The sequence below is a fragment of the Pseudomonas sp. NPDC089758 genome (assembly GCF_044748705.1).
Classification (GTDB): Bacteria; Pseudomonadota; Gammaproteobacteria; order Pseudomonadales; family Pseudomonadaceae; genus Aquipseudomonas; species Aquipseudomonas putida_X.
On the sequence record NZ_JBIVGN010000006.1, the window covers coordinates 282591 to 323235 of the forward strand.

General features: G+C 61.6%; 41 protein-coding genes, 1 tRNA gene and 1 pseudogene (1 of these 43 running past the window's edge). 26 read left to right on the forward strand and 17 right to left on the reverse strand.

Annotation, left to right across the window (positions count from 1 at the left end; genetic code table 11):
• Positions 1–684, forward strand: the 3' portion of a protein-coding gene (locus ACIPZH_RS11585) for a hypothetical protein (protein WP_241805407.1). Its footprint begins 75 nt before the window's first position; the window shows 684 of its 759 coding nt (coding positions 76–759); its start codon lies off the left edge, out of view; its stop codon occupies positions 682–684.
• Positions 685–1185: 501 nt separating this feature from the next.
• Here the strand turns inward: ACIPZH_RS11585 and ACIPZH_RS11590 are convergent.
• Positions 1186–1395, reverse strand: coding sequence for a hypothetical protein (locus ACIPZH_RS11590; RefSeq protein ID WP_400636246.1), 210 nt, complete (start codon positions 1393–1395; stop codon positions 1186–1188).
• 983 nt (positions 1396–2378) lie between these two features.
• Between ACIPZH_RS11590 and ACIPZH_RS11595 the strand changes: the two genes are divergently transcribed.
• The gene (locus tag ACIPZH_RS11595; RefSeq protein WP_400636247.1) at positions 2379–2621 is read left to right on the forward strand and encodes a hypothetical protein; all 243 of its coding nucleotides are present in this window, start codon (positions 2379–2381) and stop codon (positions 2619–2621) included.
• A 151-nt stretch (positions 2622–2772) separates the two neighbouring features.
• The gene (locus ACIPZH_RS11600; protein WP_400629644.1) at positions 2773–3072 is read left to right on the forward strand and encodes a DUF3077 domain-containing protein; all 300 of its coding nucleotides are present in this window, start codon (positions 2773–2775) and stop codon (positions 3070–3072) included.
• Positions 3073–3169: 97 nt separating this feature from the next.
• On the opposite strand, the gene ACIPZH_RS11605 is transcribed toward ACIPZH_RS11600, so the two are convergent.
• Positions 3170–3257 (reverse strand) — tRNA-Ser (locus ACIPZH_RS11605).
• 133 nt (positions 3258–3390) lie between these two features.
• On the opposite strand from ACIPZH_RS11605, the gene ACIPZH_RS11610 reads away from it, so the two are divergent.
• The 8 genes from ACIPZH_RS11610 to ACIPZH_RS11645 all read left to right on the forward strand — a co-directional run bounded on the left by ACIPZH_RS11610 (position 3391) and on the right by ACIPZH_RS11645 (position 9179).
• A complete protein-coding gene (locus ACIPZH_RS11610; RefSeq protein ID WP_241805411.1) occupies positions 3391–4062 on the forward strand; it encodes a Bax inhibitor-1/YccA family protein in 672 nt (223 codons plus the stop codon).
• Positions 4063–4282: 220 nt separating this feature from the next.
• Positions 4283–5662, forward strand: a complete 1380-nt coding sequence (locus tag ACIPZH_RS11615; protein WP_400636248.1) for a nucleobase:cation symporter-2 family protein — start codon at positions 4283–4285, stop codon at positions 5660–5662.
• A gap of 85 nt (positions 5663–5747) precedes the next feature.
• Positions 5748–6140, forward strand: a complete 393-nt coding sequence (gene tusD, locus ACIPZH_RS11620; RefSeq protein WP_241805413.1) for a sulfurtransferase complex subunit TusD — start codon at positions 5748–5750, stop codon at positions 6138–6140.
• 1 nt (position 6141) lies between these two features.
• The gene (tusC, locus tag ACIPZH_RS11625; RefSeq protein ID WP_241805414.1) at positions 6142–6501 is read left to right on the forward strand and encodes a sulfurtransferase complex subunit TusC; all 360 of its coding nucleotides are present in this window, start codon (positions 6142–6144) and stop codon (positions 6499–6501) included.
• Positions 6501–6797, forward strand: coding sequence for a sulfurtransferase complex subunit TusB (gene tusB / locus ACIPZH_RS11630; protein WP_267817198.1), 297 nt, complete (start codon positions 6501–6503; stop codon positions 6795–6797). Before tusC ends, tusB begins: the two co-directional genes overlap by 1 nt.
• Entirely contained in the window at positions 6794–7129 is a 336-nt protein-coding gene (locus ACIPZH_RS11635) for a TusE/DsrC/DsvC family sulfur relay protein (RefSeq protein WP_241805416.1), read from the forward strand. Before tusB ends, ACIPZH_RS11635 begins: the two co-directional genes overlap by 4 nt.
• The gene (locus ACIPZH_RS11640; protein ID WP_400636249.1) at positions 7126–8130 is read left to right on the forward strand and encodes a glycosyl transferase family protein; all 1005 of its coding nucleotides are present in this window, start codon (positions 7126–7128) and stop codon (positions 8128–8130) included. Before ACIPZH_RS11635 ends, ACIPZH_RS11640 begins: the two co-directional genes overlap by 4 nt.
• 92 nt (positions 8131–8222) lie before the next feature.
• The gene (locus tag ACIPZH_RS11645; RefSeq protein WP_241805418.1) at positions 8223–9179 is read left to right on the forward strand and encodes a glutathione S-transferase family protein; all 957 of its coding nucleotides are present in this window, start codon (positions 8223–8225) and stop codon (positions 9177–9179) included.
• A 320-nt stretch (positions 9180–9499) separates the two neighbouring features.
• Here ACIPZH_RS11645 and cysG read toward each other — a convergent pair whose 3' ends face one another.
• The 6 genes and pseudogenes from cysG to ACIPZH_RS11675 form a co-directional block, all read right to left on the reverse strand.
• Positions 9500–10894, reverse strand: a complete 1395-nt coding sequence (gene cysG / locus ACIPZH_RS11650; protein ID WP_241805419.1) for a siroheme synthase CysG — start codon at positions 10892–10894, stop codon at positions 9500–9502.
• Positions 10895–12175 carry a serine--tRNA ligase gene (serS, locus tag ACIPZH_RS11655; RefSeq protein ID WP_267817204.1) on the reverse strand — a complete coding sequence of 427 codons (1281 nt, stop codon included), beginning with the start codon at positions 12173–12175 and terminating at the stop codon, positions 10895–10897.
• A 41-nt stretch (positions 12176–12216) separates the two neighbouring features.
• A pseudogene (locus ACIPZH_RS11660) lies at positions 12217–12366 on the reverse strand (fluoride efflux transporter CrcB); the annotation flags it as partial.
• A 47-nt stretch (positions 12367–12413) separates the two neighbouring features.
• On the reverse strand, positions 12414–13739 hold the full coding sequence (locus tag ACIPZH_RS11665; protein ID WP_241805421.1) for a replication-associated recombination protein A: 1326 nt from the start codon (positions 13737–13739) through the stop codon (positions 12414–12416).
• 12 nt (positions 13740–13751) lie between these two features.
• The gene (lolA, locus tag ACIPZH_RS11670; protein WP_241805422.1) at positions 13752–14387 is read right to left on the reverse strand and encodes an outer membrane lipoprotein chaperone LolA; all 636 of its coding nucleotides are present in this window, start codon (positions 14385–14387) and stop codon (positions 13752–13754) included.
• Between the two features lie 62 nt (positions 14388–14449).
• Positions 14450–16963: a DNA translocase FtsK gene (locus ACIPZH_RS11675; protein ID WP_372490502.1), complete on the reverse strand. Its 2514-nt coding sequence runs from the start codon at positions 16961–16963 to the stop codon at positions 14450–14452.
• A gap of 328 nt (positions 16964–17291) precedes the next feature.
• On the opposite strand from ACIPZH_RS11675, the gene aat reads away from it, so the two are divergent.
• From aat to infA, 3 genes are all read left to right on the forward strand, one after another.
• A complete protein-coding gene (aat, locus tag ACIPZH_RS11680) occupies positions 17292–17972 on the forward strand; it encodes a leucyl/phenylalanyl-tRNA--protein transferase (protein ID WP_400636250.1) in 681 nt (226 codons plus the stop codon).
• Positions 17973–18028: 56 nt separating this feature from the next.
• Positions 18029–18736, forward strand: coding sequence for an arginyltransferase (locus ACIPZH_RS11685; protein ID WP_046788264.1), 708 nt, complete (start codon positions 18029–18031; stop codon positions 18734–18736).
• A gap of 102 nt (positions 18737–18838) precedes the next feature.
• Positions 18839–19057, forward strand: coding sequence for a translation initiation factor IF-1 (gene infA / locus ACIPZH_RS11690; RefSeq protein WP_002553999.1), 219 nt, complete (start codon positions 18839–18841; stop codon positions 19055–19057).
• A gap of 85 nt (positions 19058–19142) precedes the next feature.
• Here the strand turns inward: infA and clpA are convergent, their stop codons facing one another.
• Both clpA and clpS read right to left on the reverse strand, forming a co-directional pair.
• Complete coding sequence (clpA, locus tag ACIPZH_RS11695) at positions 19143–21413, reverse strand: ATP-dependent Clp protease ATP-binding subunit ClpA (protein WP_039601928.1); 2271 nt, start codon at positions 21411–21413, stop codon at positions 19143–19145.
• A gap of 30 nt (positions 21414–21443) precedes the next feature.
• Complete coding sequence (gene clpS, locus ACIPZH_RS11700) at positions 21444–21806, reverse strand: ATP-dependent Clp protease adapter ClpS (RefSeq protein WP_241805425.1); 363 nt, start codon at positions 21804–21806, stop codon at positions 21444–21446.
• Between the two features lie 230 nt (positions 21807–22036).
• On the opposite strand from clpS, the gene cspD reads away from it, so the two are divergent.
• A complete protein-coding gene (gene cspD / locus ACIPZH_RS11705) occupies positions 22037–22288 on the forward strand; it encodes a cold shock domain-containing protein CspD (protein WP_241805426.1) in 252 nt (83 codons plus the stop codon).
• A gap of 69 nt (positions 22289–22357) precedes the next feature.
• On the opposite strand, the gene icd is transcribed toward cspD, so the two are convergent.
• A complete protein-coding gene (gene icd / locus ACIPZH_RS11710; protein WP_241805427.1) occupies positions 22358–23614 on the reverse strand; it encodes an NADP-dependent isocitrate dehydrogenase in 1257 nt (418 codons plus the stop codon).
• Between the two features lie 416 nt (positions 23615–24030).
• Between icd and ACIPZH_RS11715 the strand changes: the two genes are divergently transcribed.
• The 8 genes from ACIPZH_RS11715 (at position 24031) to ACIPZH_RS11750 (ending at position 34075) form a co-directional block, all read left to right on the forward strand.
• Positions 24031–26256, forward strand: coding sequence for an NADP-dependent isocitrate dehydrogenase (locus ACIPZH_RS11715; protein ID WP_241805428.1), 2226 nt, complete (start codon positions 24031–24033; stop codon positions 26254–26256).
• A gap of 193 nt (positions 26257–26449) precedes the next feature.
• Positions 26450–26890, forward strand: coding sequence for an NUDIX hydrolase (locus ACIPZH_RS11720; RefSeq protein WP_267817217.1), 441 nt, complete (start codon positions 26450–26452; stop codon positions 26888–26890).
• Between the two features lie 59 nt (positions 26891–26949).
• On the forward strand, positions 26950–28074 hold the full coding sequence (mnmA, locus tag ACIPZH_RS11725; protein WP_267817219.1) for a tRNA 2-thiouridine(34) synthase MnmA: 1125 nt from the start codon (positions 26950–26952) through the stop codon (positions 28072–28074).
• Positions 28071–28697 (forward strand): high frequency lysogenization protein HflD, encoded by a 627-nt coding sequence (hflD, locus tag ACIPZH_RS11730; protein WP_241805431.1) that lies wholly within the window; start codon positions 28071–28073, stop codon positions 28695–28697. Before mnmA ends, hflD begins: the two co-directional genes overlap by 4 nt.
• A 135-nt stretch (positions 28698–28832) precedes the next feature.
• Positions 28833–30203 (forward strand): adenylosuccinate lyase, encoded by a 1371-nt coding sequence (purB, locus tag ACIPZH_RS11735; RefSeq protein WP_241805432.1) that lies wholly within the window; start codon positions 28833–28835, stop codon positions 30201–30203.
• Between the two features lie 81 nt (positions 30204–30284).
• Entirely contained in the window at positions 30285–31451 is a 1167-nt protein-coding gene (locus ACIPZH_RS11740) for a cupin domain-containing protein (RefSeq protein ID WP_039604938.1), read from the forward strand.
• The gene (locus tag ACIPZH_RS11745; RefSeq protein WP_012315260.1) at positions 31444–31878 is read left to right on the forward strand and encodes a GNAT family N-acetyltransferase; all 435 of its coding nucleotides are present in this window, start codon (positions 31444–31446) and stop codon (positions 31876–31878) included. The genes ACIPZH_RS11740 and ACIPZH_RS11745 overlap by 8 nt, the downstream gene beginning before the upstream one ends.
• A 232-nt stretch (positions 31879–32110) precedes the next feature.
• Entirely contained in the window at positions 32111–34075 is a 1965-nt protein-coding gene (locus tag ACIPZH_RS11750; protein ID WP_400636251.1) for a DNA topoisomerase III, read from the forward strand.
• A 24-nt stretch (positions 34076–34099) separates the two neighbouring features.
• Here the strand turns inward: ACIPZH_RS11750 and ACIPZH_RS11755 are convergent, their stop codons facing one another.
• From ACIPZH_RS11755 to ACIPZH_RS11770, 4 genes are all read right to left on the reverse strand, one after another.
• A complete protein-coding gene (locus ACIPZH_RS11755; RefSeq protein ID WP_241805435.1) occupies positions 34100–34678 on the reverse strand; it encodes a DinB family protein in 579 nt (192 codons plus the stop codon).
• A gap of 12 nt (positions 34679–34690) precedes the next feature.
• A complete protein-coding gene (gene zapE, locus ACIPZH_RS11760) occupies positions 34691–35797 on the reverse strand; it encodes a cell division protein ZapE (protein ID WP_400636252.1) in 1107 nt (368 codons plus the stop codon).
• 103 nt (positions 35798–35900) lie between these two features.
• Positions 35901–37049 (reverse strand): PQQ-dependent sugar dehydrogenase, encoded by a 1149-nt coding sequence (locus ACIPZH_RS11765; RefSeq protein ID WP_400636253.1) that lies wholly within the window; start codon positions 37047–37049, stop codon positions 35901–35903.
• 23 nt (positions 37050–37072) lie between these two features.
• Positions 37073–37390, reverse strand: a complete 318-nt coding sequence (locus ACIPZH_RS11770) for a hypothetical protein (protein WP_267817235.1) — start codon at positions 37388–37390, stop codon at positions 37073–37075.
• A gap of 263 nt (positions 37391–37653) precedes the next feature.
• Between ACIPZH_RS11770 and ACIPZH_RS11775 the strand changes: the two genes are divergently transcribed.
• On the forward strand, positions 37654–38142 hold the full coding sequence (locus ACIPZH_RS11775) for an LEA type 2 family protein (RefSeq protein WP_400636254.1): 489 nt from the start codon (positions 37654–37656) through the stop codon (positions 38140–38142).
• Between the two features lie 14 nt (positions 38143–38156).
• On the opposite strand, the gene ACIPZH_RS11780 is transcribed toward ACIPZH_RS11775, so the two are convergent.
• Positions 38157–38420: a hypothetical protein gene (locus ACIPZH_RS11780; protein ID WP_400636255.1), complete on the reverse strand. Its 264-nt coding sequence runs from the start codon at positions 38418–38420 to the stop codon at positions 38157–38159.
• A gap of 20 nt (positions 38421–38440) precedes the next feature.
• On the opposite strand from ACIPZH_RS11780, the gene ACIPZH_RS11785 reads away from it, so the two are divergent.
• Positions 38441–38866, forward strand: coding sequence for a YqjD family protein (locus tag ACIPZH_RS11785; RefSeq protein WP_400636267.1), 426 nt, complete (start codon positions 38441–38443; stop codon positions 38864–38866).
• A 32-nt stretch (positions 38867–38898) separates the two neighbouring features.
• Here ACIPZH_RS11785 and ACIPZH_RS11790 read toward each other — a convergent pair whose 3' ends face one another.
• A complete protein-coding gene (locus tag ACIPZH_RS11790) occupies positions 38899–39516 on the reverse strand; it encodes a tRNA-(ms[2]io[6]A)-hydroxylase (protein ID WP_400636256.1) in 618 nt (205 codons plus the stop codon).
• A gap of 154 nt (positions 39517–39670) precedes the next feature.
• On the opposite strand from ACIPZH_RS11790, the gene ACIPZH_RS11795 reads away from it, so the two are divergent.
• A complete protein-coding gene (locus ACIPZH_RS11795) occupies positions 39671–40534 on the forward strand; it encodes a universal stress protein (RefSeq protein ID WP_400636257.1) in 864 nt (287 codons plus the stop codon).
• The last annotated feature ends 111 nt before the right edge of the window (positions 40535–40645 follow it).

The window sequence follows — 40645 nt, forward strand, 5'->3', positions numbered from 1 at the left end:
GGGCTGGGCGTTGTCCTGGGCGGCATGTGGGCAATCATCACCTACCTGGTACCCGACCCAAGCGTATTCGGTTTCGGCTTCATTAATTGGCGCAACATCGTGCTGCTGGTCAGCGTATTCACTGTTCTCGGCGCGCTTTCGCTGTGCTGGCAGATCCGCAATTTACCGAAGATGCTCCACGGGGCGACCCTCACCCTGCTGATCGCCGGTCTGTCGTTCATCTTCTTCATTCTTGGCACCGAATACGCCAAGCCGACGTTCGAGTTCGCCAAGGTTCAATCCATGGTCGTCGAGAATGACGGCAACAACCTTTTGGGCAAGCGCATGGAAGTAGTGGACAGCGTGCGTGTTGAGTTGGTGGGTTGCGAGAACATCGGCCGCTATCCCAACTGCACCTTCACTCTCACCAACCTGGAAATGGACCGCGACTTCCGGTTCGAGAGCGCCAGCCGGTTCTTCGATGAGTCCGGTGCGCCGGTGTCGATCAAGGAGCTGCGGGTGGGCCAACAACCAGTGAGCTACTGGAACAGCTTCCAAATCCTTCGGAATGTGCCGACCACCGTGATCTTGGTGTTCCAGGAAACCGACCGAAAGGTCGAGCACAGCCCGTCGATCAAGCTGATTGTCTCGACGCGGGACAACGGCACCCAGGCCCTCAAGTTCAACGATGTGACCTTGAAGTGAGTACTCTGCCGCCCTTTTGAAATGGCTTCAACTGCCCGCCATGCACTCTGCCATCCGCGTCCCAGCGGCGAGCTCGCGCCCGCCGTTGCTTAAGAAAAACTTAACGCGGTGTCCGAGGTTAGTTGACCACTACACGTTGAGGATTTGGATATCCGAGCGATCACAGGACAGGTAACTCAGGGCAAAGGGGAACGTGAACCCGAACAGAGCGTGGCAGATGTTGTAATTCCAGGCTATGACGTCGATCAGAAAAAGCTGGATGCACAAATACGATAGACTGATCACGGTGAAGATCAGCCCTGGTACCCAAATACTGTTTCGTTTCAATCGCATGCGTCGGTCTCCTTAGCCCGGATGTGGTCTCACGCAGACCTTACCGAGATTCTAGAGCGGGGCAAGTCAAAATGGCCTGTTGTTTTCCTGTAAACATAGTCATTTAGGAGGGTAACAAGCGCATGCGCAGATCTCCCGAAGACTCGCCACTTAGAGCGGGTAATGAGATCACTGAAGCGTTGGCGATGGATGCCCCATCATGCGTGGCCGGTATTCAGAGAGAGCCTTCCAGAACGACTCCCCCTCAAGCCTCAAGCGCTCAACCTCTTCCTCAGGCCGGTTCGCTGCCATCGCCTCGTAGCAGAGCTTCATCGCGTCCAAGGCGCTGGCCATCAGCGGGTCTTGGGCATCAAAAATTGGTAACAAAGCCTTCGCCATCTTCGTGTCCTTCAATCCCCAGGGTCTGCTCGCCGTAATACGAGCGACCGTGGCCAGCGCTTAACCTGCCGGTGGTTGGTTGTCGAGAGCCGTGGCGAATAGGCTATGTAAGCCTTGCGGATATACATCTTCCTCAATGGATGCGAGTTGCGCTTCTGAGCACCACCTAGCATCACGAACGACTTAACGCTCTTGAGCAGACCATAGCGCACTCGAACACTGCTCTCCCCTGACGCGAAACACGTAGTATTGCTCTGAGGCGATCACCTGCTCACCATCCGGCATCTGCCACGGAAACTCGCGGAGTGCCACACATTGGCCGACTGACTGCACCTGGATCCCCGTTTCTTCTTACAGCTCGCGAAACGCAGCCGACTCGAATTGGTCTGTGCGACCCTGACTTCATTGGCAGTTCGTCTGTTGCAAGTGCCACGGCGGTTGCCTGCGAATGAGCCTGAACGTCGGGCGCCGTGTGATGGCCGAAAGTCACAGAACGCTTCGCGATCACAGCGGCCGCAGGGTTGATTGCCGGTGAAAGCATCACGGGCGTTGGGGCATCGTTCTGGGAGATGCTTAGGGCGTTGTAGCTGCAGGAAACAGCATTGCACACACGGCAGCGCCAGTGTTTTTGCCTGCCGTGAGTGAATGTCAGCTCTGGGTCTAGGTGTTTTCCGGTTGTGTTCGGAAAATCAGACTTTTTCCCTTTCATGTAGTCCATTTCCCAAACATACTGCAGCCGCCTGATTTCCGTTGCGGTCGCCCTGCTCGCGCTCTAGTCTCGGCCTGTTGCTGCACAACAGCGACACGGCTTTGACAGGCCGTAACGGTTTAAGCACATGGCTTTCCTTCTATGGTGGCTGTGCGTGGGGCACGCTTGCGTGCGCCGGAACTTTGCTTATTCCGCCGGTCTGTCAACCCACGTACAGCTGCCACCCTTCTGTTTGACAGCGGCGAGGTGACGGCATCCATAGAGGTAATAAGCGATGTTGAAGATGGTTCCCGATCCACCCCACGCCCTGCACTCTCTCGAAGACACTCTCATCCAGGCCGCAGACTTCGCTAACTGCGCGCTAGCCGTTGCCCATCAGGCGATGCTTGTTCAGCCGCGGTCGCCTGCGTCGGCCCTGATGATGGCGTCGACACATGAACTCGAGTCGCTGCGTGTGCTGCTTGAGGCGGCGTTGATTCAGGTCCAGATGCCGGCCGAGCCGCGAACTCTGCACTGAGTCGACAACACTGTGTTGTCTGGGCGGGCACTGACGCCGGCAAGCCGGCTACCGAGGCATGCGCGGCATTGCGTGAGGCTGGTGTCGCGACAACGGGCGCAGCTTACCCGCGAAAGGGCCCGCTCAGACCCTGGATGCTTCGGAGAGATCAATGCCTAGCGACGAGCCGGACGTAAAAACCACCGTGGGCAAGACCACGTTCTTTCAAGGTGAACACCAGACCCACCCCCTGTTTCGCGTCGAGGCCGGCATCCCTTGCCAGGCTGCCCGGGAGCAGGCTTCGGAACTGATGGGTTATGTGCGGGAATTGACGATCATCGGCGTGCTGGATGAGAAACCGATGATGGTCTGGGCAGCGCATTACCTGAGTGCCTTGGCCAAGGCGCTGATGGATGATGCCGAGTTGGGCATGATGCGCCGAGAAAGAGGCCCGGCATCAGCGTGCAGATGAAGCATTGCCGGCTTTGAATCAAAGGCCGCCACCTGCTTGCATCCCTGACACCAGAAACGCAAAAGCCCCGAATAATCGGGGCTTTTGCTGAAGAAAGTGGCGGAAGCGTAGAGATTCGAACTCTAGGATAGTTGCCCATCGACGGTTTTCAAGACCGTTGCCTTAAACCACTCGGCCACGCTTCCAGCTCGTTTGCGGCCGCCATAATACCGTAATGAAACACGCTGTCAAACTCTCTATGTCGCCGGTTGCAGGAGCTCTGATAGACTCCTAGCATCTGAACGTTCCAAAACCACAGGTTTACCAAGGAGTGTCGCCATGCGCGAACAGGATTATGCCGTACACAGCGGCCAACAGGTTGAGCAGCGCGAGGTCAGTAAGGTCCTGCGCAACACCTACAGCCTGCTGGCACTCACCCTCGCCTTCAGCGGTGTCATGGCCTTCGTCGCCCAGCAGATGCGTGTGGGCTACCCGAACATCTTCGTTGTGCTGATCGGCTTCTACGGCCTGTTCTTCCTCACCAACAAACTGCGTGATTCGGCGTGGGGCCTGGTGTCCACCTTCGCCCTCACCGGCTTCATGGGCTTCATCCTCGGCCCAATCCTCAACCGTTACCTGGGTATGGCCGGTGGCGCTGAGGTGGTCAGCTCGGCGTTCGCCATGACTGCCCTGGTGTTCGGTGGCCTGTCGGCCTATGTGCTGATCTCGCGCAAGGACATGAGCTTCCTCAGCGGTTTCATCACCGCCGGCTTCTTCGTCCTGCTGGGTGCCGTAGTGGCTAGCTTCTTCTTCCAGATCAGCGGCCTGCAACTGGCGATCAGCGCTGGCTTCGTGCTGTTCTCGTCGGTCTGCATCCTGTTCCAGACCAGCGCGATCATCCATGGCGGTGAGCGTAACTACATCATGGCGACCATCAGCCTGTATGTATCGATCTACAACCTGTTTGTCAGCCTGTTGCAACTGTTCGGCATCATGGGGCGCGACGACTGATAGCGGTTGCTAGCCCGTTCAAAAAGCCCGCTTCGGCGGGCTTTTTTGTGTGTTCGTGCAAGCCTGTAACTTCTAGCCAGCTCTCGGCGCGCCAGCTGACTCAAAGGTCAGATTATTAGCGGCATACTCGCCGATCTTGCCGCCATCGTGCATGCCACTACCGCAATCCCCCTTCACCCCGTAGAATGCGCTCCTTTTTTCTTCCGGGGCAGCTTCACCGATGAGCTCACACGAACACAGCCCGGGCGCGGATGCGCCTGCCAATGAATTGGTGCTTGGCCTCGAGGACAAGCCACGGCTGCTGATCGGCCTGCTGGCGGCGCTGCAGCACCTGCTGGCGATCATCGTGCCGATCGTGACCCCAGGCCTGCTTATCTGCCAGGCGCTAGGTGTTTCGGCGCGTGATACCAACCTGATCGTGTCGATGTCGCTGGTGATCTCGGGTATCGCCACCTTCGTACAGTGCAAGCGGTTCGGGCCGTTTGGCGCAGGGTTGCTGATCGTACAGGGCACCAGCTTCAACTTCGTCGGCCCACTGATTGCAGGTGGGGCGCTGATGGTCAAGCAGGGCACCCCTGTCGAAAGCGTGATGGCCGCGATCTTCGGCGTGGTGATCGCCGGCTCGTTCGTCGAAATGGGCGTGTCGCGCATCCTGCCCTTCGTCAAACGCCTGATCACGCCGCTGGTGACGGGCATCGTGGTGTTGATGATCGGCCTGACCCTCATAAAGGTAGGCTTGATAAGCATGGGCGGCGGCTTTGGCGCCATGGCCAATGGCACCTTCGCCAATGGTGAAAACCTGCTGCTGTCGGGCGTGGTGCTGGCAATCATCGTCATCCTCAACCGCATCCCGGTGGTGTGGATGCGCAGCTGCGCGATCGTCATCGCCCTGGCAGTGGGTTACGCCCTGGCGGGTTACCTCGGCCGGCTGGACTTCACCGGCATGCATGAAGCTGCACTGTTCCAGGTGCCGACGCCGCTGCACTTCGGCCTCGGTTTCTCGTGGGCGCTGTTCATCCCGATGCTGGTGATCTACCTGGTGACCTCACTGGAAGCCATCGGCGACGTTACGGCAACCAGCAAGGTCTCACGCCAACCGGTCGAAGGCCCGGTGTGGATGCAGCGCATCAAGGGCGGCGTGCTGGTCAACGGCGCCAACTCGCTGCTGGCGGGCCTGTTCAATACCTTCCCCAGCTCGATCTTCGCGCAGAACAACGGCGTGATTCAGCTGACCGGCATCGCCAGCCGCCACATTGGTATCTGGATTGCCGTGATGCTGGTGGTATTGGGCCTTTTCCCGAGTGTTGCCGGTGTGATTCAAGCTGTACCTGAACCTGTGCTGGGCGGCGCGGCCATGGTCATGTTCGGTGCAGTGGCCGCTTCGGGCATCAACATTCTGGCTAGCACGCGCCTGGACCGCCGTGCACTGCTGATCATCGCGGTGTCGTTGGCGTTGGGCCTGGGCGTGGCCCAGGTACCGGAGTTCCTGGCGCACATGCCGACGGCTATTCGCAACGTACTGGAGTCAGGCGTTGCCACCGGTGGTATCTGCGCCCTGGTGCTGAACTGGTTCCTGCCAGAGCGCAACGAACACGCCTGACAGCCCTGCCCCGGCCAGCCAGCCCGCGCCTACTCGCGCGGGCTTTTTGCTTTAGAATGGCCGCATTCCTTTGCACGAGTTGCCCATGAAATTCGCTATCGCGGTTTTTTCCCCGGCCCACGCACCCTCCTCGCGGCGCGCTTTGCGCTACGCCGAGGCGGTGCTGGCCGGCGGGCATGAAATTGCCCGGTTGTTCTTCTATCAGGACGGTGTGCACAGCGCCTCGGCCAACGTGGTCGCGCCCCAGGACGAACAGGACATCGCCGCCCAGTGGCGCGCCTTTATCGAGCAGCACCAGCTGGACGCCGTGGTGTGCATCGCCGCTGCCTTGCGCCGCGGCGTGCTCGATGAGGCCGAAGCCAGCCGCTACCAGCGCCAAGCGGTGAACCTGCCCAAGCCGTGGGAGCTCTCCGGCCTGGGTCAACTGCATGAAGCGGCACAGCTCGCCGACCGCCTTGTCTGCTTTGGAGGCGATTGAAATGGCCAAATCCCTGTTGATCATCAGCCGCCAGGCGCCCTGGAGCGGCCCGTCTGCCCGCGAAGCGCTGGACATCGCACTGGCCGGCGGCGCTTTCGATCTGCCACTGGGCATGCTGTTCCTCGATGACGGCGTGTTCCAGCTCGCCCCTGCCCAGCAACCAGCGGCGGTGCAACAAAAGAACCTCGCCGCCAACCTGCAGGCACTGCCGATGTTTGGTGTAGAGGAGCTGTTCGCCTGCCAGCACAGCCTGGCCCTGCGCGGGCTTGCTGCCGACAGCCTGGCCCTGCCCGTTGAGGTGCTGGACGACGCGGCCCTGAAGGCCCTGATTGCCCGTTTCGACCAAGTGGTGACGCTCTGATGCCGACTTTGCATGTGATATCCCACTCGCCTTTTGGCGACGATCGTTTGAGCAGTTGCCTGCGCCTGCTTGCTGACGAAGATGCCCTGCTGCTGTGCGGCGATGCAGTGTATGCCCTGCGTGACGGCAGCGAACCACAGCGCCTGCTTCAGGCGGCAGCTTTGGAGCAGCGCCTTTTTGCACTCGACGAGGACCTGCAAGCGCGCGGTATCCGCAGCGAGTTGGCCAACACCGTGGACTATCAGGGGTTCGTCGCGCTGTCACTGCACTATGACAAGGTCAACAGCTGGCTATGAACACCCTGACCGTAGACGACCAGGCAATCGCCCTGGACAAGGACGGCTTTCTGGTCGACCTGCAAGACTGGTCCCACGCCGTCGCCGAAGCGCTGGCCGCGCGCGAAAGCATTGCCCTGACCAACGACCACTGGGAAGTCCTCGAACTGCTGCGCCAGTTCTATGAGGAGTTCCAGCTGTCTCCGGCAACGCGCCCACTGATCAAGTACACCGCGTTGAAGCTGGGCCCTGAAAAGGGCAACAGCCCGCACCTCAACCGCCTGTTCAACGGCACCCCCGCCAAACTTGCCGCCAAGCTGGCGGGCCTGCCCAAGCCGACCAATTGCATATGACAGACGCTCGCCCGCTCACCCTGCAAACCCCGACCGAACACCCGTTCGCCGAATTCGTACGCATCCTTGGCAAAGGCAAACGCGGTGCTCGCAGCCTCACCCGTGAAGAAGCCCGAGCCGCCATGGCCCTGCTGCTTGAAGGCAAGGTTGAAGACACCCAGCTCGGCGCCTTCCTCATGCTGCTGCGGCACAAGGAAGAGAGCGCCGAGGAGCTGGCGGGCTTCACCGAGGCCCTGCGCGCGCAACTGAATGCACCTCGCATTGCGGTCGATCTGGACTGGCCCAGCTATGCCGGCAAGAAGCGCCACCTACCTTGGTTCCTGCTGGCAGCCAAATGCCTGGCCGCCAATGGCGTGCGCATCCTGATGCATGGTGGTGGCGCCCACACCGCCGGGCGCATGTACACCGAGCAGCTGTTGGCCCTGCTGGAAATTCCGCTTTGTCGCCATTGGTCCGCCGTGGAGCAGGCGCTGGACCAGCAAAGGCTGGCGTTTTTCCCGCTGCACGATTGGGCCCCGCAACTGCAGCGCATGATCGACCTGCGCAACATACTTGGCCTGCGCTCCCCCATCCATTCGCTGGCCCGCGTGCTCAACCCGCTGAGCGCCCGCTGTGGCCTGCAGAGCATCTTCCACCCCGGCTACCAGGCCGTACACCGTGAGGCCAGCCGGCTGCTGGGTGACCACGCGGTAGTCATCAAGGGCGATGGTGGCGAAATTGAAGTTAACCCGGATGTGATCAGCCACCTGTACGGCACTAGCGCAGGTGAAAACTGGGACGAAGAGTGGCCAGCGCTGAGTGAGCGGCGCCATGTAAAACCTGCAAGCCTGCAGCCCGAGCAACTGCTGGCGGTTTGGCGCGGGGAGGCTCAGGACAGCTATGGGGAAATGGCCGTGGTGGCGACCATGGCCTTGGCGTTGCGCGGCTTGGGGCAGGACCGCGAGCAGGCCTTTGCGACCGCACGCAGCTATTGGAGCGCCCGGAACCAATCGAATAAATAGATCATTTCCTTGCAGTCTTTGCGCTATTTCTTCGAACGCTTTGCCCTAGACTGGGCTCCAACGACAAACAACTTTGTTCCGAGGAGCTCATCATGGGCCTATTGATCGACGGCCGCTGGCACGACCAGTGGTACGAAAACGGCAAGGATGGCACTTTCAAGCGCGAGAACGCCCAACGCCGCAATCCGCTGCCCGCCCCTGAAGCCGGTCGCTACCACCTCTATGTGTCGCTGGCCTGTCCATGGGCTCACCGCACCCTGATCGTTCGGGCGCTCAAAGGCTTGGAGCCGTTGATCGATGTGTCTGTGGTCAGTTGGCTGATGCAGGAAAACGGCTGGACTTTCGACCAGCAACAGGGCTCCACCGGCGATCACCTTGACGCCCTCGAATTCATGCACCAGCGCTATACCCAGGACGACCCGCACTACACAGGCCGCGTGACCGTGCCCGTGCTGTGGGATAAAAAGGAAAAGCGCATCGTCAACAACGAGTCGGCGGAGATCATCCGCATCTTCAACAGTGCGTTCAATGAGCTGACAGGCAACACCCTCGACCTGTATCCGCAGCCATTGCGCCCGACCATCGAGGCGCTCAACGCACGTATCTACCCAGCCGTGAACAATGGTGTTTACCGTGCCGGCTTCGCCACCACGCAAGAAGCCTACGAGGCTGCGTTCGACGAAGTGTTCAACGAGTTGGACTACCTGGAAGCACTGCTGGATCGCCAACGTTACCTGGCCGGCGAGTATCTGACGGAGGCCGATGTGCGCCTGTTTACCACGCTGGTGCGCTTCGATGCGGTGTATCACGGCCACTTCAAGTGCAACCTGCGCCGGTTGAGCGATTACCCGAACCTGTCGAACTGGCTGCGTGAGCTGTACCAGTGGCCGGGTGTAGCGCCGACGGTGAACATGGAGCACATTCAGAAGCACTATTACATGAGCCACAAGACCATCAATCCAAACGGGATCGTGCCCAAAGGCCCGCTGCAGGATTTCAACTTGCCGCATGATCGGGAACGGTTGCCTGGCAAAGGGATCTGGGGCTGAGGAAGTTGGGGCTGCTTTGCAGCCCATCGCCGGCAAGCCGGCTCCCACAAGGTATGGCGCCAGCTTGTAGAAGTTGAGCAAGACAGTTGCTGCCACCGGGTGAGCTGCAGGACTTCAATCTGCCGCATGATCGGCAACGGTTGCCTGGCAAAGGGATTTGGGGCTGAGGGAGTTGCTGCCACAAGGTATGGCGCCGGCCTTCAAAAAGTTGACCAACCCTGACTGCCCAGGCCACTGGATGGCAGCCCACTTCTTCAGTGCAACCCACCATCTTGTGGGAGCCGGCTTGCCGGCGATGGGCCGCGAAGCGGCCCCCGCTTTCACTGGTCCTGCTGCGCACCTTCGAACCAGGCCAGCTTGTCACGCAACTGGACCACTTCCCCGACAATCACCAGGGTCGGCGCATGCACTTCATGCTTGGCCACCAGCGCTGGCAGGTCAGCCAACGTACCAGTGAACACCCGCTGATTACGGGTGGTCCCCTGCTGCACCAACGCCGCCGGCGTGCTCGACGCACGGCCATGGCGAATCAGCTCAGCGCAAATGGTCGGCAACCCTACCAGGCCCATGTAGAACACCAAGGTCTGGTTCGGCGCCACCAGGTCATTCCAAGGCAGGTTGCTGGTACCGTCCTTGAGGTGGCCGGTGACGAAGCGCACTGACTGAGCATGGTCACGGTGGGTCAACGGAATGCCGCCGTAGGCAGAGCAACCACTGGCTGCGGTAATACCGGGCACCACCTGGAACGGGATGCCATGCTCGGCAAGCTCTTCGATCTCTTCGCCCCCACGGCCGAAAATGAACGGGTCACCGCCCTTCAGGCGCAACACACGCTTACCCTCGCGGGCCAGGTCGACCAGCAGACGGTTGATCTGATCCTGCGGCACGGCATGCTCGGCACGACGCTTACCAACGTAGATACGCTCGGCGTCGCGGCGGCACATTTCAATGATCGCCGGTGCCACCAGGCGGTCATACAGCACCACATCGGCCTGCTGCATCAGGCGCAAGGCGCGGAAGGTGAGCAAGTCCGGATCACCCGGCCCCGCCCCTACCAGATACACCTCGCCACCCTGCTGCACCGGGGCTCCGTCGACCATGGCCTGCAACAGCCGCTCGGCCTCGGCACCCTGCCCGGCCAGCTGACGCTCGGCGATCGGGCCCTGGAACACGGTTTCCCAGAAGCCGCGACGCTGGTTGACATCCGGGTAAAGCGACTTGACCTTGTGCCGGAAGCGCGCTGCCAAGGCGGCCAGCTCGCCATAAGTGGACGGAATCCAGGTTTCCAGCTTGGCGCGAATCAGGCGCGCCAGCACAGGGGCGTCACCGCCGCTGGATACCGCAACCACCAGCGGCGAACGGTCGACAATGGCCGGGAAGATCACCGTGCACAGCGCCGGTGCATCCACCACATTGACCGGCACGCAAAGCGCCTGCGCCTGCGCCGACACCTGAGCATTGAGCTCAGGATCGTCGGTGGCCGCAATCACCAGGCGACAGCCAACCAGGTCAGCCCCCTGATAGCCACGCACCAGGACCTCGCCGCCACCTTCACGGGCCAGCGCAGCCAGTTGGCCGTCGACCTCAGGCGCCACCACCCGCAGCGCGGCGCCGGCATCTGCCAGCAGGCGCGCCTTGCGCAAGGCGATCTCGCCGCCGCCGACGACCAGCACACGGCCGCCCTGCAGCTTGTGGAAAAGCGGCAGGTAATCCATTTAGCGGATGACCTCGACACCGCCCATGTAGGGCTTGAGCACTTCCGGCACGCGGATGGAGCCATCGGCCTGCTGGTAGTTTTCCAGCACAGCGACCAGGGTACGGCCTACGGCCAGGCCCGAACCGTTGAGGGTGTGCACCAGCTCTGGCTTGCCGGTTTCCGGGTTGCGCCAGCGGGCCTGCATGCGGCGCGCCTGGAAGTCACCGCAGTTGGAGCAGGAGCTGATCTCGCGGTACTTGTCCTGGCTCGGCACCCATACTTCGAGGTCGTAGGTTTTCACCGCGCCGAAGCCCATGTCGCCGGTGCACAGGGCCAGTACGCGGTAGGGCAGTTCCAGCAGCTGCAGTACGCGCTCGGCGTTGGCAGTGAGGCCTTCCAGCGCCTCCATGGACTTGGACGGCTCGACCACCTGGACCATCTCGACCTTGTCGAACTGGTGCTGGCGGATCATGCCACGGGTATCACGGCCCGACGCGCCGGCTTCACTGCGGAAGCACGGGGTATGGGCGACCAGCTTGAGCGGCAGCAGCTTGGCATCGATGATCTCGCCGGCTACCAGGTTGGTCAGCGACACTTCAGCGGTCGGGATCAGGTAGAAGTCGGCTTCGCCTTCACGGGTGATCTTGAACAGGTCTTCCTCGAACTTCGGCAGCTGGCCGGTGCCCTGCAACGCTGGCGCCTGCACCAGGTACGGGGTGTAGTGTTCTTCGTAGCCGTGTTCAGCGGTGTGCAGGTTGATCATGAACTGCGCCAGGGCGCGGTGCAGGCGGGCAACCGGGCCGCGCAGCACGGCAAAACGGGCGCCCGACAGCTTGGCAGCCGCTTCGAAGTCCAGGCCACCGCTGATTTCACCCAGGGCGACGTGGTCCTTGATTGGAAAATCGAACGCCCTCGGCGTGCCCCAACGGCGCACTTCGACGTTGTCGTCTTCGCTGGCACCGACCGGCACACTGGCGTCCGGCAGGTTGGGGATGGTCAGGACAATGCCATCCAGTTCGGCCTGGATGCCATCGAGCTCGACCTTGCCAGCGGCCAGTTCATTGGCCATGCGCTCGACGTCAGCCATCAGCGGTGCGATGTCCTCGCCCTTGGCCTTGGCCTGACCGATGGATTTGGAGCGGGCGTTACGCTCGGCCTGCAGCTGCTCGGTGCGGGTCTGCACCGCCTTGCGGCGCTCTTCCAGCGATTCGATGCGCGCGACATCCAGGCTGAAGCCACGGGAGGCGAGGCGGTCCGCCACTTCCTGAAGTTGGCCGCGTAACAGTTTGGAATCGAGCATATCGTTCTCTCGTTATGTGTGTAGGTTGGTTCAGAGTCGGGTCAGGGGCAGGCCAGTAGCCCGCCCATCACGCTAATACCGGTATAGCCCACGGCCAGGGGCACTTGCCCACTTTCCACCGGGCGCACAGTATCGAGCGAAAAAGAGGAAAACGTCGCCGTGACGCCGACGATAAGGCCAGCGCGCTGTCCGACAGGCGCCAGCGACTTGTGCAGGGATGGACCATGGCACAGAGCGATCACGGCTTTCTCCGTTGACGCGGGCTGCTGCGATCGAGGTCGGCCAAGTGGCGCAGTTTCTCGCCGATCTTCAACTCAAGCCCCCGGGGCACGGGCTGATAATACTGACGTGGCTCGAGCTGGTCCGGGAAGTAATCTTCACCTGCGGCATAGGCATCGGGTTCGTCGTGGGCGTAGCGGTACTCCTCGCCGTAGCCGAGCTGCTTCATCAGCTTGGTCGGGGCGTTGCGCAGGTGCAGCGGCACCTCCAGCGAGCCATGCTCGGCGGCTTCGCGCAGGGCAGTCTTGAAGCCCATGTACACGGCGTTGCTCTTCGGCGCACAGGCAATGTAGGTAATGGCCTGAGCCACCGCCAGCTCGCCCTCGGGGCTGCCCAGGCGCTCCTGCACGTCCCAGGCCGCCAGGCACAGGCTCAGGGCCCGTGGGTCGGCGTTGCCGATGTCCTCGCTGGCCATGCGCACCACACGGCGGGCGATGTACAGCGGGTCGCAGCCGCCATCGAGCATGCGCGCGAACCAGTAAAGGGCGGCGTCCGGGTTGGAGCCGCGCACCGATTTGTGCAGGGCGGAAATCTGGTCATAGAAGGCCTCGCCGCCTTTGTCGAAGCGCCGGCGGCTGTCACCGAGCAGGCTCTGCAGCAGGTCTACGCCAATCTCGCTGCCATCTTCGGCCAGGTCCGAGGCGTTTTCGAGGAAGTTGAGCATGCGCCGGCCATCGCCATCGGCGGCGGCCATCAGCATCTTGAAAGCGTCGTCGCCCACGCTCAGGTTGCGCTTGCCCAAACCGCGCTCTTCGTTGAGTGCGCGGTCGACCAGCTTGCGCAAGGCGGGCTCGTCCAGGCTCTTGAGCACGTACACCCGCGCACGCGAGAGCAAAGCGTTGTTCAGTTCGAAGGAAGGGTTCTCGGTGGTGGCGCCGATGAAGATCAGCGTGCCATCTTCTACAAAAGGCAGGAACGCATCCTGCTGGGACTTGTTGAAGCGGTGCACCTCGTCCACGAACAGGATGGTCCGGCGGCCATACTGGCCGGCCTGCTGCTTGGCCACCTCGACGGCCTGGCGGATTTCCTTGACCCCTGCCAGTACCGCCGAAACCGTCTCGAAGTGCGCATCGCAAAACTGTGCCAGCAGCCGGGCGAGCGTGGTCTTGCCCACGCCCGGCGGCCCCCAGAAAATCATCGAGTGCAGCGCACCCTGCTCAAGCGCCTCACGCAGCGGTTTGCCGCGCGCCAGCAGGTGCTCCTGGCCGACATACTCGTCCAGGTTGGACGGGCGTAGCCGGGCAGCCAAGGGCTGGGCAACGGGTTCGCTTCGAAACAGGTCCATGGTGCGCTCTGCTTACTCCTTGATGACGTCCGCGCCTTTCGGGATGTCGAACTTGAACCTGCTGTCCGGCACCGGCTGGTTGGCTTTGACGCCATTGAACAGGATGTTGGTGCGCTGGCCGACGCTGTCGATCAGCTGCATGTCGTTGATCAGGCCACGGCGGAACGATACGCGCAGCGAATCGAACAGGGTGTCCTTGGTGGTTGGCTTGAGGGTGAAGTCCATCACTTCGCCCTGCTCCTTGGAGGTGATGTCGAAGCTCTGGCTGATCTTCGACACGTCACCGGACAGCAGCAGCGCCGGGGTCTGGTTCAGGCGCACATCGAGCTTCTTGATGGTGGCCTGCTCCAGGTCAGGGTCCCACAGGGTGACGTTCTTGCCGTCGGACACCACCACCTGCTCCTGGGGTGCATCGGTGTGCCAGTAGAACAGGCCCGGGCGCTTGACCGTCATCTTGCCGGTTGTCTCCTGCAGGCTGGTGCCACCGGCATCCAGGGTCAGCTGGGAGAAATTGGCCTCGATGGTCTGCGACTTTTCCAGCAACTGGGTCAGGCGCTGTACGTCCTGCTCACCAGCGTGAGCCGACAGTGTGGCCGTTACCGAACCCAGGGTCAGGGCAGAAACCAACAGCATGCGAATCGCGCGCATGTTAATCCTCATTGAGCATTTATGAAGCCGGGCGCCACCGTCGGCGCCTGGCAAGGTGTTCATCAGTCGCGCGGGCCGCCCGGGGCAATCACTTCCCGCGAACCGTTGCTGTTCATGGGGGTGACCACACCGGCCATCTCCATCGCCTCGATCATGCGGGCGGCGCGGTTGTAGCCGATCTTCAGCTTGCGCTGCACGGCCGAAATCGACGCCCGGCGGCTTTCGAGGACGAACTGCACCGCCTCATCATACAGGGCGTCACTTTCCGAATCCTCGTCGCCGCCACCGCCACCGCCGCCTTCGAAGCCGCTGCCGGCCTCCTCGACGCCGTTGAGGATGTCGTCGTTGTAGTCCGGAGCACCACGCAGCTTCCAGGCTTCCACCACGCGATGCACTTCATCGTCGGAGACGAATGCGCCATGTACCCGGATCGGCAGGCTGGTACCTGGGGGCATGTAGAGCATGTCACCGTGGCCCAGCAGTTGCTCGGCGCCACCTTGGTCGATGATGGTGCGCGAGTCGATCTTGCTCGACACCTGGAACGCCATGCGGGTCGGGATGTTGGCCTTGATCAGGCCGGTGATCACGTCCACCGATGGGCGCTGGGTGGCGAGGATCAGGTGAATACCGGCTGCCCGTGCCTTCTGGGCGATACGGGCGATCAGCTCTTCGACCTTCTTGCCAACGATCATCATCATGTCGGCGAATTCGTCGACCACCACCACGATGGTCGGCAGGGTCTTGAGGGCCGGTGGCTCGTCTTCCATGCTCTCGCGGCGGTACAGCGGATCATGGATGACCTCGCCGGCCTCCTGGGCATCCTTGATCTTGCGATTGAAACCGGCCAGGTTACGCACGCCCATGGCCGCCATGAGCTTGTAGCGCCGCTCCATCTCGGCCACGCTCCAGCGCAGCGCGTTGGCGGCGTCCTTCATGTCGGTGACCACCGGGCACAGCAAGTGCGGGATGCCTTCGTAAATCGACAGCTCGAGCATCTTCGGGTCGATCATGATCAGGCGCGCGTCTTCAGGGCCGGACTTGAACAGGATCGACAGGATCATCGCGTTCACACCCACCGACTTACCGGAACCGGTGGTACCGGCTACCAGCAGGTGTGGCATCTTGGCCAGGTCGGTGATCACCGGCTTGCCGCCGATATCGTGGCCCAGGGCCAGGGTGACGGGCGACTTCTGCTCATCGTACTGCGGTGTCGACAGCACCTCGGAGAAGCGCACCATCTGCCGGTTTTCGTTGGGGATCTCGATACCCACGGTGGTCTTGCCGGGGATGACCTCGACCACCCGCACACTGGTAACCGCCAGCGACCGCGCAAGGTCCTTGGCCAGGTTGGCGATGCGGCTGACCTTGACCCCGGCCGCGGGCTGGATTTCGTAGCGGGTAATGACCGGGCCCGGGTGAATGGAGTCCACCGAGACTTCGACGCCGAATTCCTTGAGTTTGATTTCCAGCAACTGACCGACGCCGGCCAGGGATTCTGGCGAGTACTCGATCTTCTTCTGCTCGGCTGGGTCGAGGATGGAGATGGACGGCAAGGTGCCTTCCACGGCGCTGTCGACGAACAATGGCGCCTGCTTTTCCTTCATCACCCGCTTGCTCGGCTCCACTGCCTTGGCCGGCGCTGCAGGCGGCATGATCACAGGGGCAATCGAAGGCTCACGGGGGACCACAGGCTCGCGTGGCACAACCGGTTCGCGCTGGGCGACGACAGGGCGCGCTGGAGCCTCATCGCGCTCACCGATGCGCTCGCGCAGTTGCGCCTTGGCCGGCTCGCGTTTCTCGGCAGCCGCTGGCGGCGCATCGAACCTCGGCTCGTCCACCTCACGCAGTTGCGCTTCCAGGCGTTTGCGCTCGTTGCGCGCCTCCCACCAGCGGTTGGCCGCGCCTTGCACGAGCTCGAACAGGTCCAGGGTGATCTTGCCGGTCATGTCCATCACCTTGAACCACGAGAGGTCGGTGAACACGGTCAGGCCGAACAGGAACAGGGCGATGAACATCAGCGTGCTGCCCTGCACGTTGAGCAGGTTGCGCGCCAGATCGCCGAGGCTTTCGCCCAAGGCACCACCGGCGGAGAACGGCAGGCTCGCCGGGGGATGGAAATGGATATGCGCCAGTGCAGCACCCGACAGCACCAGGAACACCAGGCCGATCAGGCGCCAGGAGAACAGCCAGCCGCTCCATTGCCAGGGTTGATGGCGCTCGCGGAAGATCTGCCAGGTTTTGATCGCCAGCAGCAAAGGGAAGATGTAGGCGAAATAGCCGAGCACCATGAACATGATATCGGCGAAATACGCACCGGCACGCCCGGCAGCGTTCTGCACCTGGTCGACGTTGCTGGTGTGGCTGAAGCCTGGGTCGGAGGTATCGTAGGTCAGCAGCGCCATCCACAGGTACAGGCACAGGGCGCCGACAGCGATCAACGCACCTTCTTTGAGGCGGTAATGCAGCTGCTGGCGCCACAGGGGCACAGGCAATGGAGCTGGAGTTGCGGTGGATTTCTTCAAAACGCGTCTATTCCTGCGCGTGCTGCGCGTCCAGTAGTGATTGGCCGATGACAGGCCAATGAACCCCTACTTTTAACATTACTGCCCGCCGGCCGCCATGGCGGCACGCCCTATGGCGTTTGGGTGGGGGCGACTTTCGTATAGCTGCAATTTGAGCATGCATTTTCTTTTGTGACAAAGGCTTATGCTGTGTTTTTGCACAGGTGTGACAGCAAATGTGCCAGATGGTGCCTGCAGCCTCACGAATGTGTAGGAAATTGCCGCCCCTATCGCCTGATTGGACGCTCCTGCGGGCAGGACTTGCCCCGCGCGGGCCAAGCATTGACCGCAGGCGCCCTCCTTGCCATGCTGCCGGCTCCCCTCCCCCACCGCACGATAGACCATGCTCACCTGGCTGACTCGCGACTCGCTGACCTTCCCACCCCTGGAAAAAGCCCTGCAGGACCCTAACGGCCTGCTCGCCGCTGGTGGCGATCTGAGCCCCGAGCGCCTGGTGCAGGCCTATCGCCATGGCTGCTTCCCGTGGTACCAGGACGGCCAACCCATCCTCTGGTGGTCGCCCGACCCACGCACCGTTCTGTTCCCGGACGAGCTGCATGTCTCGCGCTCGCTGGCCAAGCTGTTGCGCCAGGCGCGTTATCAGGTCAGCTTCGACACCGACTTCCCCGCCGTGATCGACGCCTGCGCGGCGCCGCGCGACTACGCGGACGGCACCTGGATCACCGACACCATGCGCAACGCCTACTGCGAGCTGCACCGGCGCGGTATCGCCCATTCGGTGGAGGTACGCCACAACGGCGAACTGGTGGGCGGCCTGTACGGCCTGGCCATGGGGCGGTTGTTTTTCGGCGAGTCGATGTTCAGCCGCGCCGACAATGCGTCCAAGGTCGGCTTCGTGACCCTGGTCAACCACCTGCGCGATGCAGGCTTCGTGCTGATCGACTGCCAGATGCCGACCGATCACCTGCACAGCCTGGGCGCCCGCGCGATCAGCCGCGCGAGCTTCGCCGATTACCTGGCCCTTCACCTCGACCAGCCCAACAGTGCCAACTGGCGCACCTAGGCGAGTTCCGAGAGCTGGCTTACACTTAAAGCAAAGTCTCACCGAAGGGGTCGATCATGACAGAGTTGGCGCGGTTGAAGTTCTATGCCACTCAGCCCCACTCCTGCAGCTATCTGCCGAACGAGCAGGCGACCACCCTGTTCCTCGACCCCAGCCAGCCGATGGATGTGCATGTGTATGCCGACCTCTCGGAGATGGGCTTTCGCCGCAGTGGCGACCACCTGTACCGCCCCCATTGCCAGAACTGCAATGCCTGCGTGCCGGCGCGCATCCCGGCCGCGCGCTTCATTCCCAACCGCCAGCAGCGGCGCATCCTCAAGCGCAATGCAGACCTCACCGTGACGGCTGCACGGCCGGCGTTCAAAGAAGAGTATTTCGACCTGTACCGTCGCTACATCGAAACCCGTCATGCCGATGGCGACATGTACCCGCCAAGCCGCGATCAGTTTTCCACCTTTCTGGTGCGCGACTTGCCGTTCTGCTGGTTCTACGAATTCCGCCTGGCCGGTCGCCTGCTGGCAGTCGCCGTCTGCGACCTGCTACCCAACGGGCTGTCTGCGGTGTACACGTTCTATGAGCCCGACGAAGAACGGCGCAGCCTGGGGCGTTTTGCCATCCTCTGGCAAATCACCGAAGCCCTGCGCCAGGACCTCGAAGCGGTTTATCTTGGCTACTGGATCAAGAACTGCAAGAAGATGAACTACAAGACCCAGTATCGCCCCATCGAGCTGCTGATCAACCAGCGTTGGGTCACTCTCAACTGAAAGCATTGGCTTGACACACTATTTTCCGGCATAATCCACGCCACTTTTTTGCCCGGTGCGGTTATGCGTCGGGCCAACACTGGACACCGAGGGCTCAACTGCATGTCGAAAGAAGACAGCTTCGAAATGGAAGGTACTGTCGTCGACACCCTGCCCAACACCATGTTCCGCGTGGAGTTGGAAAACGGGCACGTCGTAACCGCGCACATCTCCGGAAAGATGCGCAAGAACTACATCCGTATTCTCACTGGCGACAAGGTCCGCGTCGAGCTGACGCCTTATGACCTGAGCAAGGGCCGCATCACCTACCGTGCGCGCTAAGCTCCAGCCATGAAAAAGCCCGGCCATGTGCCGGGCTTTTTTGTGCTTGCAAAAATGGCTTGGGGCCGCGAAGCAGCCCCTTGCATCACGCGACTTCTGCCGTGGTTTCGAAGTCGAACACCAACTCCCCATCGCGCAGGTCGATGTGCACCACACCGCCGTGCTCGGCCAGCTCGCCAAACAGAATCTCCTCGGCCAACGGCCGCTTGATCTTGTCCTGGATAAGCCGCGCCATCGGCCGCGCCCCCATCTGCACATCGTAGCCGGAGGCCGCCAGCCAGCCGCGGGCGGCATCGCTGACTTCAAGCAAGACGCGCTTGTCTTCCAGCTGCGCCTGAAGTTCGATGAGGAACTTGTCGACGATGCTTTTGATGGTCTCGTGACTCAGGCGACCAAACTGGATGATGGTGTCCAGACGGTTGCGGAACTCCGGTGTGAAGCTCTTGCGAATGACTTCCATCGCATCGGACGCATGGTCCTGATGGGTGAAACCAATGGAAGCGCGTGCCGCCGTTTCAGCGCCGGCATTGGTGGTCATGATCAGAATCACATTGCGGAAGTCCGCTTTGCGCCCGTTGTTGTCGGTCAGGGTACCGTGGTCCATCACCTGCAGCAGCAGGTTGAAGACTTCCGGGTGCGCTTTCTCGATCTCATCGAGCAGCAACACGCAATGCGGCTGCTTGGTGATCGCCTCGGTCAGCAGGCCACCCTGGTCGAACCCGACATACCCAGGAGGCGCACCGATCAGGCGCGACACAGTATGCCGTTCCATATACTCGGACATGTCGAAGCGCACCAGCTCGACACCCAGCGCCTTGGCCAGCTGCCGCGCCGCTTCGGTCTTGCCCACACCGGTAGGGCCGGCGAACAGGAACGAACCGACCGGCTTGTCAGGTGCCTTGAGGCCTGCACGGGACAGCTTGATTGCCGTGGCCAGCGAATCGATCGCCTGGTCCTGGCCGAACACGGTCAGTTTCAGGTCACGCTCCAGGTTACGCAGCAGTTCCTTGTCGGAGCTGGTGACGTGCTTCGGCGGAATCCGCGCGATCTTGGCCACGATGTCCTCGACTTGAGGTACATCGATACGCTTGACCCGATTCGCCTCAGGCTGCAGGCGCTGATAGGCCCCAGCTTCGTCGATCACGTCGATGGCCTTGTCCGGCATGTGGCGGTCATTGATGTAGCGTGATGCCAGCTCGGCGGCGGCGCGCAAGGCTTCGTCGCTGTACTCGATATTGTGATGGCTTTCAAAGCGCCCTTTGAGGCCGCGCAGAATGCCCACGGTGTCCTCGACAGACGGCTCGCTGACATCCACCTTCTGGAAGCGCCGTGCCAGGGCACGATCCTTCTCGAAGATGCCACGAAACTCTTGGAACGTCGTCGAACCGATGCAGCGAATCTCGCCGGAAGACAGCAGCGGCTTGAGCAGGTTGGAGGCGTCCATCACGCCGCCCGAGGCAGCACCGGCACCAATGATGGTGTGGATTTCGTCAATGAACAGGATGGCCTGGGGGCGTTTGCGCAGCTCACCAAGCAACGCCTTGAAGCGTTTCTCGAAGTCGCCACGGTACTTGGTGCCCGCCAGCAGTGCGCCAAGGTCGAGCGAATACACCACGCTCTGCGACAGCAGGTCGGGAACCTGACCATCGACGATGCGCTTGGCCAGGCCTTCGGCAATCGCGGTCTTGCCCACACCGGCCTCACCGACCAGCAGCGGGTTGTTCTTGCGCCGACGGGCAAGGATCTGCGCCACACGCTCGACTTCCTGCTCGCGCCCGACCAGCGGGTCGATCCGCCCCGCACGGGCCAACTCGTTCAGGTTGCTGGCATACGCATCCAGGGGGTTGCTCGAGGACGACGTCTCGCCGCCCTCCTCATCCTGCATTTCCTGGTCGCTGTCACTGTGCGAGCCGTGGCCCGGCACTTTGGAAATGCCGTGGGCAATGTAGTTGACCACGTCGATACGGGCCACGCTCTGCTGCTTGAGCAGGAACACGGCCTGGCTTTCCTGTTCGCTGAAGATCGCCACCAGCACATTGGCACCGGTCACCTCGCGCTTGCCAGAGCTTTGCACGTGGAACACGGCACGCTGCAGCACACGCTGGAAGCCTAGGGTCGGCTGGGTTTCGCGATCCTCGTCGTTGACGGGAATCAGGGGAGTGGTGGAATCGATGAACTCTTGCAGGTCGTGCTTGAGTTTGTCGAGATTGGCGCCACAGGCGCGCAGAACGGTCGCAGCAGCCTCATTGTCAAGGAGTGCCAGCAGCAGATGCTCGACGGTCATGAACTCATGACGCTTCGAACGGGCCTCCTTGAAGGCAAGATTGAGGGTGACTTCGAGCTCGCGGTTTAACATAGCTTCACCTCATACCCAAGTGGTCGGCGATTAACCGTCCTTCTCGATTTCACAGAGTAGCGGATGCTGGCTTTCCCTGGCGTATTGGTTGACCTGCATGGCCTTCGTTTCGGCGATGTCCCGGGTAAACAATCCGCACACTGCCCGCCCTTCGGTATGGACGGTCAGCATGATCTTGGTCGCCAGCTCGCGGTTCAGATTGAAGAACGTTTCGAGCACTTCGACGACGAAATCCATCGGCGTGTAGTCATCGTTGAACAAAACCACCTTGTACATCGGTGGCGCCTGCAGGATCGGCTTGGCTTCCTGTACCGCAAGCCCTGAGCCGTCGTCCTCATTCGATTGCGGGCGATCCTGATTGAATGTTAGTCGAATCTCGCTACGTGCATGCATGGAAAGAATTTCATCATGATCGACAGGTTAAGGTTGTGAGTTGACCGCACAAGCCGCAGCCCGCGTGTAGACGGGGCGACCTTGACTATCGGCAAAACGGTGTTACAACCAATAAGAACCCACCGTGGTCGATAAAGATCCGCGCAGTCAACCAGATTTTTCGCAAGGTTCGTATGCGGATGAAGTGGATGATACTCCAGTGATGGAGTCCTTTGCAGAGGGACATAGGGATGGCAAGCGGTAAAGTCAAGTGGTTCAACAATGCCAAGGGCTACGGATTCATCAATGAAGACGGCAAAACCGACGATCTGTTCGCCCACTATTCGGCGATCAAGATGGACGGTTACAAAACCCTCAAGGCCGGACAAGCCGTGACTTTCGAGATCGTGCAGGGCCCCAAGGGCCTGCATGCGACCGAGATCGCCAACGCTATCACCAGCACCTCGACGGGAGCCTCGCAATCATCGACCGCAGAAGCCTGACCCCTGCTTTGCGCCGGCACACGAAAAACCGGCCGCCCCGTCATAAGGGGCGGCCGGTTTTCAATTGTTTCACATATGCTTGATCATTTCGTCCCCGAAGCCTGAGCTGCCCACCAGCTTCGCGCCCTCCATCAGCCGCTCGAAGTCGTAGGTGACCGTCTTGGCCGCTATCGCGCCATTGGTGCCCTTGATGATCAGGTCGGCTGCCTCGGTCCAGCCCATGTGGCGCAGCATCATCTCTGCCGAGAGGATCACCGAGCCCGGGTTGACCTTGTCCTGGCCGGCATACTTGGGCGCCGTGCCGTGGGTGGCCTCGAACATGGCCACGGTGTCGGACAGGTTGGCGCCGGGCGCGATACCGATACCCCCCACTTCCGCCGCCAATGCATCGGACAGGTAGTCGCCGTTGAGATTGAGCGTGGCGATCACGTCATACTCGGCCGGGCGCAGCAGTATCTGCTGGAGCATGGCGTCGGCAATGGCGTCCTTGACGATGACCTCGCGGCCGGTCTTGGGGTTCTTGAACTTCATCCACGGGCCACCATCGAGCAACTCGGCGCCAAACTCATCCTTGGCCACCTCGTAACCCCAGTCCTTGAAGGCACCTTCGGTGAACTTCATGATGTTGCCCTTGTGCACCAGGGTCAGCGACTCTCGGTCGTTGTCCACCACGTACTGCAGGGCCTTGCGCACCAGGCGCTTGGTACCCTCGCGGGAAACCGGCTTGACCCCGATGCCGCAGTCCTGGTCGAAACGGATCTTGGTGACGCCCATTTCCTCCTTGAGAAACTTGATCACCTTGTCCGCCTCGGGCGAGCCGGCTTTCCATTCGATACCGGCGTAGATGTCCTCGGAGTTCTCACGGAAGATCACCATATCGACATCGCCTGGCTTCTTGACCGGGCTGGGCACGCCCTCGAACCACAGCACCGGGCGCAGGCACACATAAAGATCGAGCTGCTGGCGCAGGGCCACGTTCAGCGAACGGATGCCCCCTCCGACCGGGGTGGTCAGCGGCCCCTTGATCGATACGACATAGTCGCGCACCGCATCCAGGGTTTCCTGGGGCAGCCATGTATCCTGGTCATAGACCTGGGTGGCCTTCTCCCCGGCGTACACCTCCATCCAGGCGATCTTGCGCTTGCCGCCGTAGGCCTTGTTCACAGCAGCGTCAACCACCTTGATCATCACCGGTGAGACGTCGATGCCAATGCCGTCGCCTTCGATATAGGGAATGATGGGGTTGTCGGGCACATTGAGCGAATGGTCTGCATTGACGGTGATCTTGGCGCCGTCGGTCGGAACCTTGATTTTCTGGTATCCCATGCTTGCACTACTCCGCTTTCGGGTGTGATTGGACATCATGCGATCCCACTGAGCCTAAACCACATCTGCCGACCTGCAAGCGCTGCGACATCACGCCACATTGCCGCTACGTCTTTGGTCTTATAAATGGCGCCGATGTCACTTCGCCTTGCTGAATAGCCCGATTGGTTTGATATACTGCGCCGCGACCGAAGGGTCATCGGGGCGAATCCCAGGAAAATGCGGCTCGCCCTCGGCCAGTAACTGGCCACAAAGCCTGGGCTGTTACCGCAGCTCAGCACTTGACGCTCGACTGATGCATCCACCATCACCGCTCGCAGCCTCTCGACTTTCCGCTCATGGCGTCGCCAGGGCGAAGCGCCTACCCTGCGCACCTCGAGACTCGAGTACGCTCAGCACATAGAGAGTTAACCCGCATGCCCACCCGTTCCAAGATCATCTATACCTTCACCGACGAAGCCCCCGCCCTCGCCACCTACTCGCTGCTGCCGATCGTCGAAGCGTTCACCGCTTCGGCTGACATCGCCGTCGAAACTCGCGACATTTCCCTGGCTGGCCGCATCCTCGCGGCATTCCCGGAGCAACTGGGCACCGAGAAGCAGGTAGGCGATCACCTGGCGGAACTGGGCCAACTGGCTACCACACCTGAAGCCAACATCATCAAGCTGCCGAACATCAGCGCCTCGGTGCCGCAGCTCAAGGCCGCTATCAAGGAACTGCAAGGCAAGGGCTTCAATATCCCGGACTACGCCGACGAACCGGCCACCGCGGAAGAAAAAGAATCCCGCGCGCGCTACGACCGCATCAAGGGCAGCGCCGTGAACCCGGTACTGCGCGAAGGCAACTCCGACCGCCGCGCACCGCTGTCGGTCAAGAACTACGCGCGCAAGCACCCGCACAAGATGGGTGCCTGGGCCGCCGACTCCAAGTCGCACGTTGCCCACATGACCCAGGGCGACTTCTACGGCAGCGAAAAGGCCGCACTGATCGAGGCTGACGACAGCCTGCGCATCGAGCTGGTTGCCAAAGACGGCAGCATCACCGTGCTGAAAGAAAAGACCGCCGTCAAAGCCGCCGAAGTCATCGACTGCGCGACCATGAGCCGCAAGGCCCTGAAAGCCTTCATCGCCGAGCAGATCGCCGATGCCAAGGCCTCTGGCGTGCTGCTGTCGGTGCACCTGAAAGCCACCATGATGAAGGTTTCCGACCCGATCATGTTCGGTGTCATCGTCGAAGCCTTCTACGGCGAAGTGCTGGCCAAGCATGCTGCCGCGCTGACCGAAGTGGGCTTCAATGCCAACAACGGCATCGGCGACCTGTATGCCCGCATCAAGGACCTGCCAGCCGACAAGCAGGCCGAGATCGAAGCCGACATCCAGGCCCTGTACGCCGACCGCCCGGCCCTGGCCATGGTCAACTCCGATAAAGGCATCACCAACCTGCACGTGCCGAGCGACGTCATCGTCGACGCATCGATGCCGGCCATGATCCGTGACTCGGGCAAGATGTGGAACACCGCCGGTGAGCTGCAGGACGCCAAGGCGATCATCCCGGACCGCTGCTACGCCGGCATCTACCAGGCCACCATCGAAGACTGCAAGGCCAACGGCGCGTTCGACCCAACCACCATGGGCAGCGTACCGAACGTCGGCCTGATGGCACAGAAGGCCGAAGAATACGGCTCCCACGACAAGACGTTCCAGGTCAAGGCCGACGGTGTCGTGCGCGTGGTCGATGGCAAGGGCAAGGTCGTTCTGGAGCAGAACGTCGAAGCCGGTGACATCTTCCGCATGTGCCAGACCAAAGACGCGCCGATCCAGGATTGGGTCAAGCTGGCCGTCAACCGCGCCCGCCTGAGCAACACCCCGGCCGTATTCTGGCTGGACCCGGCCCGCGCCCACGACGGTGTGATGATCGAGAAGGTGCAGAAGTACCTGAAGGATCACGACACCGCTGGCCTGGACATCCGTGTCCTGGCGCCGGTCGACGCCATCAAGTTCTCGCTTGCCCGCATTCGTGAAGGCAAGGACACCATCTCGGTGACCGGCAATGTGCTGCGCGACTACCTGACCGACCTGTTCCCGATCATGGAGCTGGGCACCAGCGCCAAGATGCTGTCGATCGTGCCGCTGATGAACGGCGGTGGCCTGTTCGAAACCGGCGCTGGCGGTTCGGCACCCAAGCACGTGCAACAGTTGGTGGAAGAAAACTTCCTGCGCTGGGACTCGCTGGGTGAATTCCTGGCCCTGGCCGCTTCCCTGGAGCACCTGGGCAACACGTACGACAACCCGCGTGCCAAGGTCCTGGCCAACACCCTGGACCAGGCCACCGGCAAGTTCCTCGACACCAACAAGTCGCCTTCGCGTAAAGTCGGTGGTATCGACAACCGCGGCAGCCACTTCTACCTGACCCTGTACTGGGCAGAAGCCCTGGCCGCCCAGACTGACGACGCCGCGCTGCAGGCGCGCTTCGCGCCGCTGGCGAAAACCCTGGCCGAGAACGAAGCGACCATCGTCGCCGAGCTCAACGCCGTTCAGGGCAAGCCGGCCGACATCGGTGGCTACTACGCTCCGGATGCAGAGCTGACCGCCAAGGTGATGCGCCCAAGCCAGACCCTGAACAGCGCGATCGCCGCCCTGTAAGGTTCGCTTGACGTAACAGCACAAACCCCGGCCACGCACCGGGGTTTGTGCTTTTTGAGCTGCAAGCTTCAAGCTGCAAGCTGCAAGAAAAAGCGATGCGCGCACTGCTCTTGCTCTTGCTCTTGCTTGTAGCTTGCAGCTTGCAGCTTGCAGCTTGCAGCTTGCAGCTTCTAACCATCGGAGAACATCGACCGTGTCCTGGCAACCGCACATCACCGTCGCCACTGTCGTCGAGCACGCAGGCAAATTCCTCTTCGTCGAGGAGTTCAAGGCCGGCCAGCACGTGTTCAACCAGCCCGCCGGCCACCTGGAGCCTGACGAAACCCTGCCCCAGGCCGCACTGCGCGAAACGCTGGAAGAAACCGCGTGGGAAGTCGAGCTCACCGGCGTGGTCGGCATCTATCTGTACACCGCACCCAGCAACGGCGTGACCTACCAGCGCATCTGCTTCGCCGCACGCCCCGTGCGCCACCACGCCGACCGCGCCCTGGACAGCGACATCGTCCGTGCCGTCTGGCTCACCCGCGAGGAGCTGTTGGCCGCCCCCGACCGCTGGCGCAGCGAACTGGTGCCACGCTGCCTGGATGACTACCTCGCAGGCCCGCTGCACAGCCTCGACTTGCTGCGCGACTGACGCGCAGCCTCGGGTTTGATAGAATCGGCGCTTTTCCCCCTTGATACACATCGGTAGCCATGACCAGCCCAGCACTCAAAGATCCCGCCAAGACCCGCGTCATCGTCGGCATGTCCGGCGGCGTGGACTCTTCCGTCTCCGCCCTTCTGCTCATGGAGCAGGGCTACCAGGTGGAAGGTCTGTTCATGAAGAACTGGGAAGAGGACGACGGCACCGAATACTGCACCGCCCGGGAAGATCTGGCCGACGCCCAGGCCGTGTGCGACCGCATCGGCATCAAGCTGCATACCGCCAACTTCGCTGCTGAATACTGGGACAACGTTTTCGAGCATTTCCTCGAAGAATACAAAGCCGGCCGTACACCCAACCCGGACATCCTCTGCAACCGCGAAATCAAGTTCAAGGCGTTTCTCGACTACGCGCTTTCGCTGGGGGCAGACCTGATCGCCACCGGTCATTACGTGCGCCGCCGCGACACCGGCGCGATCACCGAACTGCTCAAGGGCCTGGACCCGAACAAGGACCAGAGCTATTTCCTGCATGCCGTGGGCGGCAAGGAAATCGCTCGCACCCTGTTCCCGGTCGGCGAACTGGAAAAGCCCGAGGTCCGCGCCATCGCCGAAAAACACGGCCTGGCCACCGCCAAGAAGAAGGACTCCACCGGTATCTGCTTCATCGGTGAGCGCCGTTTCAGTGACTTCCTCAAGCAGTACCTGCCGGCCCAGCCAGGTGAGATCCAGACCACCGAAGGCGAAGTCATCGGCCGCCACCACGGCCTGATGTACCACACCATTGGTCAGCGCCAGGGCTTGGGTATCGGCGGCCTGAAAGACGCAGGCGACGAGCCGTGGTACGTGCTGCACAAAGACCTGGCCCGCAATGTACTGGTGGTCGGCCAGGGCAATGAACACCCTTGGTTGTTCTCCCGCGCGCTGCTCGCTTCGGAAATCTTCTGGGTCAACCCGATCGACCTCAGCAGCCCGCGCACGCTCACTGCCAAGGTGCGCTACCGCCAGAGCGACCAGCGCTGCACCCTGGAACTGACCGAAAGCGGCTACCGCGCCGTGTTCGACGAGCCGCAGCGCGCCGTTACCCCTGGCCAGTCGGTAGTGTTCTACGACGGTGAGGTGTGCCTGGGTGGCGGCGTGATCGAGACGGCCGAGCCGTGGAGCCCGCGCGCATGAGCAAACTGCAGGAGCAATTGATTGCCCTGGGTGGGGTGTTTCAGGCCGCCGTGCTGGTCGACCGCATCGCCCGCACCGGCCAGGCCAGCGAGGCCGATATCGGCTGCATGCTGGGCAGCCTGCTGGTGCGCGACCCCAAGGACACCCTGGAGGTGTTCGGTGGCGACGACCTCAACCTGCGTGACGGTTATCGCGCCCTGGTCGGCGCCCTGGAGCGCGACCCCAGCAGCCTGCAGCGCGAACCGCTGCGTTATGCGTTGTCGATGCTCGGCCTGGAACGCCAGCTGAACAAGCGGGGCGACCTGCTCGACACCATTGGCAACCGCCTGCCGCAGATCCAGTCACAGGCCGACCATTTCGGCCTGGTCCACGAAAACGTCATCGCCTCCAGCGGCGCGTTGTATCAGGACACCCTGAGCACCCTGCGCCAGCGCATTCAGGTGCATGGCGACATGCGCTTCCTGCAGCAGGCCAGCAACGCTTCGAAAATTCGCGCCCTGCTGCTGGCCGGTATACGCGCCGCACGCCTTTGGCGCCAGCTGGGCGGGCACCGCTGGCAGCTGGTGTTCAGCCGGCGCAAGTTGCTCAACGAACTGTACGATATGATGCGCAGCCCCAGCTGAGGGCTGAGCTGCCTGTTTGCACAGCGACTGCCACCCGATCCAGATTGGGCTGACCTTTGGTCAGCCACCCGACCTCGGCGCATTTTTCATGTATGATATGCGCCCTCCAAAAGCCTGACTGTCCGAGAACACCCCATGCAGCTCTCTTCGCTCACTGCGGTTTCCCCTGTAGACGGCCGTTATGCCGGCAAAACCCAGGCCTTGCGCCCCATTTTCAGCGAATTCGGCCTGATCCGTTTCCGCGCCCTGGTCGAAGTGCGCTGGCTGCAGCGCCTGGCCGCCCACCCGCAGATCGGCGAAGTGCCGGCGTTCTCCGCCGAAGCCAACGCCCTGCTGGACAGCCTGGCCACCGACTTCAAGCTCGAGCACGCTGAACGCGTCAAGGAAATCGAGCGCACCACCAACCATGACGTCAAGGCGATCGAGTACCTCCTCAAGGAGCAGGCTGCGCAACTGCCTGAGTTGGCCAAAGTCAGCGAATTCATCCACTTCGCCTGCACCAGTGAGGACATCAACAACCTGTCCCACGCCCTGATGCTGCGTGCTGGCCGCGATGACGTGCTGCTGCCACTGATGCGCCAGATCGCTGATGCCATCCGCGCCCTGGCCCATGCGCACGCCGACGTGCCGATGCTGTCGCGCACCCACGGCCAGCCGGCTTCGCCGACCACGCTGGGTAAAGAGCTGGCCAACGTCGTCTACCGCCTGGAGCGCCAGATCGCTCAAGTGGCCGCTGTGCCGCTGCTGGGCAAGATCAACGGTGCCGTGGGCAACTACAACGCCCACCTGTCGGCCTACTCGCAGATCGACTGGGAAGAAAACGCCCGCGCCTTCATCGAAGACGAACTGGGCCTGGTGTTCAACCCGTACACCACTCAGATCGAGCCGCACGACTACATCGCCGAGCTGTTCGACGCCATCGCCCGCTTCAACACCATCCTCATCGACTTCGACCGCGACGTCTGGGGCTACATCTCGCTGGGCTACTTCAAGCAGAAGACCGTCGCTGGCGAAATCGGCTCGTCGACCATGCCGCACAAGGTCAACCCGATCGACTTCGAAAACTCCGAAGGCAACCTGGGTATCGCCAACGCACTGTTCCAGCACTTGGCCAGCAAACTGCCGATCTCGCGCTGGCAGCGTGACCTGACCGACTCCACCGTGCTGCGCAACCTGGGTGTGGGCTTCGCTCACAGCGTCATCGCCTATGAAGCCAGCCTCAAAGGCATCGGCAAGCTGGAAGTCAACGCCGCACGTATCGCCGCCGACCTGGACGCCTGCTGGGAAGTCCTCGCCGAGCCGATCCAGACCGTGATGCGCCGCTTCAACATCGAGAACCCCTACGAGAAGCTCAAGGAGCTGACCCGTGGCAAGGGCATCACCCCAGAAGCACTGCTGACCTTCATCGACGGCCTGGACATGCCAGCCGAAGCCAAGGCCGAGCTCAAGCAGCTGACCCCTGCCAGCTACATCGGTAACGCCGTAGCGCAGGCCAAACGCATCTAAGCTAAGCGTCGAGTTCAACGCCCGGCCTGGCCGGGCGTTTTTATTCCCGGACGAAAATTACGTTTTTTCAATAGGTTGAACATGAATCCTGATACTCCACTGCAGCTGCTCGGCGGCATCTCGGCCCGTGAATTCATGCGCGACTACTGGCAGAAGAAGCCGCTGCTGGTGCGCCAGGCATTCCCGGACTTCGAAAGCCCGATCGACCCCGACGAGCTGGCCGGCCTGGCCCTGGAAGAGGAAGTCGAGTCGCGCATCGTGCTCGAGCACGGCGCCCACCCGTGGGAGCTGCGCCGCGGCCCGTTCAACGAAGACACCTTCGCCGACCTGCCTGAGAAAGACTGGACCCTGCTGGTTCAGGCCGTCGACCAGTTCGTACCTGAAGTGGCCGAACTACTGGAGCACTTCCGCTTCCTGCCAAGCTGGCGCATCGACGATGTGATGATCAGCTTCGCCACTCCCGGTGGCAGCGTAGGCCCGCACTTCGACAACTACGACGTGTTCCTGCTGCAAGGCCACGGCCAGCGCAACTGGAAGATCGGCCAGATGTGCAACAGCGACAGCCCGCTGCTGGACCATGCCGACCTGCGCATCCTCGCCGAATTCGAACAGAGCGGCGAATGGACCCTGGAGCCTGGCGACATGCTCTACCTGCCACCGCGCCTGGCTCACTACGGCGTAGCCGTGGACGACTGCCTGACCTACTCGGTCGGTTTCCGCGCGCCAAGCGCCGCCGAAGTGCTGACCCACTTCACCGACTTCCTCGGCCAGTTCCTGCCGGACGAGGAACGCTACAGCGACGCCGACGCCGAGCCTGCCAGCGACCCGCACCAGATCCAGCACGACGCCCTCGACCGTCTCAAGGGCCTGCTCGACAAGCACATGAACGACAAGGACCTGCTGCTGACCTGGTTCGGCCAGTTCATGACCGAGCCGCGCTACCCCGAACAGGTCGTCGGTGAAGAGCTGGACGAGCAGGAGCTGATCGAAGCACTCGAAGACGGTGCCATCCTGATTCGCAACCCAAGTGCGCGCATGGCCTGGTCGGAGCTTGGCGATGACCTGATGCTGTTCGCCAGCGGCCGCAGCTGCCCGCTGCCCGCCAAACTGCGCGAGCTGCTGAAGCTGGTGTGTGCCGCCGACGCGTTACACATCGACAACCTTGCACAGTGGCTGGAGGATGAAGACGGCCTTATGCTGGTACAGCAGTTGATCAAACAAGGAAGCCTGGGATTCGCCAATGAATAAGATTCGCGTGCGCCTCGCCGATTGGCAGAAAGACAATGCCGATATCCGGCGTATCCGTGAAGCGGTGTTCGTCGCCGAACAGCACATTCCGCCTGAGCTGGAGTTCGACTCGGAAGACCAGGACGCGCTGCATTTTCTGGCGCTGGAAGGCGATTACCCGATTGGCACTGCCCGCCTGCTGGCCGACGGTACCATCGGGCGCATCTCGGTGCTAAAGGACTGGCGCGGGCTGAAGGTTGGCGATGCACTGGTCAATGCGGTCATCCTCGAGGCGCAGAACCGTGACCTCAAGCAACAGATGCTCAGCGCCCAAGTGCATGCCACGCCATTCTACGAGCGACTGGGCTTTCGCGTGGTCAGCGAGGAATTCCTTGAAGCCGGCATCCCGCATGTTGACATGGTGCGCGACTCCCGCGAGATCGCCTGATGCCTAGCGGCTGACCTCACCGGCCCTCTCGCCGGCAAGCCGGCTCCCCCATATACCTCATAGCTTTCAGGAGCGGTGATACACCTGTGGGGGCCGGCTTGCCGGCGCGAGGACGGTGGTTGCAGCAACATCCTCACTGATAAAAACCTGTACATCCATCCAGATAAAACTTGCCTCCGCGCCCGCGCTTGCGCATCCTAGTGCCTATCACTCTCGATAAAGCGTCCCGGCCATGCGCCTGTTCCTCTGCGAAAAACCCTCCCAGGCAAAAGACATCGCCAAGATCCTAGGTGCCAACCGCAAGGGCGACGGCTGCTGGCAAGGCACAGACGTCTGCGTCACCTGGTGCATCGGCCACCTGTTGGAAACCGCGCCGCCCGACAGCTACGACGAACGCTACAAGCGTTGGAACCTCGCCGACCTGCCAATCATTCCAGACAAATGGAAGATGCTGGTCAAGCCCAAGACCGCCAGTCAGTTCAAGGCCGTCAAGCGCTTGCTCGGCGAGGCACGCGAACTGGTGATCGCGACCGATGCCGACCGCGAAGGCGAAATGATCGCCCGCGAACTGGTCGAGCATTGTCGCTACCGTGGGCCCATACAGCGCCTGTGGCTGTCCGCTCTGGACGATGCCTCGATTCGCAAGGCCTTGGCGCGCCTGCTGCCGGGGCAGGATACCTTCAACCTCTATCACTCGGCGCTGGGCCGCTCACGCGCCGACTGGCTCATCGGCATGAACATGAGCCGGCTGTTCACCCTATTGGGCCGCCAGTCGGGCTACCAGGGTGTGCTACCGGTGGGCCGGGTACAAACACCTACCCTGCGCCTGGTGGTGGACCGCGACCGCAGCATCGCCGATTTCGTACCGTTACCGTTCTGGGCCATCGACGTGCAACTCCAGCATGCCGGCATGGGCTTCAACGCCCAGTGGCGAGCGCCACAACAGATCTGCGACGACCAGGGCCGCTGCCTTGACCAGGCGCTGGCCCAACAGGCCGCCACAGACATCGGCAACGCCCGTACTGCACGGGTGATTAAGGTGGCCACAGAACGTGTACGCGAGGCAGCCCCCCTGCCCTTCGACCTCGGCACCCTGCAGGAACTGTGCTCCAAGAAATTTGGCCTTGGTGCGCAGGAAACCCTCGACATTGCCCAGGCCCTGTACGAAACCCACAAGCTGATCACCTACCCACGCAGCGATTGCGGTTACCTGCCCCTCAGCCAGCACAGCGAAGCGCCGGCAATCCTTGCTGCATTGCAGCGAGCCGATAGCAACCTGGCGCCGTTGCAAGCGCACCTTGCGCCGCACCGCCGCTCGCGGGCCTGGAACGATGCCAAAGTCACCGCGCACCACGGCATCATCCCTACTGCGGCCGCCAGCGACCCGTCACGCTTGCCAGCCAAGCACAAGGCGGTTTACACCCTGATCCGCGCCCGCTACCTGGCCCAGTTCCTGCCTAACCACGAGTATGATCGCACCCAGGCCGAGTTCGACTGTGCAGGCCATGCCCTGCGTGCAGTGGGCAAGCAGATCGCGGAGTTGGGCTGGCGCCGCGCATTACCCGAGGCGCTGGCTCCAGCCAAAGGTCGCGAAGCGCCGCCGGCGCAAGTGCTGCCCACATTGTGCGAGGGCCAGGACTGCGCCGTACAGGGCCTGCAGTTGAAGGACCTGTGGACCCAACCGCCCAAACCCTTCACCGAAGGCGACCTGATCAAGGCCATGAAGAACGTCGCCAAACTGGTGGACGACCCGCGGCTGAAACAGAAGCTCAAGGAAACCACCGGCATCGGCACCGAGGCGACCCGTGCCAGCATCATCCAGGGGCTGCTCGACCGCGGCTATCTGGTCAAGAACGGCAAGGCACTGGCCGCCACCCCAGCCGCCTTCAGCCTGATCGACGCCGTGCCACGCGCCATCGCCGACCCAGGTACCACGGCAATCTGGGAACAGGCGCTGGACATGGTGCAAAGTGGTGAAATGAGCCTGGAGGACTTCGTTGCTCGGCAGTCGGCATGGATGGGCAAACTGGTGGAGCGCTGCAGCGGCATGCGCATGACCATCAACGGGCCAGCGGTGGGCAAGGCGGCGCCGTGGAAGAAAAAGCGCCGCAGCGGTGGCAAAGGCAAACCTGCAGCTAACGGTGCCAAGGCTACAGGCAGCAAGCCGCGGCAACCCCGGCGCAAAGCCGCCAACTGAATAGTCAGCCAGTGCAGCACGGCCTCACTTCCAGACGCGATCCTCGCTCCAGCCAAGCTCGGCAAAATCATGCACTCGCAAACCGGCCTCTTCCTCACAGAAGAACTCATCGAGCTGGGGCGGGCGCACCGCTGTATCGCTGAGCATGGCATGGACCTGGCCACGGTGATGGATCTGGTGCTCGAAAAGGTGTGCAAGCAAGCGCAGGCGCTGTTCACGCTGCACACGGTCGGGCCTCACGATGCTCACGTAGCGCGATAACTGGTCGTCGCTCAGCACACTGCAGTAAGCGATCAGCCGGTGGTCGGCCTGGGCCTGTTCGGCGTGCAGGTCGGTGCACGTGGCAAAAGGCTGCTCCGCCTCGAAGAAGCGTTCACCGTCGGCCGCAGGCGCCTCGCCACGCTGCTCGCACTCGAGCATGTGCAGATAGAACCAGTCCACCGTCAGCACATGGTTGAGGGTGGCCTTGATCGACGGAAAGAAGCTGCACCGGGGGGCGACGAACTCGTCCTGGGTCAGTTGCAGACAGGCCTTGTACAGGCGGTGGTTGGCCCAGCCATTGTTATAGGCCTGGGTCAGCAGATGATGCGACAGCGGCTCCATGGTTCGGCTCCTTCAGGCGAAGCGTTGCAGTTGCATCTCCCGTAGCCGGCTTAGGGTCCTTTGGTACGGGAAGGCCAGATACCCTTGAGTGTAGAGCGCTTCAAGCGGAACCTGCGCCTCAAGGTACAGCGCCACCCTGCGGTCGTAGCATTCGTCGACCAGCGCAATGAAGCGGCGCACGGCGTCATCCTTGGCTGCCAGCGCCGGCAGTTGCCGATCACCGGCTTCCACCCGTGCGGCACCGTCCTCGGTACCACGGGCGATACGCCCGACCTGCTGCTCGCCGCTCAGGGCTGGAATGCCTTCGACCAGGATCGCCGGAAACTGATCGCACAGCGCCATGAATTCCATTGCTGCCATTGGCTGCTCGCAGAGGTCGGCAAAGCGACACCAGATCGCTTGTGAGCTACGCCGGATCACCCGGATCTGCCGTGCGCCCACTGCGAACGGCAGCGCAGTGCCCGGATCGTCGGGGCTGAGCTGCTTGAACACCGCCTCAAGCGCCTTTGCCTTGCCAGCTTCAGCCACCCAATAGCGCTGGTGTGCGGCCCCAGGGTGAAGACGATGGTCCAGTTCGCCTGCCACCGCCAGCACTTGCATGTGCCGCTCTATGGCGGTGATAGCCGGCAGAAAACGATCGCGATTGAAACCATCTTGGTACAGCAACTGCGGCGGCTGGTTGGAGGTGGCAACCACTACCACACCATGATCGAACAACACCTGGAACAGGCGACCGAGAATAATTGCATCTGCGATGTCGCTGACAAAAAGCTCATCGAAGCACAGCACGCGGATATCCGCCGCCAGCGCTCGGGCAAGCGCCTGCAGCGGATCCGCGGTGCCTTTGAGTTGAAACAGCCGTTGGTGGACCCACGCCATGAAATGGTGGAAGTGCTGCCGCCGGGCGCCAGTACTCAGGCAGCGGTGGAACAAGTCCATGAGCCAGGTTTTGCCGCGGCCGACCGGCCCCCACAGGTAAAGGCCCCGAGCGGGGCGACCGCCCTCCAGGGCCTCGAAACAGGCTTGCAAGGCATAGACGGCCTGAGCCTGCTCCGGGTCGGGGACATAGCCTTGCTCGGCAAGGGCCTGCTGATAGAGCGTTTTGGGGTCTAAGGCCATGCCGCATTATGTTGATCGAGCCCATCGCCGGCAAGCCAGGGCCGCTACTGTACTTCAGCTCAGAAGTTCGCCAGCGACAGGTCAGTACATCCCGGAAGCGTTTTCAGCCCTGGCTCAGGCCAACTTTCAGCAGCATCCCGTCCTTTTCATCGGTGAGCACGTACAGGTAACCATCCGGCCCAACCCGCACATCACGGACTCGCGTTTTCAAATCCCCTAACAGGCGCTCTTCATGGACGACCTTGTCGCCATCGAGCTGCAGGCGAATCAGCTCTTGAGTGGCCAGCGCGCCGATGAACAGATTGTGGTCCCAAGCCTTGAACGTGGGGCTGGCGTAAAAAGCCATGCCGCTGATACCTGGCGACTTTTCCCAAACATGATGCGGATCGACCATACCGTCCACATGTTCGCCCTTGGCCTCAGGGATTGGCATCAGTGAGTAGTTGATGCCATGAGTAGCGATTGGCCAACCATAATTCTTCCCAGCCTGCGGAATGTTAATCTCATCACCGCCGCGGGGGCCATGCTCGTGCGTCCATAGCTTGCCGGTCCAGGGGTTGAGCGCTGCCCCCTGCTGGTTTCGATGGCCAAACGACCATATTTCAGGGCGCACGCCGTCTTTACCGACGAAGGGATTGTCTTTGGGCACTTCACCATCGGGCAGGATGCGCACAACCTTGCCTTGCAGCTTGTCCAGGTCCTGTGAGGTGGCGCGCTGGTTGTTCTCGCCCAGCGCGACGAACAGGTAGCCATTCCGATCGAAGACCAGGCGCGAGCCAAAGTGATTGCCCACCGAAAGCTTGGGTTGCTGGCGGAAGATCACCTCGAAATTTTCCAAACGTGCGCGATCTTCGGACAGTTGGCCACGGCCAACCGCAGTGCCGGCCTTGCCATCACTGCCCTCTTCGGCATACGACAAGTAAACGGTACGATCTTGGGCGAACTCAGGTGATAACACCACGTCGAGCAAGCCGCCCTGGCCCTCGGCCCAGACGTTGGGCACTCCGCTTATGGGAGGGCCGACCTTGCCTTCGGCATTGACCACACGCAGATTACCGGAGCGTTCAGTCACCAGCATATCCTTACCGCCGGGCAGGAACGCCAATGCCCAAGGGTTGCGCAAGCCGTCCGCTACGGTACTGACGGTCACCTGCCCCTCCTCGCTGGGAAAGCGCTTCTCGGCGGCGGCATGCACGAGCAGCGGCAGCAATGCAGCAGCGGTAAACGTGGTCAGCCAGGTAGCTTTGATCATGCAGAATTCCTTTGAGTGGCGGCTCAGGGCGCGCGCTGGGTGTCACGCGGTGGGCGGGTGGGTTCCAGGTTCGGCGTCTGCTGCTGGCGGCGCAAATTGTCACCATTACCGATGCCGCGGTTGTCCAGGCTAGGTGTGCGCTGGATCGGCTGGGTCGAAGGGCCGCGCACTGGTGGCGTGACAGGTAGGCTGCCTTGGCGGCTGTTAGGGTTGGCCCGCTGGATCGGGCTGTTGTAGGGGTTGTTACTACTGGCAGCAAGCAGCAAAGGCTGTAGCGGCGCTGCCTGTACAGGCAGGCCCAGCAACAGGCCGACGGCCAGGGCCGGCAATGTAAGATTCATACTCCACCTCGTGTACGAAAAGGTGCGCCTCGTGCGTTTGATAGCCTAAGGCGTCATGCGTTCGCAGAAAAAGGGTGAATGCGATTCGCGATGTTTCAGTATGAACCTCAGGCAGCCCGGAGCACCTGCAGAATATGCCAGGCGTAGGCTTCGGATGGTCGAAGGTAGCGGTTGCGGCATCCCAGCAGCAGAACCGCTGCTTTTCAACACCGGCTGACATTTGCCACACTCAAGGCCGGTTTCCATTGGCAAGGTCCATTTTCATGACTGCCGTTCTGCAACGCTACGCCCGATTGCTGCTGGTCTTGTTGCTGGCTGGTGTGCTGAACGCCTGCGCTTTGCTCCAGGCACGCGACCCGCTGAACATCAGCGTGATCGGCATCGAACCCTTGCCGGGTCAAGAATTGGAAATGCGCATGGCGGTAAAGATGCGCGTGCAAAATCCCAACGAGGCAGCCGTCGACTACAACGGCATCGCGCTGAACCTGGAGGTCAACGGCCAGGCACTTGCCTCTGGAGTCAGCGACCAGCGGGGGCATATCGGCCGTTACAGTGAATCGGTGGTGGTGGTACCGGTGAGCATCACGGCGTTTGCATTCCTGCGCCAGGCCTATGGCCTGAGCAAGCTCGACTCGCTACAAGGGATGCCTTATGTGCTGCGCGGTAAACTGGCTGGCGGCCCCCTGGGCACCGTGCGTTTTACCGATGAGGGCAAGCTGGACCTGCCCAAAGGGGGCAACGTGTACTGGTGACAGGCCGCGGATCATCAGCGGTTGGTGCTGGCAGCAGCCATCATCTTGTTTACCTCGCTGCGTACCATGCTGGCGTATTCAGGCGGCGACATGCCGTCCAGCTCGGCACGTACCCATTCAGCCCATTTGCCCTTGCGACGCGGCTTTTCCGAAATCAGCCGGGCTGCGTCAGCCTTCGCCTTGCCCAGGTTGTTCTGCCACAGTTCGAACAGCCGCGCCTTTTCTGCCTCGATCTGTGCCCGTTCCTCGAAGCTCCTGTTGGCCAGATTGAAAGTCATGAATGCACCTGCCAGTTGAAATGGCCGCTATCTTACACCGTAGTGGTGCTTCATCGCTAAGCTGGCGCAACTTTCCCGGCGCACCGGCATCCATTGCTTACCCCCCTATCGACGAGGACATGTTCATGGCCCGAAAATCAGCCTTTGCAGCTAACAGCGAGCAGATCAAGGATCAGGTGTTCAGTGAGCTGCAGGCATTGATAGAAGAATCCGAGAAGCTGCTCAACGACAGCGCCTCCCTGGTAGGTGAAGAAGCCGACACGCTGCGCGCGCAGGTCAGCCTGAAACTTCGCCAGGCTCGCGAGGCGGCCGGACAGGTGCGCGCCAAAGCCCAACCGGTAGTAGACGCTACAAACGAATATATCGGCGGCCACCCATGGCAAACCGTTGCGGTCTCTGCCGGGTTTGGCCTGGTAATTGGCTTGCTACTGGGCCGCCGTCACTAACCGTTACCAGGCGCAGTGCCGGCTGTTGCACATCAGGCGGCCTGCGCCATCGGAATACCACTGTGGAAACGCAGTTCCTGATCCGCAGACAGGATCAGATCTGCTTCCGCGTCACGCACCCGCTGAACCCGCTGGGCGATATCCGCTTCATCGCCATACTGATGGGCGAGTTTCAAGTAGCCTTGGTAGTGGCGCGCTTCACTTTTAAGCAAGCCGTGATAAAAAGTGCCGAGCTCATCATCCAGGTGCGGGACCAATGCTGCAAAGCGCTCGCAACTGCGTGCTTCGATAAAGGCACCGACCACTAGGGTATCCACCAGTTTGACTGGCTCATGGGCGCGCACCAGGCGGCGCAAGCCAGAGGCATAGCGCCCCGCCGACACTGGGCGCAAAGGCACACCACGGCGCTTCATCAAACGCAACACCTGCTCATGATGTACCAGTTCCTCACGGGCCAAGCGTGACATCATGTTGATCAGGTCCAGATGGGTGTTGTACTTGGCGATCAGGCTCAACGCCGTGCTGGCAGCTTTGAACTCGCAGTTCTTGTGGTCGATCAGCAAGGTTTCCTGGTCAGCAATGGCCGCCTCGATCCAGGCGTCTGGCGTCTTGCAACCAAGGAAGGCATCTATTTCGGGGATCAGGGACATAACGTACAACCACACACAGCAGGCAGGACGGGCGATTATACCGGTGCCGATCATGAGCGCCAGTGGCTATGCTTGATGTACATCAAACGGCCACGCAAGGCCGGCCTACTATAGTCAGGCATAGGCCACCACCTTTTCAGGGGAGTTCATGCCCATGCAAGCTGTCCGTAGCATTCTAGTGGTACTCGATCCCCATCATGCCCATAGCCGTGCGTTGACCCGCGCCAAGCTGATAGCCGGCGTAACCGGCGCGCGCCTGCACTTGCTGATGTGCGACAAAAAACAGGATCACAGCGCACTGCTCAGCTTGCTTAGCAGTCAGCTACACGACGATGGCTACACTAACGTCTCTCACGAACAGAACTGGAGGGAGAGCCTGCATGAGTCGATCATTGCCGTTCAACAGGCTGAAGGTTGTGACCTGGTGATCAAGGAGCACCGGCCGGACAACCCTCTGCGCAAGGCATTGCTGACGCCAAGCGACTGGAAACTTCTACGCCAGTGCCCTTGCGCAGTGTTGATGGTCAAGAGCGAGCGGCCTTGGACGCAAGGCATAATTCTGGCTGCCGTGGATGTCGGCAACGATGATGAAGACCATCGGCGGCTGCATGCCAGCATCATCGACCATGGCTATGACATCGCCAGCCTGGCCAAGGGTGAACTGCACGTGATCACTGCGCATCCCTCCCCCATGCTGGCGGCATCCGACCCGGTCTACCAGCTCAGTGAGACCATCGAAAAACGCTACCGAGAGGCCTGCAGGGCTTTCCAGGCCGAATACGATATCAGCGAGGATCGCCTGCATGTCGCAGAGGGCCCTGCGGATGTGCTGATACCGCATACCGAGCAGAAGCTCGATGCAGTGGTCACGGTCATTGGCACTGTCGCACGCACGGGCATTTCCGGAGCCTTGATCGGCAATACCTCTGAAGTCGTGCTGGATACGCTTGTGGGCGATGTGCTGGTGCTCAAAAGCGAAGAGGCGATCGCGCACCTGGCTGAACTGGCCCGAGGCTAGAGACATTTCCGAGCACAAAGACAAAACCCCTACCTGCTCGCGCAGATAGGGGTTTTGCGAAATGAATCTTGACGATGACCTACTCTCACATGGGGAAACCCCACACTACCA

Excerpts from the sequence above, each read along its gene's own strand:
- ACIPZH_RS11590 (WP_400636246.1), bottom strand. The coding sequence starts at position 1,395 with ATGGCGAAGGCTTTGTTACCAATTTTTGATGCCCAAGACCCGCTGATG.
- ACIPZH_RS11595 (WP_400636247.1), top strand. The coding sequence starts at position 2,379 with ATGTTGAAGATGGTTCCCGATCCACCCCACGCCCTGCACTCTCTCGAA.
- ACIPZH_RS11600 (WP_400629644.1), top strand. The coding sequence starts at position 2,773 with ATGCCTAGCGACGAGCCGGACGTAAAAACCACCGTGGGCAAGACCACG.
- ACIPZH_RS11610 (WP_241805411.1), top strand. The coding sequence starts at position 3,391 with ATGCGCGAACAGGATTATGCCGTACACAGCGGCCAACAGGTTGAGCAG.
- ACIPZH_RS11615 (WP_400636248.1), top strand. The coding sequence starts at position 4,283 with ATGAGCTCACACGAACACAGCCCGGGCGCGGATGCGCCTGCCAATGAA.
- tusD (WP_241805413.1), top strand. The coding sequence starts at position 5,748 with ATGAAATTCGCTATCGCGGTTTTTTCCCCGGCCCACGCACCCTCCTCG.
- tusC (WP_241805414.1), top strand. The coding sequence starts at position 6,142 with ATGGCCAAATCCCTGTTGATCATCAGCCGCCAGGCGCCCTGGAGCGGC.
- tusB (WP_267817198.1), top strand. The coding sequence starts at position 6,501 with ATGCCGACTTTGCATGTGATATCCCACTCGCCTTTTGGCGACGATCGT.
- ACIPZH_RS11635 (WP_241805416.1), top strand. The coding sequence starts at position 6,794 with ATGAACACCCTGACCGTAGACGACCAGGCAATCGCCCTGGACAAGGAC.
- ACIPZH_RS11640 (WP_400636249.1), top strand. The coding sequence starts at position 7,126 with ATGACAGACGCTCGCCCGCTCACCCTGCAAACCCCGACCGAACACCCG.
- ACIPZH_RS11645 (WP_241805418.1), top strand. The coding sequence starts at position 8,223 with ATGGGCCTATTGATCGACGGCCGCTGGCACGACCAGTGGTACGAAAAC.
- cysG (WP_241805419.1), bottom strand. The coding sequence starts at position 10,894 with ATGGATTACCTGCCGCTTTTCCACAAGCTGCAGGGCGGCCGTGTGCTG.
- serS (WP_267817204.1), bottom strand. The coding sequence starts at position 12,175 with ATGCTCGATTCCAAACTGTTACGCGGCCAACTTCAGGAAGTGGCGGAC.
- ACIPZH_RS11665 (WP_241805421.1), bottom strand. The coding sequence starts at position 13,739 with ATGGACCTGTTTCGAAGCGAACCCGTTGCCCAGCCCTTGGCTGCCCGG.
- lolA (WP_241805422.1), bottom strand. The coding sequence starts at position 14,387 with ATGCGCGCGATTCGCATGCTGTTGGTTTCTGCCCTGACCCTGGGTTCG.
- aat (WP_400636250.1), top strand. The coding sequence starts at position 17,292 with ATGCTCACCTGGCTGACTCGCGACTCGCTGACCTTCCCACCCCTGGAA.
- ACIPZH_RS11685 (WP_046788264.1), top strand. The coding sequence starts at position 18,029 with ATGACAGAGTTGGCGCGGTTGAAGTTCTATGCCACTCAGCCCCACTCC.
- infA (WP_002553999.1), top strand. The coding sequence starts at position 18,839 with ATGTCGAAAGAAGACAGCTTCGAAATGGAAGGTACTGTCGTCGACACC.
- clpA (WP_039601928.1), bottom strand. The coding sequence starts at position 21,413 with ATGTTAAACCGCGAGCTCGAAGTCACCCTCAATCTTGCCTTCAAGGAG.
- clpS (WP_241805425.1), bottom strand. The coding sequence starts at position 21,806 with ATGCATGCACGTAGCGAGATTCGACTAACATTCAATCAGGATCGCCCG.
- cspD (WP_241805426.1), top strand. The coding sequence starts at position 22,037 with ATGGCAAGCGGTAAAGTCAAGTGGTTCAACAATGCCAAGGGCTACGGA.
- icd (WP_241805427.1), bottom strand. The coding sequence starts at position 23,614 with ATGGGATACCAGAAAATCAAGGTTCCGACCGACGGCGCCAAGATCACC.
- ACIPZH_RS11715 (WP_241805428.1), top strand. The coding sequence starts at position 24,031 with ATGCCCACCCGTTCCAAGATCATCTATACCTTCACCGACGAAGCCCCC.
- mnmA (WP_267817219.1), top strand. The coding sequence starts at position 26,950 with ATGACCAGCCCAGCACTCAAAGATCCCGCCAAGACCCGCGTCATCGTC.
- hflD (WP_241805431.1), top strand. The coding sequence starts at position 28,071 with ATGAGCAAACTGCAGGAGCAATTGATTGCCCTGGGTGGGGTGTTTCAG.
- purB (WP_241805432.1), top strand. The coding sequence starts at position 28,833 with ATGCAGCTCTCTTCGCTCACTGCGGTTTCCCCTGTAGACGGCCGTTAT.
- ACIPZH_RS11740 (WP_039604938.1), top strand. The coding sequence starts at position 30,285 with ATGAATCCTGATACTCCACTGCAGCTGCTCGGCGGCATCTCGGCCCGT.
- ACIPZH_RS11745 (WP_012315260.1), top strand. The coding sequence starts at position 31,444 with ATGAATAAGATTCGCGTGCGCCTCGCCGATTGGCAGAAAGACAATGCC.
- ACIPZH_RS11750 (WP_400636251.1), top strand. The coding sequence starts at position 32,111 with ATGCGCCTGTTCCTCTGCGAAAAACCCTCCCAGGCAAAAGACATCGCC.
- ACIPZH_RS11755 (WP_241805435.1), bottom strand. The coding sequence starts at position 34,678 with ATGGAGCCGCTGTCGCATCATCTGCTGACCCAGGCCTATAACAATGGC.
- zapE (WP_400636252.1), bottom strand. The coding sequence starts at position 35,797 with ATGGCCTTAGACCCCAAAACGCTCTATCAGCAGGCCCTTGCCGAGCAA.
- ACIPZH_RS11765 (WP_400636253.1), bottom strand. The coding sequence starts at position 37,049 with ATGATCAAAGCTACCTGGCTGACCACGTTTACCGCTGCTGCATTGCTG.
- ACIPZH_RS11770 (WP_267817235.1), bottom strand. The coding sequence starts at position 37,390 with ATGAATCTTACATTGCCGGCCCTGGCCGTCGGCCTGTTGCTGGGCCTG.
- ACIPZH_RS11775 (WP_400636254.1), top strand. The coding sequence starts at position 37,654 with ATGACTGCCGTTCTGCAACGCTACGCCCGATTGCTGCTGGTCTTGTTG.
- ACIPZH_RS11780 (WP_400636255.1), bottom strand. The coding sequence starts at position 38,420 with ATGACTTTCAATCTGGCCAACAGGAGCTTCGAGGAACGGGCACAGATC.
- ACIPZH_RS11785 (WP_400636267.1), top strand. The coding sequence starts at position 38,441 with ATGGCCGCTATCTTACACCGTAGTGGTGCTTCATCGCTAAGCTGGCGC.
- ACIPZH_RS11790 (WP_400636256.1), bottom strand. The coding sequence starts at position 39,516 with ATGTCCCTGATCCCCGAAATAGATGCCTTCCTTGGTTGCAAGACGCCA.
- ACIPZH_RS11795 (WP_400636257.1), top strand. The coding sequence starts at position 39,671 with ATGCAAGCTGTCCGTAGCATTCTAGTGGTACTCGATCCCCATCATGCC.